57 protein-coding genes and 1 tRNA gene (2 of these 58 cut by a window edge) are annotated in these 56,359 nt (G+C 65.4%); 22 read left to right on the top strand and 36 right to left on the bottom strand.

All coding sequences use genetic code 11. The features are described from left to right. Both ACIBG0_RS32455 and ACIBG0_RS32450 read left to right on the top strand, forming a co-directional pair. On the top strand, positions 1–971 hold the 3' portion of the coding sequence (locus ACIBG0_RS32455) for an alpha/beta fold hydrolase (protein WP_397037736.1). Its footprint begins 85 nt before the window's first position; only the last 971 of its 1,056 coding nucleotides appear in the window; its start codon lies off the left edge, out of view; the stop codon is at positions 969–971. 244 nt (positions 972–1,215) lie between these two features. Beyond that, positions 1,216–3,555, top strand: coding sequence for a molybdopterin oxidoreductase family protein (locus tag ACIBG0_RS32450; protein WP_397037734.1), 2,340 nt, complete (start codon positions 1,216–1,218; stop codon positions 3,553–3,555). Here ACIBG0_RS32450 and ACIBG0_RS32445 read toward each other — a convergent pair. After that, positions 3,530–4,369, bottom strand: a complete 840-nt coding sequence (locus ACIBG0_RS32445) for a glucose 1-dehydrogenase (RefSeq protein ID WP_397037733.1) — start codon at positions 4,367–4,369, stop codon at positions 3,530–3,532. The two genes, ACIBG0_RS32450 and ACIBG0_RS32445, sit on opposite strands and share 26 nt — an antisense overlap. A 98-nt stretch (positions 4,370–4,467) precedes the next feature. Continuing rightward, positions 4,468–5,865 carry an FAD-binding oxidoreductase gene (locus ACIBG0_RS32440; RefSeq protein ID WP_397037731.1) on the bottom strand — a complete coding sequence of 466 codons (1,398 nt, stop codon included), beginning with the start codon at positions 5,863–5,865 and terminating at the stop codon, positions 4,468–4,470. A gap of 251 nt (positions 5,866–6,116) precedes the next feature. Here ACIBG0_RS32440 and ACIBG0_RS32435 point away from each other — a divergent pair, with 251 nt between their 5' ends. The 4 genes from ACIBG0_RS32435 (at position 6,117) to ACIBG0_RS32420 (ending at position 8,653) form a co-directional block, all read left to right on the top strand. Further along, complete coding sequence (locus ACIBG0_RS32435) at positions 6,117–7,163, top strand: alpha/beta hydrolase (protein ID WP_397037786.1); 1,047 nt, start codon at positions 6,117–6,119, stop codon at positions 7,161–7,163. A gap of 261 nt (positions 7,164–7,424) precedes the next feature. Beyond that, positions 7,425–7,694: a hypothetical protein gene (locus tag ACIBG0_RS32430; RefSeq protein WP_397037729.1), complete on the top strand. Its 270-nt coding sequence runs from the start codon at positions 7,425–7,427 to the stop codon at positions 7,692–7,694. Continuing rightward, positions 7,687–7,863 carry a hypothetical protein gene (locus ACIBG0_RS32425; RefSeq protein ID WP_397037727.1) on the top strand — a complete coding sequence of 59 codons (177 nt, stop codon included), beginning with the start codon at positions 7,687–7,689 and terminating at the stop codon, positions 7,861–7,863. Before ACIBG0_RS32430 ends, ACIBG0_RS32425 begins: the two co-directional genes overlap by 8 nt. Positions 7,864–7,924: 61 nt before the next feature. Then, a complete protein-coding gene (locus ACIBG0_RS32420) occupies positions 7,925–8,653 on the top strand; it encodes a transglycosylase SLT domain-containing protein (RefSeq protein WP_397037725.1) in 729 nt (242 codons plus the stop codon). Positions 8,654–8,656: 3 nt separating this feature from the next. On the opposite strand, the gene ACIBG0_RS32415 is transcribed toward ACIBG0_RS32420, so the two are convergent. From ACIBG0_RS32415 to ACIBG0_RS32400, 4 genes are read right to left on the bottom strand one after another with little or no spacing between them, the layout of a single operon-like run. Further along, positions 8,657–9,565, bottom strand: coding sequence for a DUF3533 domain-containing protein (locus ACIBG0_RS32415; protein WP_397037723.1), 909 nt, complete (start codon positions 9,563–9,565; stop codon positions 8,657–8,659). Beyond that, on the bottom strand, positions 9,481–9,945 hold the full coding sequence (locus ACIBG0_RS32410) for a YhgE/Pip domain-containing protein (RefSeq protein WP_397037721.1): 465 nt from the start codon (positions 9,943–9,945) through the stop codon (positions 9,481–9,483). Before ACIBG0_RS32410 ends, ACIBG0_RS32415 begins: the two co-directional genes overlap by 85 nt. A gap of 60 nt (positions 9,946–10,005) precedes the next feature. After that, a complete protein-coding gene (locus ACIBG0_RS32405; RefSeq protein WP_397037719.1) occupies positions 10,006–11,001 on the bottom strand; it encodes an alpha/beta hydrolase in 996 nt (331 codons plus the stop codon). Further along, a complete protein-coding gene (locus ACIBG0_RS32400; RefSeq protein ID WP_397037717.1) occupies positions 10,998–11,264 on the bottom strand; it encodes a hypothetical protein in 267 nt (88 codons plus the stop codon). The genes ACIBG0_RS32405 and ACIBG0_RS32400 overlap by 4 nt, the downstream gene beginning before the upstream one ends. Before the next feature lie 299 nt (positions 11,265–11,563). Here ACIBG0_RS32400 and ACIBG0_RS32395 point away from each other — a divergent pair, with 299 nt between their 5' ends. The 4 genes from ACIBG0_RS32395 (at position 11,564) to ACIBG0_RS32380 (ending at position 17,730) form a co-directional block, all read left to right on the top strand. Next, positions 11,564–13,879, top strand: coding sequence for an ATP-binding protein (locus ACIBG0_RS32395; RefSeq protein WP_397037715.1), 2,316 nt, complete (start codon positions 11,564–11,566; stop codon positions 13,877–13,879). Between the two features lie 149 nt (positions 13,880–14,028). After that, positions 14,029–14,811, top strand: a complete 783-nt coding sequence (locus ACIBG0_RS32390; RefSeq protein ID WP_397037713.1) for a Zn-ribbon domain-containing OB-fold protein — start codon at positions 14,029–14,031, stop codon at positions 14,809–14,811. 117 nt (positions 14,812–14,928) lie between these two features. After that, positions 14,929–17,337, top strand: a complete 2,409-nt coding sequence (locus ACIBG0_RS32385; RefSeq protein WP_397037712.1) for an ATP-binding protein — start codon at positions 14,929–14,931, stop codon at positions 17,335–17,337. 69 nt (positions 17,338–17,406) lie between these two features. Beyond that, complete coding sequence (locus tag ACIBG0_RS32380; RefSeq protein ID WP_397037711.1) at positions 17,407–17,730, top strand: hypothetical protein; 324 nt, start codon at positions 17,407–17,409, stop codon at positions 17,728–17,730. 161 nt (positions 17,731–17,891) lie between these two features. On the opposite strand, the gene ACIBG0_RS32375 is transcribed toward ACIBG0_RS32380, so the two are convergent. Further along, positions 17,892–18,236 carry a hypothetical protein gene (locus ACIBG0_RS32375; RefSeq protein WP_397037709.1) on the bottom strand — a complete coding sequence of 115 codons (345 nt, stop codon included), beginning with the start codon at positions 18,234–18,236 and terminating at the stop codon, positions 17,892–17,894. A 390-nt stretch (positions 18,237–18,626) separates the two neighbouring features. Next, entirely contained in the window at positions 18,627–18,986 is a 360-nt protein-coding gene (locus ACIBG0_RS32370) for an Rv2640c family ArsR-like transcriptional regulator (RefSeq protein ID WP_397037707.1), read from the bottom strand. A 97-nt stretch (positions 18,987–19,083) separates the two neighbouring features. On the opposite strand from ACIBG0_RS32370, the gene ACIBG0_RS32365 reads away from it, so the two are divergent. The 5 genes from ACIBG0_RS32365 (at position 19,084) to ACIBG0_RS32345 (ending at position 21,776) form a co-directional block, all read left to right on the top strand. Continuing rightward, the gene (locus ACIBG0_RS32365; protein WP_397037705.1) at positions 19,084–19,593 is read left to right on the top strand and encodes an ArsI/CadI family heavy metal resistance metalloenzyme; all 510 of its coding nucleotides are present in this window, start codon (positions 19,084–19,086) and stop codon (positions 19,591–19,593) included. Between the two features lie 132 nt (positions 19,594–19,725). Further along, complete coding sequence (locus tag ACIBG0_RS32360) at positions 19,726–20,040, top strand: ArsR/SmtB family transcription factor (RefSeq protein WP_397037784.1); 315 nt, start codon at positions 19,726–19,728, stop codon at positions 20,038–20,040. Further along, positions 20,037–20,801 carry an aquaporin gene (locus ACIBG0_RS32355; RefSeq protein WP_397037703.1) on the top strand — a complete coding sequence of 255 codons (765 nt, stop codon included), beginning with the start codon at positions 20,037–20,039 and terminating at the stop codon, positions 20,799–20,801. Before ACIBG0_RS32360 ends, ACIBG0_RS32355 begins: the two co-directional genes overlap by 4 nt. Before the next feature lie 64 nt (positions 20,802–20,865). Next, a complete protein-coding gene (locus tag ACIBG0_RS32350) occupies positions 20,866–21,279 on the top strand; it encodes an arsenate reductase ArsC (RefSeq protein ID WP_397037701.1) in 414 nt (137 codons plus the stop codon). Then, the gene (locus ACIBG0_RS32345; protein ID WP_397037699.1) at positions 21,276–21,776 is read left to right on the top strand and encodes a GNAT family N-acetyltransferase; all 501 of its coding nucleotides are present in this window, start codon (positions 21,276–21,278) and stop codon (positions 21,774–21,776) included. The genes ACIBG0_RS32350 and ACIBG0_RS32345 overlap by 4 nt, the downstream gene beginning before the upstream one ends. 100 nt (positions 21,777–21,876) lie before the next feature. Here ACIBG0_RS32345 and ACIBG0_RS32340 read toward each other — a convergent pair whose 3' ends face one another. The 9 genes from ACIBG0_RS32340 to ACIBG0_RS32300 all read right to left on the bottom strand — a co-directional run bounded on the left by ACIBG0_RS32340 (position 21,877) and on the right by ACIBG0_RS32300 (position 26,328). Beyond that, positions 21,877–22,590 carry a cation transporter gene (locus tag ACIBG0_RS32340; protein WP_397037697.1) on the bottom strand — a complete coding sequence of 238 codons (714 nt, stop codon included), beginning with the start codon at positions 22,588–22,590 and terminating at the stop codon, positions 21,877–21,879. Then, positions 22,590–22,919 (bottom strand): ArsR/SmtB family transcription factor, encoded by a 330-nt coding sequence (locus tag ACIBG0_RS32335; protein ID WP_397037695.1) that lies wholly within the window; start codon positions 22,917–22,919, stop codon positions 22,590–22,592. Before ACIBG0_RS32335 ends, ACIBG0_RS32340 begins: the two co-directional genes overlap by 1 nt. A 283-nt stretch (positions 22,920–23,202) precedes the next feature. Further along, the gene (locus ACIBG0_RS32330) at positions 23,203–23,538 is read right to left on the bottom strand and encodes a YnfA family protein (RefSeq protein WP_397037693.1); all 336 of its coding nucleotides are present in this window, start codon (positions 23,536–23,538) and stop codon (positions 23,203–23,205) included. A gap of 25 nt (positions 23,539–23,563) precedes the next feature. Then, positions 23,564–23,851 carry a hypothetical protein gene (locus ACIBG0_RS32325; protein WP_397037692.1) on the bottom strand — a complete coding sequence of 96 codons (288 nt, stop codon included), beginning with the start codon at positions 23,849–23,851 and terminating at the stop codon, positions 23,564–23,566. Then, positions 23,841–24,137: a MerR family DNA-binding protein gene (locus tag ACIBG0_RS32320; protein WP_397037690.1), complete on the bottom strand. Its 297-nt coding sequence runs from the start codon at positions 24,135–24,137 to the stop codon at positions 23,841–23,843. The genes ACIBG0_RS32325 and ACIBG0_RS32320 overlap by 11 nt, the downstream gene beginning before the upstream one ends. Beyond that, a complete protein-coding gene (locus tag ACIBG0_RS32315) occupies positions 24,134–24,289 on the bottom strand; it encodes a MerR family DNA-binding transcriptional regulator (RefSeq protein ID WP_397037688.1) in 156 nt (51 codons plus the stop codon). The genes ACIBG0_RS32320 and ACIBG0_RS32315 overlap by 4 nt, the downstream gene beginning before the upstream one ends. Next, entirely contained in the window at positions 24,286–24,630 is a 345-nt protein-coding gene (locus ACIBG0_RS32310) for a hypothetical protein (RefSeq protein WP_397037686.1), read from the bottom strand. Before ACIBG0_RS32310 ends, ACIBG0_RS32315 begins: the two co-directional genes overlap by 4 nt. A gap of 234 nt (positions 24,631–24,864) precedes the next feature. Further along, positions 24,865–24,940: transfer RNA gene (locus ACIBG0_RS32305), tRNA-Thr, on the bottom strand. 182 nt (positions 24,941–25,122) lie between these two features. Further along, on the bottom strand, positions 25,123–26,328 hold the full coding sequence (locus ACIBG0_RS32300; RefSeq protein ID WP_397037684.1) for a DNA polymerase III subunit delta': 1,206 nt from the start codon (positions 26,326–26,328) through the stop codon (positions 25,123–25,125). Positions 26,329–26,468: 140 nt separating this feature from the next. On the opposite strand from ACIBG0_RS32300, the gene ACIBG0_RS32295 reads away from it, so the two are divergent. After that, positions 26,469–26,636 carry a hypothetical protein gene (locus ACIBG0_RS32295; protein WP_397037682.1) on the top strand — a complete coding sequence of 56 codons (168 nt, stop codon included), beginning with the start codon at positions 26,469–26,471 and terminating at the stop codon, positions 26,634–26,636. Positions 26,637–26,705: 69 nt separating this feature from the next. Here the strand turns inward: ACIBG0_RS32295 and ACIBG0_RS32290 are convergent, their stop codons facing one another. The 3 genes from ACIBG0_RS32290 to ACIBG0_RS32280 form a co-directional block, all read right to left on the bottom strand. Next, positions 26,706–27,209 (bottom strand): DUF664 domain-containing protein, encoded by a 504-nt coding sequence (locus ACIBG0_RS32290; RefSeq protein ID WP_397037680.1) that lies wholly within the window; start codon positions 27,207–27,209, stop codon positions 26,706–26,708. Positions 27,210–27,274: 65 nt separating this feature from the next. Then, on the bottom strand, positions 27,275–30,070 hold the full coding sequence (topA, locus tag ACIBG0_RS32285; RefSeq protein WP_397037781.1) for a type I DNA topoisomerase: 2,796 nt from the start codon (positions 30,068–30,070) through the stop codon (positions 27,275–27,277). A 354-nt stretch (positions 30,071–30,424) separates the two neighbouring features. Then, a complete protein-coding gene (locus ACIBG0_RS32280; RefSeq protein WP_011206895.1) occupies positions 30,425–30,631 on the bottom strand; it encodes a cold-shock protein in 207 nt (68 codons plus the stop codon). A 499-nt stretch (positions 30,632–31,130) separates the two neighbouring features. Here ACIBG0_RS32280 and ACIBG0_RS32275 point away from each other — a divergent pair, with 499 nt between their 5' ends. After that, positions 31,131–33,437 (top strand): DEAD/DEAH box helicase, encoded by a 2,307-nt coding sequence (locus ACIBG0_RS32275; protein ID WP_397037679.1) that lies wholly within the window; start codon positions 31,131–31,133, stop codon positions 33,435–33,437. A 340-nt stretch (positions 33,438–33,777) separates the two neighbouring features. On the opposite strand, the gene ACIBG0_RS32270 is transcribed toward ACIBG0_RS32275, so the two are convergent. The 7 genes from ACIBG0_RS32270 to ssd all read right to left on the bottom strand — a co-directional run bounded on the left by ACIBG0_RS32270 (position 33,778) and on the right by ssd (position 40,278). Beyond that, positions 33,778–34,245, bottom strand: coding sequence for an Rv3654c family TadE-like protein (locus ACIBG0_RS32270; RefSeq protein ID WP_397037678.1), 468 nt, complete (start codon positions 34,243–34,245; stop codon positions 33,778–33,780). Continuing rightward, entirely contained in the window at positions 34,242–34,556 is a 315-nt protein-coding gene (locus tag ACIBG0_RS32265) for a TadE family type IV pilus minor pilin (protein WP_397037676.1), read from the bottom strand. Before ACIBG0_RS32265 ends, ACIBG0_RS32270 begins: the two co-directional genes overlap by 4 nt. Before the next feature lie 62 nt (positions 34,557–34,618). Further along, positions 34,619–34,804, bottom strand: coding sequence for a DUF4244 domain-containing protein (locus tag ACIBG0_RS32260; RefSeq protein ID WP_397037780.1), 186 nt, complete (start codon positions 34,802–34,804; stop codon positions 34,619–34,621). Positions 34,805–35,975: 1,171 nt separating this feature from the next. Next, positions 35,976–36,593 (bottom strand): type II secretion system F family protein, encoded by a 618-nt coding sequence (locus tag ACIBG0_RS32255; RefSeq protein WP_397037674.1) that lies wholly within the window; start codon positions 36,591–36,593, stop codon positions 35,976–35,978. A 41-nt stretch (positions 36,594–36,634) separates the two neighbouring features. Next, positions 36,635–37,426: a type II secretion system F family protein gene (locus tag ACIBG0_RS32250; RefSeq protein WP_397037672.1), complete on the bottom strand. Its 792-nt coding sequence runs from the start codon at positions 37,424–37,426 to the stop codon at positions 36,635–36,637. A gap of 289 nt (positions 37,427–37,715) precedes the next feature. Further along, positions 37,716–38,903, bottom strand: a complete 1,188-nt coding sequence (locus tag ACIBG0_RS32245) for a TadA family conjugal transfer-associated ATPase (RefSeq protein ID WP_397037671.1) — start codon at positions 38,901–38,903, stop codon at positions 37,716–37,718. Positions 38,904–39,168: 265 nt separating this feature from the next. Then, on the bottom strand, positions 39,169–40,278 hold the full coding sequence (gene ssd / locus ACIBG0_RS32240) for a septum site-determining protein Ssd (protein ID WP_397037669.1): 1,110 nt from the start codon (positions 40,276–40,278) through the stop codon (positions 39,169–39,171). Between the two features lie 457 nt (positions 40,279–40,735). Between ssd and ACIBG0_RS32235 the strand changes: the two genes are divergently transcribed. Then, positions 40,736–41,515: an HAD family hydrolase gene (locus ACIBG0_RS32235; RefSeq protein ID WP_397037778.1), complete on the top strand. Its 780-nt coding sequence runs from the start codon at positions 40,736–40,738 to the stop codon at positions 41,513–41,515. 491 nt (positions 41,516–42,006) lie between these two features. Here ACIBG0_RS32235 and ACIBG0_RS32230 read toward each other — a convergent pair whose 3' ends face one another. From ACIBG0_RS32230 to ACIBG0_RS32210, 5 genes are all read right to left on the bottom strand, one after another. Then, on the bottom strand, positions 42,007–42,753 hold the full coding sequence (locus ACIBG0_RS32230; RefSeq protein ID WP_397037777.1) for an oxidoreductase: 747 nt from the start codon (positions 42,751–42,753) through the stop codon (positions 42,007–42,009). A 107-nt stretch (positions 42,754–42,860) separates the two neighbouring features. After that, positions 42,861–44,552 carry a dipeptide ABC transporter ATP-binding protein gene (locus tag ACIBG0_RS32225; protein WP_397037776.1) on the bottom strand — a complete coding sequence of 564 codons (1,692 nt, stop codon included), beginning with the start codon at positions 44,550–44,552 and terminating at the stop codon, positions 42,861–42,863. Positions 44,553–44,560: 8 nt separating this feature from the next. Further along, the gene (locus tag ACIBG0_RS32220) at positions 44,561–45,514 is read right to left on the bottom strand and encodes an ABC transporter permease (RefSeq protein ID WP_397037668.1); all 954 of its coding nucleotides are present in this window, start codon (positions 45,512–45,514) and stop codon (positions 44,561–44,563) included. Next, positions 45,507–46,433, bottom strand: a complete 927-nt coding sequence (locus ACIBG0_RS32215; protein ID WP_397037666.1) for an ABC transporter permease — start codon at positions 46,431–46,433, stop codon at positions 45,507–45,509. The genes ACIBG0_RS32220 and ACIBG0_RS32215 overlap by 8 nt, the downstream gene beginning before the upstream one ends. 64 nt (positions 46,434–46,497) lie before the next feature. After that, positions 46,498–48,096 (bottom strand): ABC transporter substrate-binding protein, encoded by a 1,599-nt coding sequence (locus tag ACIBG0_RS32210; RefSeq protein WP_397037665.1) that lies wholly within the window; start codon positions 48,094–48,096, stop codon positions 46,498–46,500. Between the two features lie 434 nt (positions 48,097–48,530). Between ACIBG0_RS32210 and acs the strand changes: the two genes are divergently transcribed. From acs to ACIBG0_RS32190, 4 genes are all read left to right on the top strand, one after another. Further along, positions 48,531–50,483 carry an acetate--CoA ligase gene (acs, locus tag ACIBG0_RS32205; protein WP_397037663.1) on the top strand — a complete coding sequence of 651 codons (1,953 nt, stop codon included), beginning with the start codon at positions 48,531–48,533 and terminating at the stop codon, positions 50,481–50,483. A gap of 180 nt (positions 50,484–50,663) precedes the next feature. Continuing rightward, complete coding sequence (nhaA, locus tag ACIBG0_RS32200) at positions 50,664–51,923, top strand: Na+/H+ antiporter NhaA (RefSeq protein ID WP_397037774.1); 1,260 nt, start codon at positions 50,664–50,666, stop codon at positions 51,921–51,923. Beyond that, positions 51,920–52,447, top strand: a complete 528-nt coding sequence (locus tag ACIBG0_RS32195) for a phage holin family protein (RefSeq protein WP_397037661.1) — start codon at positions 51,920–51,922, stop codon at positions 52,445–52,447. The genes nhaA and ACIBG0_RS32195 overlap by 4 nt, the downstream gene beginning before the upstream one ends. Before the next feature lie 63 nt (positions 52,448–52,510). Then, entirely contained in the window at positions 52,511–53,446 is a 936-nt protein-coding gene (locus ACIBG0_RS32190) for an alpha/beta fold hydrolase (RefSeq protein ID WP_397037659.1), read from the top strand. A 102-nt stretch (positions 53,447–53,548) separates the two neighbouring features. Here ACIBG0_RS32190 and ACIBG0_RS32185 read toward each other — a convergent pair whose 3' ends face one another. The 4 genes in view from ACIBG0_RS32185 to nth are tightly spaced (each overlapping or abutting the next) and all read right to left on the bottom strand, a layout consistent with a single transcriptional unit that may run on beyond the window. Beyond that, the gene (locus tag ACIBG0_RS32185; protein ID WP_397037657.1) at positions 53,549–54,742 is read right to left on the bottom strand and encodes a MarP family serine protease; all 1,194 of its coding nucleotides are present in this window, start codon (positions 54,740–54,742) and stop codon (positions 53,549–53,551) included. Then, on the bottom strand, positions 54,739–55,458 hold the full coding sequence (locus ACIBG0_RS32180; protein WP_397037656.1) for an NUDIX hydrolase: 720 nt from the start codon (positions 55,456–55,458) through the stop codon (positions 54,739–54,741). Before ACIBG0_RS32180 ends, ACIBG0_RS32185 begins: the two co-directional genes overlap by 4 nt. Continuing rightward, positions 55,455–56,090, bottom strand: a complete 636-nt coding sequence (locus ACIBG0_RS32175) for a redoxin family protein (RefSeq protein ID WP_397037654.1) — start codon at positions 56,088–56,090, stop codon at positions 55,455–55,457. The genes ACIBG0_RS32180 and ACIBG0_RS32175 overlap by 4 nt, the downstream gene beginning before the upstream one ends. Next, positions 56,087–56,359, bottom strand: the final stretch of a protein-coding gene (gene nth / locus ACIBG0_RS32170; protein ID WP_397037652.1) for an endonuclease III. It continues 534 nt past the right edge of the window; the window shows 273 of its 807 coding nt (coding positions 535–807); the start codon falls outside the window, past its right edge — the gene reads right to left on this strand; the stop codon is at positions 56,087–56,089. Before nth ends, ACIBG0_RS32175 begins: the two co-directional genes overlap by 4 nt.

Below are 56,359 nucleotides of genomic sequence, written 5' to 3'. Positions count from 1 at the left end.
GGACATACCGGACCGCGTCGCTCAACAAGCCCGCCGTCACACCCGAAATCATCCCGGTCACCGCCGGGGACGGGGCCAAGCTCAGGGTCCATGCCTACGGTCCCGCCGACGGCGATGTCATCGTCTTGATCCACGGCTGGAGCTGCTGCATCGAGTACTGGAATCCGCAGATCAACGCCTTCGCCGACCGCTACCGTGTGCTCGCCTACGATCAGCGCGGCCATGGCGAGAGCACCCTCGGCAGCACCGGCCCGGGCGCGCAGACGCTGGCCGACGACCTCGAAACCGTGCTGGAGGCCGCGCTCCCGCCCGGCAAGCGCGCCGTCCTCGTCGGGCACAGTATGGGCGGAATCACCTTGCAGGCGTGGGCATCTCGCTACCCGGAACAGGTCGCACGGCGTGCCTGCGCCGTGGTCATGGCCAACACCGCGGCCAGCGATATCCGGTACGAAACCGATCTGCTGCCACTGTTCAACAAGCCGCTCATGGTGGCCAATCGACCGCTGACCGTACTCGGGGCCAGCGTCCGTTTGCCGCTCGTCATCGCGGAAACCGCACTCAGCGCGCCGATTCCGCTGCCGGGCGGCTGGCCGGTCAGCGCGGTCTTCAAGGCCAGGGTGATGTCCAAGCCCGCCACCCGTGACGAGGTGGACTTCGCGCTCGGCATCATCCGCTCCTGTCGTCCGCTCACCCGAGGCTTACACGCCGCCGCCCTCGCGGGCTTGGACCTCGGCGATGCCGCGAAGCACCTGACGGTGCCGACCACGGTCATCGCGGGCGCGCAGGATCACCTGCTGCCCGAGCGCATGTCCCGCCCGATCGTCGCAGCCTTGTCCGAAACGGGTCATCTCGCCGACTACCAGGTCTGGCCCACTGGGCACCTCGGCAATATCGAGGCCGCCGACCGCTTCAACACCCTGCTCGCCGACGTGGTCCAGCGCGCCAACCCCCGCACGGCCGCCGCGGGCTGAACCTCTGATGGGGCTGGTCAACGGCGCCCAGCCTCAGCAGAAATTCCGCCACCCGCGACCGCGGTGACGCGCTCGCCGCCAACGCCGCGCGGACCTCGCCCCCGACCCGGAATTCATCCTCGCCGGAAACGAACGCGCGAACGAAATCGCCAACCCTCCATGAAGTCCGCGCCACGATGGAGACCGACTACTGACCAGCTGGTAGGCGGCGGTTTAATGCGCGGCCCCGGGGTATTCGCGCCACATGACGACCGAATCAGAGCCGGATCGGATCACGGATCCGTGGGGAGCGCGCACGCCGTATCGGCGCGGCGGTGTGTGGCCGCCGCGGCTGGACATGCAACTGGCCGAGGGAGTCGAGGCCGCAGATGTGGACCGGTGGGTGCCTTCGGCCTCGGTCTTGCATTCCAACGGCGACGCTTTCGATATCGCGGTGCGCGATGACCGGATCGTCGGTGTGCGCGGCCGCATCGGGGATCGTGTCAACCACGGTCGGCTCGATCCGAAAGATCTGTACGGCTGGCAGGCTACCGCTGCCCCGGATCGGCTCACTACCCCGCTGATTCGGGACGGGGACCGATTGCGGCCATGTGATTGGGACACCGCGATGAACTGGATCGTCTCGCGCACAAGGGAATTGCTCGACGCGCACGGCCCGGAATCGATCGGCTTCTATACCAGTGGCCAATTGTTTCTGGAGGAGTACTACACCCTCGCGGTGGTCGCCCGCGGCGGCATCGGCACCAATCACCTCGACGGCAATACCCGGCTGTGCACCGCGACGGCCGCCGAGAGCCTCAAGCAATCCTTCGGCTGTGACGGTCAGCCCGGTTCCTACACCGATATCGACCACGCCGATGTAATCGCCCTCTACGGCCACAATGTCGCCGAAACGCAGGGCGTGCTGTGGTCGAGAATGCTGGACCGCCTCGCCGGTCCGCAACCACCCGCGCTGATCTGCGTCGATCCCCGACCGACTCCTGTCGCCCAGCATGCCACCGTCCATCTCGCGCCGCTGCCCGGCACCAACGTCGCGGTGATGAATGCGCTGCTGCACGAACTCATCGCCAACGACTGGATCGACCGCGACTACATCGCGGCACATACGGTCGGTTTCGAAGATCTTGCCGCGGCCGTATCCGACTGGACCCCGCAGCGTGCCGCCGAGGTGTGCGGCATCCACGCCGACGATCTGCGGCACGCGGCACACCTGCTCGGCACGGCCGAACACCTGGTCTCGACCGTGCTGCAGGGCTTCTACCAAGCCCACCAGGCCACCGCGGCCGCGGTGCAGGTCAACAACGTTCATCTGCTGCGCGGCATGCTGGGCCGACCGGGCTGCGGTGTGCTGCAGATGAACGGGCAGCCGACGGCCCAGAACACCCGCGAATGCGGCGCGGACGGCGATATCGCCGGATTCCGCAATTGGTCCAATGAAACCCACGTCGCCGAACTCGCGCGGCTGTGGAATGTCGATACCGACCGGCTGTCCCACGACAGTCCGCCGACCGATGCGATGCAGATGATCCAACTCGCCGAATCCGGCGACCTGCGGATGTTGTGGGTCTCGGCGACGAATCCCGCAGTGTCCCTGCCGGAACTGGCCCGCATCCGACGAATCCTCGCACAGGACAGTCTTTTTCTCGTCGTCCAGGATATCTTCGCGACCGAGACAACCGAACTCGCCGACGTGGTACTGCCCGCGGCGGCATGGGGTGAGAAGACCGGGACGTTCACCAATGCCGACCGCACCGTCCACATCAGCGAGCAAGCGGTCCAGCCGCCCGGAACGGCCAAATCCGATCTGGAGATCTTCCTCGATTTCGCGCGCCGCATGGACCTGCGCGACCGCGACAACGCACCCCTGCCGCCATGGCACGATCCGGAATCGGCATTCCGCGCCTGGCAGCAGTGCAGCGCGGACCGCCCCTGCGACTACCGCGGCATCACCTACCAACGGCTACGCGACGGCGGCATCCAATGGCCGTGCCCACCCGATCGACCCGACGGCACCGAACGCCTTTACCAGGATGGGCGCTTCTACGCGGCACCGGATTACTGCGAGAACTACGGCAAAGACCTGGTCACCGGTGATCCGTGGGACGAAGACCGGTACCGGGACTTCAACCCCGACGGCAAGGCCATGATCAAACCTGCCCCGTATCTGCCGCCGCCGGAAGGGCCTTCACCTGAATATCCGCTCGCCCTGATCACCGGTCGCACCATCTATCACTTCCACACCCGAACCAAGACCGGCCGCACACCGCAATTACAGCAAGCCGCACCCGAGGTCTGGGTCGAAATCTCCGCCGCCGATGCCAAGGACGCCGACATCGATGACTCGGACCTGGTGCGCATTACCACGCCACGCGGAAGCATCGTGGCCCGCGCCCGCCGAACCGGAATCCGGCCCGGGGTCGTCTTCGTTCCGTTCCACTACGGATACTGGGATACCTCCGACGACGAACACGCCCGCGCCGCAAACGAATTGACCCGCACCGAATGGGATCCCGCCTCCAAACAACCGCTGTTCAAAACCGCCGCCGCCCGCATCGAACTCACAGAATCGGCCGACCACCGGTGACCGCGACGCGCGCTCCGGAAATGTAGCTTCCATCGTCGCTGGCCAGCAGCACATAGGTCGGGGCGAGCTCGGCGGGTTGTCCGGCGCGGCCCAGCGGGGTGTCGTCACCGAAGTTCGCCACCTTCTCCGGCGGCATCGTCGAGGGGATCAATGGGGTCCAGATCGGGCCGGGCGCCACGCTGTTTACCCGAATTCCCTTGGGGCCCAATAGTTGCGCCAGGCTGGCCGACAGATTCGCGATGGCGGCCTTGGTCGCGGCATAAGGCGCCAGCGTCGGCGAAGGCATATCGGAATTCACCGAGGAACTGCCGATGATCGACGATCCCGGCGCCATATGCGGCAGTGCGGCCTTCACCAGAGCGAAGTAAGCGTTCACGTTCACCCGGAAGGTGTAGTCGAATTCCTCGTCGCTGACTTCCTCCACGGTCTCATGGGTCATCTGGTAGGCGGCGTTGCTCACCAAGACGTCCACCTTCCCGAATTCGGCGACCGCGGCGTTGATCACCGCTCGGCAGTGTTCGGGCTCGGATACATCGCCCGCGATCGTGACGACGCGGCGCCCGGCCTCGCGGACGAATTCGGCGACCTCGCGCGCGTCATCGTGCTCGTTGAGGTAGGAAATCACCACGTCGGCGCCTTCGCGAGCGAATGCGATGGCCACAGCTCGGCCGATTCCGCTGTCCGCGCCGGTGATGACCGCTGCCTTCCCGGTCAGCTTGCCACTGCCGCGATAACTGCGTTCACCGCAGTCCGGCACCGGTTTCATCAGCGTCTGCACACCTGGGACGTCCTGCTGTTGCTCGGCAAAACCCATCGTCCGGCTCCCTTCTCATCGCCCCTGAAGGTCACCGGTCGGCAGCGGTGACATCACCGGTAATTGCCCGAGCATCCCGTGCCAAACTCCCCTTCGGGTCAGCCCGGCGTGATATTGGCGTTGCGATGGAAGACGTTCGCCGGGTCGTATTCGGTCTTGATATCGGCCAATTTCGCGTATTTAGCAGGTCCGTAGGATGCGCGAACCCGGTCCTCGCCCGCCTCCGCCATGAAATTGACGTACCCGCCCTGGTTGGCGGCGAAGGGGCACAGCGCTTCCCAGGTCGAGCGCACCCAGGCCCGGTCGACGGCCAATATCTCGGCGTCGGGGGCGGCGGCTTCGATATTGCAGACGTAGTGTGCTGAGCGCGCACCGCCGAATGCGGTGTCCTCCTCGCCGACGGCGGTAAAGGCGCCGTCGAGTGCGAAGATCGGCATGAACGACAGCGGCGATGTCTTCTGCCCGGCCCGCTCGGCCAGCACCGCGATCACTTCGTCGGAGAAGTCATCGAGATCGAGCGCCTTCTCATATCCGTGGATGCCCCATGGCAGCGCCGCGTCGAGCATCGACTGCAAGCCGGTGAAGGGCATCGGGGTAATGAATTCGAAGAGCGGGGTGAGCGCATCGCGGATCGGCGCCACCATTTCGGCGTGCTCCTCGGCAGTACCGTAACCGGCGGTAATAAGGGCATGGCCCGGCACGAAGTGGTACTGATCCGGCACGAAAGGCTCCGGCGGCGCGGACAAACCGACGCCGACCAGGACGCCCGACCTGGGCGGCATCGTGGGAATGAACTCACGAATCAGACGTAGTGCCGCGGGCCCATCGGTCAGCGGCCAGAAGAAGATCCCGACGTGCACTTCGGGCCCTATCCGATGCGTGCGGTATTCGAACTCGGTGACGACGCCGAAGTTCCCACCACCACCGCGCAGCGCCCAGAACAGGTCCGAATTCTCGCTGTCGGATGCCCGCACGATCCGGCTATCGGCAAGAACCACCTGCGCCGAGATGAGATTGTCGATCGAGAGTCCGGCCACGCGGGTCAGCCACCCCATGCCGCCACCGAGGGTGAGGCCTCCGACGCCGGTATCGCTGATCACCCCGCCGGGCACGGCAAGACCGAACGCCTGGGTCGCGGCATCCATATCCGCCATGGTCGCGCCGCCACCGACCCGGGCACTATTGGTCGCCGGATCCACCGTGACGCTGTTCATTACGCCGAGATTGATCATGATGCCGCCGTCGCAGACCGCCGTGCCACTGTAGGCGTGGGCACCGCCGCGCACGGATACCTCGAGATCGTGGTCCCTGGCAAAAGTCAGGGCCGCGGCCACATCCTCGGGGGACAGGCACTGTGCGATCACCGCGGGACGCCGGTCGATGGCGCCATTCCAGATGGAGCGGGCGTGGTCATAACCCGCGTCGGCAGGAGCGAATACCGGCCCGCCCATCGCGGATCGCAGTGCTCTGAAGTCGGAATTCATTGTTTGGGTCATGGCATTTCTCCAGCCACCGGGTCCCCGACCACTCGTGGAAGAGCGGGTCACGCGGTCCGCGTCGCCGACTCTTGCTGCGGCACCGACCCAGAGGTGGTGCTATCCCAATGCCGCGCACACGACCAGCCATCCGGGTGATGTGGCGCGTTTGCCATATTAACGCTGGTACACCGCAGCCGTACTTCGTTTCGGCCCCGTCGGCGACGTGTCGGTGCGGGGTCGAAGGGAACCTCGATGCTAAAAGCTTGGGTATGAACAGGGGCGAAATCAGAGGGGTATCCAGATCGATAGTCGGCATCGTGTTGGTGGGGACGCTCGTCGGTACCGCACTAGGCGCGCCGACGGCATTTGCCGATGAGGTCACGAAGATTTCCACGGATACGGTGTCGGAGGACGGTTCGCGCATAACCGACGTCGAGTACATCGATGACCGAAATATCCGACTTCAGGTTTATTCCGCGGCGATGGATGCCGAATTCCCGGTGGAGGTCGAACGTCCCGCGGACGTCTCGGTTCCCCGGCCGACTTTATATCTCTTGAATGGAGCGGGCGGCGGCCAGGACGATGCATCGTGGCAGGCACGGAGCGACGCGCGTCAGTTCATGGCCGATAAGAATATCAACCTGGTGCAGCCGATCGGCGGCAGGTTCAGTTACTACACCGACTGGCGCGAGGACGATCCGGTACTCGGCCGCAATAAATGGAAGACCTATCTGACCGATGAATTGCCACCGCTGATCAATGCCGCACTCGGCACCAACGGAGTCAATGCGGTCGCGGGAATTTCCGCTTCCACCGCCACGGTGCTGGCCTTACCCATTGCCAGGCCCGACCTCTACCGAGCAGCTGCCGCATATAGCGGCTGCGCGCAGACAAGCGATCCGATCGGTTCGAAGTTCCTCGAGGCCGTGATCGCCTGGGGTGGCGGAAACGCCGAAAACATGTGGGGGCCGGTTGATTCGCCCGAGTGGACGGAAAATGATCCATACCTGCACGCGGACAAATTGCGCGGCATCGATCTCTATCTTTCGTCGGGCAATGGCCTGCCCGGAAAATATGACACGCTGGACGGGGCACATGCCGAACCCGGCCTCGACGGACTGACGAATCAGATCCTCTTCGGTGGCGTGATCGAAGCAGCCGCCAATTACTGCATGAAGAATCTGCAGGCGAAGCTTATATCACTCGGCATTCCGGCTACCTACAACTTCGATGAGGGAACCCATTCCTGGGGTTATTGGGAAGATGAATTGAAGCGATCGTGGCCGGTGCTGGCGCACGGGCTCGGCTTGACATAGTGCGTTGAAAACCGAACGCGGGTCGGCGGCCTTTCGGCGTCCGACCCGCGTTCGGTTGTAATGGCTGGACAACGGCGAAGATCAAACCGAGCAATGCGCCGATCACCGGTCCGAGAACGCTCTAGCGCCCCGTCCAGACCCGGCGGAGGCATCGGGCATTGACCGGCGCGGACACCGACACGCTATGTAAATAGTCCGTTTTGTGACGCATGTGACATAGCGTCATCGGATACTTCGGCGCTTTAGTCAGGAGGCGGCTCGGTGAGGTCGGGGACTCGCAGACGGCGATCAGCGCTCGGCGGCTGTGCGGCATTGGCAATGGCGGGTTCGATCGCGCATCCCGCCGCGGCCGCGCCGCAGCCCGCCAGCGTCTCGCTACCGGCCGGATTGATGGCGGCCGTCGAGAGCAACCTGGGGATCGATGCGCACGAATATCTCGCGCATGCCGAAAACGCCCGGCGGCTGGCCGAATTCGCAACAGCAGGCGCGCGCCGCGTACCCGTACATATTCGCCGGAGTCCGAATGAATGACGACCGCCCCATCGTCTCCATCACCGACGGCGAGCGCCCCGCGGACGCCGAATCCGTCTCCGAAAAGGCCGGATTCGATCTCGGCTGCGGCCATGTCCCGCTGTTGCTCGGTCAGCCGATCAGCCCTGTGCTGCAAGACAATCCAGGTTTGACCATTCGGACGAGCTGATCCACGCGAGCCCATGACACCCATCGATACGGAAGGCAAACACATCTAAGGAGCGAAATCGATGCTGCGCGTTCTCGCGGCCGCCATCGCGGCCGGTGCCCTCATAATTTGTGCTAGTCCAGCCGTTGCCGAGGGTTTGGGCGACAGCGTCGTCACATTCGCCAATGCTCCTAACGGTGCCGCGCCGTCCACCGACGGTCGGGGCGAGAAAGTTCCTATGTCCGCCGACGGACCGACCGACAGCACCCCCGCGCTCACCGACGGGATCAGCGACAACACCGGCACAACAGCCAACGCCCCTGACCGCAATGCCACCACATCCGCAGACAGTCAGGACGAGAGCGTCATCACTTCCGTCGACTCGCAGGACGACAGCGTCACCCCATCCACCAACGGCCTGGACGACAGCCTTGCCGCCGAAGAGACCGACGACGCCGTCACGCCCGCCGCCAGCCCACACGACAGTCTCACGACTTCTGCCGGACTCGCAGCCTCACTGATCCGCTTGGGCACCAGAGCTCTCGCCCTGACAGTCGTCCCGCTGCACCAATTTCCAGCCTTCGACGCCGTCATTACCCACGAAAGCGGTTGGGACGTCTTCGCCATCAACCCTCAAAGCGGCGCCTACGGGCTCGGCCAGGCGCTGCCCGCCGAAAAAATGCAGACCCACGGCGTGGACTGGCGCTTCAACCCACTCACCCAGATCCGCTGGACCTACGACTACATGAACGCGCGCTACGGCAGCCCCGACGGCGCCTGGGCGTTCTGGCAGCAGCACCACTGGTACTGATCATCAGCTCTTTGCCGGTGCGCGGTGCAGCTCTTTCCGATCGTAGTAACGAGTGACGACGCCGCCGAGCACGAGTCCGATGACCAGGCCGAGCAGCGTCATCCAGATCGCGCGGCTCAATCCTGCCGAGCCTTCGGCATTGAAGTACAGGATGGCCCTGATGCCGAGGTACACCTGATGCATTGGTTCGAAATCGGCAAGCCAGGCAACGGTTTTCGGAATCGCCTCGATCGGAATGGTGCCACCGGAGGACGGCAGCCCGAGCACGATGAACAGGATCAGGTTGACCAGCAGACCGGCGGTGCCGAGCGCCGATACGATCGCCAGCGCCGTGACGCCGACCGCGATGATCGCGAAGGTGCTGTAGAGGAACAACAGCAGCGGCCGCTCGATCGGCATACCGAGCCAATGCCCGACCGCCATGAATATCCCGGCCACGACCGGCGCGGTACCGGTGATCACGCCCCATTTCAACAGCAGCGTTCCCAATCGGGAAATCGGCGTCGGCGGATAGTGCACATACCAGGGACCGAATTCGGTCGGTGCGAAGCCGAGCGAGGAATCGACCATCCCATTGATCACCATGGCGCCGGTGAATCCGGCCAGCAGCACCATCATCGTGTAGAAGAAGGCCGTCAGACCGCCGCCCGTGCCCGAGGGCAGTGGATGGAACGGGGTGACGACCACATCGATCGGCTTCGCCAGCATCAGCCGACTCAGACCTGCCAGTTCCGGCGCCGACGGGGAAGATCGCAGCTGGGTCTGCACGGTCTCGGTGAGCTGCTTGCCGACCGTCTGATTCGCCTGCGTCAGTGCGTTCCCGGCGATCATCTGCACGACCTGCGACGAGAATGCCCCGGACCGCGGATTGGTATAGACGGTGATGATCGGCTGAGTGACATCGCCGGGCACCACGCTGGCGGTGGCGAAATGCCGAGCCGCTTGGTGAAATCGCTCGGAATGACGATCGCCCCGTACACATTGCCCGAATTCAACTGCTGCTGCGCCTCGTTGATGCCGAGCCCCCGCAGATCGATCTTGTCGCTCGGGGTCTGCTGTACCAACGCATCGCTGATCTGCTTGCCCACATTGGTCGGCTTGCCGCCGATCACATCCCCGCTGTCCTGATCGACCAGCGCGATCGGAAAGCCGTGCAGATGCTTCGACGGATCGACCACATACGCGAGATACATCGTGGCCAGCAGTGCCATGAGCAACGACACCACAATCGCTGGTGCGAGCCAGACACGCACACGCGATCGACGAGGACTCGCCTCTTCCGGGTTGGTCATGACAGCACCGTATTCCCGGACCGAGCTACATGGGCGTGATCGCGGGGCCGTGTCTGCGCGTCAAGCCACAGTCTGGCGGTGGAATTGCCCCAGGTCGTTGATCGCGGCTCGGGCGTCGGAGAGCAGATCCGCGGCGACGTGATGGACGTGCGGTGCACGGTCCCAGATTTGCAGCTGTACCGGGACGTTCGCTTCGGCGCAGCGCAGGGCCAGCAGCTGTGCGTCGGGCAGCAGACATTCGGTCGAACCCACCTGGATCAGCACCGGCGGTAGACCGGTGAAGTCGTGGTTGACCGGCGACCACATCGGATCGAGTTCGCCGCCGATGGCGAGGCCGAACCGCGCGATTGTTTCCAAGATCCGAGTGGGGATGTAGGAATCGCGGTGCCGGTTGGGGTGCGCACTGCGGGTCGTCGGATCGAAGTCGGCCCACGGTGCGATCGCGGAGAGACCGCCCGGCATCGGCAACCCGCGTTCCCGGATGGCCAGCAACAGCCGGAAGGCGAGCCCGCCGCCCGCCGAGTCACCGGAGACGATGATGCGTTCGGCTTGGAAGCCATGCTCGAGCAGGTATTCATAGGACTCGACGGCGTCATCGAGAGTCTCGGTGAAATGGGCGCCGGGCAAGTGTCGATAGTCGACATTGAATGCGGGCATCCCGCTGGCACGCGCGATTTTCGCGACGAGGCGCCGATGGGTATTCAGGCCGCCGCTGATGTACCCGCCGCCGTGGAAGTACAGCAGCGCGGAATCTTGTCGCTGCCACGGGGCGGGCAGATCGTTGTGCCACAACCATTCGCCGCGGAAGTTTCCCAAGCGAACGGTCCAGCGTTTGGTGCCGTGCGGCGGGACGAGCGCGGCAGCCGGTAGCTCGATGAGGCGGCTGAGCCAGAGCATCTGCTCGAACCGGCCGTTGCCACCCAGGAGCGCCAGGGTCGCCAACCCGAACCCGACTGTGCCACGCAGCAGCGGATGGGCGATCCGAGTTCCGAAACTGGCCTGGTTGGTCGGTTCAACAATCGGTGACGAGGCTTCGGGCAGCGCAGCAGCCGTCACGACCATTGCCACTGTCTGCCCCTATTCCGGCGTGGCGGAATAAGGGTGTTCCAGAAGTCGCGGCGCACCGCGTCCCACAGCTGGGCCAGTCCCGGATGGAGTTCTCGTGCTTGTGCGAGGTCCGGATAAGTGACGGGGCCGAACGACAGCACCGGCGATGCATCGTACGCGTCGTGCACGGCGACGATCGAGATCAGCCGACTCTGGATCAACCGCCACGTCACGCGCAGTCCGTCGACTTCGGTGCGGCATACGCTATCCATCGCCGACCCCCGGTTGTCTTGGATGTAGCTCGTGCCTTTGGCGACGCTGATCGATCGGGCACACTCGGTGAGATGTCAAGGTCGACCTCCTGCTCACATTTGCTTTCCTGAGCGTCACAGATCCACCGCGCACAAACATGGGTAGAAACACCCACTTCGCCACCCATATCCGCAGTTCGCGCATGCTCGGTGCGCAAACCGCGGCCCGTGTTCCTGGTCGATCAGGTAGCAACCGCTTCGGAGACGACCTTCGCAAAGCGGACCATCACCCGGCGCCTTGCACGGCTAGATTGGGTCTCATGGGGCGAAGTAGGCCCACTCGCGTGGTCGGTAACCTGCCATTCGCGGTGACAAGTTTCGTCGGACGGCAACGGGAGATCCGCGAGGTCCGGGAACTGCTCGCGTCGGCACGGTTGGTCACGCTCACCGGTGTGGGCGGAGTTGGAAAAACAAGACTCGCCAACGAGGTCGCAGCCGCTTCCGGCCGGTCGTTCCCGGATGGGGTATGGCTGGTCGACCTGTCCGGCGTCGGCGATGCCGATCTGGTGGCGCAGACGGTGCTGACCAGCCTGGCGATTGTCGACGTATCGAACCGGTCCATCGAGGAACAGCTCATCGAGCACCTGGCCGATCTGCAGGCGCTGATAGTGCTGGACAACTGCGAACACCTGATCGACGCGTGCAGCGCGCTCTGCAATCTGCTGCTTCGATCCTGTGCCGGGCTGCGGATTCTGACCACCAGTCGCGAGTTGCTCGGCCTAGCGGGCGAGCATGTGTACACGGTTCCGACGCTATCGATGCCGAGCCCGTACGATCCCGTGACGCTCGGAGCCCTCGCCGCCTACGATGCGCCGACCATGCTGGTAGAGCGCGCTCGAGCAGTGCGCCCCGACTTGACCCTGACCGAACGCGATGCGGATGTGTTGGTGCGGGTTTGCGAACGTCTGGACGGGATTCCGCTCGCCATCGAGCTCGCCGCGTCCCGGCTGCGGTCGCTGTCGCTGTCGGCGGTACTGGACCGACTCGAGGACCGGTTCATGCTGTTGGCCGGCTCTATCCGAGCAGCTGTGCCGCGGCAGCGAACGCTGCGGGCCCTGATCGACTGGAGTTATGAGCTGTGCCGCCCGACCGAACAGCTGCTGTGGGAGCGGCTGTCGGTGTTCAGCGGCGGATTCACCCTCGCCGCGGCCGAGGGCGTCTGTGCTGGTCCCGACCTGCCACGTGAATGCATTCTGGACCTGATCGACCATCTGGTCGCGCAGTCGATCCTCGCGCCGGTGCCGACCGACGGCCCGCCGCGGTATCGAATGCTGGAAACGATCCGTGAATACGGCTGGCATCGGCTGACCGAGCGGGACGAGACCGACGCCATGTGCAAGCGGCATTGCGACCATTACCTCGCGCTCGCCGAGCGGCTCGCCGGAGCCTGGAACGGGCCGGGGCAAGCGGCAGGTTTGGCCGAGTTGCGCGCCGAATTCGACAATCTCCAAGCGGCGCTGGACTGGGCTACCAGCACACCGACCGCAGCCCGCGAGGCACTGGCGCTGGTGACAGCGCTGCGCTATCACTGGTGCGCCGACGGGTTCCTCGGTGAGGGACGCCGGTGGACCGATAGAGCGCTGCGCGTCTCCGATGACATCTGCCCAGAGTTGGTATCGGCGCTATGGGTGACGGGATGGGTGCGGTTGCTGCTCGGCGACATCGAAGGGGCAACCGAGGCGCTCGACCAATGCGCGGCGGGTGCGGCAGCGATAGGCGACCGCCACTCGCTGGGCTGGGTGAGCTGTCTGCGCGGCACGGCGGAGGCGTTCCCCGGACGTCTCGCACCGGCCATCGCGGCCTTCGAGCAGACCGTCGCGGACTACTCCGACGATGACGACGTGGTCTGCATGACCCTGTTCCAACTCGCCATGGCGCAGGCACACGCCGGTGACCGCAGGGCGGGCGCGACGGCGCGCCGCGGCATCGAACTGGCCGACCAGCAGGATGAGCGATGGACCAAATCCTATTCACTCTGGGCCCTCGGCTACGACCAGTACGTCCGTGGCGACTACGACATGGCGGTCGAGTCGACGCGCGCCGCCCTGAAGATCCAGCGCGAATTCAATGACCACGTGGGCGCCGCGCTGATGATGGAGTTGCTGGCTTGGATCGCCGCCGCCCGCGGCGAATACCATCATGCGGCGCGACTGATGGGCGCGGTCGGATCGGTCTGGCGACGCATCGGCACCTCGATTACGGCGTTCGGACCACAGCTGGACGCCCAGCATTCGGCCTGCGAGCGCACCCTCACACAGTCGCTACGGCAGGCGGAGCAGCGCGCGGAAACAGCGCGCGGTGCGGCGCTGGACCACGCCCAGGCGATCCGCTATGCACTCGATCCCAGCCAGACCGCCCAGGAGCCGGACGAGCAGCACGACAGCAAGCTCACAACCCGTGAGCGGCAAGTGGCCGAGTTCGTCGCTCAGGGTCTGAGCAACCGGCAGATCGCCGCACGGCTGGTGCTCTCCCCGCGTACCGTCGACCGGCATCTGGAAAACATCCTCTGCAAACTCGGCTACTCGTCCCGGGCACAGATAGCCGCATGGACCGCGCACTCACACCGAGTGCAATAGCGCTCGACCTGGGCAAACTAGTTCGACCGATGTGGGCCACGCCACAAAAATGGGTATACCCCGGGTAATTTCACCGTGGTATCCAGCCGTCGCGGTCGAGACGCTTGGTGAGGACAGCATTCATGGCTATCACACCGAGGTTTCCATCCATGTCCGAGCACAGTTACGAGTCCAACAAGTCCGTCGGCACCGCAACCGCCATGATGATTCGGCGCTGCGGTCCCTGTAACAAGCTATTCGCACCGCTGACCGCCGAATGTTCGTCGTGTCGGTCCTGGGATCTCGAATGGTCGCCATCGTCGGGTCTCGGCTCGATCGTGTCGTGGCGGCTCGTGCACCGAAGTGGAAGCCGCCCGCACGCCCAAGAGGTGCCATTGACAATCGCCATTGTGGAACTCGATGAGGGCCCGTGGGTGTACGCGACGATCGAAGGCGAGGTCGCGCCGGTTTCGGAGCTGCCGGTCCGGGTGCGATTCGAGCCCCATCCCCGGGTGGATCGTTTTCCGGTGTTCACTGTCTGCTCGGCGGAGTCCCATTCGGATGGCGTTCGACCCGCGTCACAGCGTGGGAATGGTTCCATCGATGTGCGGTCGACGCATCGTCGCGAGGTCGAGCACCGCTTCGACGCGTGGTGGGTGCGGACATCGCTGCGCCAGTGTGAACTCATGGAGGGCGCGAAGGCCCTCGATACGGCAGCGAAATCCGTGATCAGCTTTGCGATCCGCTGGGCACCGTTCGGCGGGGCCTCGGCCGGGGAGTTGCTGGTGACCTTCGGTGTGACCCGTCGACGGTTTCTGCAGATGCTGGAAGAGGCGCTGGACCCGAGACGGACCGATAGCGTCAAAGTGCGCGGGCTCAAGCGCCAATTGAAAGAGGCCCTCGCACAGGCGTGGCAGATGAGTCCGGCAACGCTCCCGGCCGGTCGCGCCTGAGGGGTAGCCACAACTCGCGATCCGTTCACCTTCGTTGGCGATACGCTGAGCATTGTCGAAAGGTGAGCGCATGGCGCCCGATCCTCGCGCAGATGCCGAGTGGATTGCCCGCCGCTGATGACAACGGATGATCCACTCCGGACCCGCCGCGACGCGACCACACCCGTCACGGCTGATTCCAGCGCGTCCGGGTTCGCGGACACCGCACCGGTCCGGGTATGGGCCCAGCCGGGCGGCCGCACTGGTGAGCTGCCGCTGGAGCTGACCAGTTTCATCAACCGCCGCGCCGAGACGGCTGAGGTGAAGAATCTGTTGGCCACCTGCCGACTCGTGACCTTGGCCGGGACCGGTGGCGTCGGCAAGACCCGGCTGGCGCTGCGCGCGGCGGCGAACGCTCGACGCGATTTCGTCGATGGCGTCTGGATTGTCGAGCTGGCCGATGTGCACGACCCCTCGATGCTGGTCGAGATCGTGGCGGCCGCCCTCGGCCTGGTCGACCAGTCCGATCAGCCATTGCTCGACGTGCTGATCCAATTCCTGAGTTCGCGGGACATGCTGCTGGTGCTCGACAACTGCGAGCAAGTGGTCGCGGCCTCGGCGGAGCTCGTCGAGACGTTGTTGCTGGCCTGTCCGAATCTGCGGATTCTCGTCACCAGCCGCGAGCCGCTGGATATCGCCGGGGAAGCCACGGTGCGCGTGCCGCCGCTGGCCGTCCCGGATCCCGACCATGAGCCGACGGTCCGTGGACTGCCCAAATACGACGCGGTGACCCTGTTCGCCGATCGCGCCGCGGCCGTGGTTCCGGGATTCGAAGTCTCCGAGGGCAACAAGATCACCGTGGCCCGAATCTGTTCCCGGCTCGAGGGATTGCCACTGGCGATCGAACTCGCGGCGGCACGGATGCGCGCGATGTCGCCGGAACAGATCCTGCAGCGGCTCACCGACCGGTACGCACTGCTCACCCGCGGTAGCCGCACCGCCCCGACCCGACAGCAGACGCTGCGATGGTGCATCGACTGGAGCTACCAGCTGTGCACACCGTCCGAACAGCGGATGTGGGCCCGGCTATCGGTCTTCGCGGGCGGCTTCGAACTCGACGCCGCCGAGCAGGTGTGCGGTGCCGACCTCGCCCCCGCAACGCTGCTCGATGTGCTGTCCTCACTGGTGGACAAGTCGATTGTGATCAGGGATGAGCTGGACGGCGTCGTGCGCTTCCGGATGCTCGAGACAATGCGCGACTACGGTCGGGAGAAGCTGCAGGAGACCGGCGAATACCGGGATCTGCGCCGAGGCCACCGCGACTGGTACGAGCGATTGGCCGTGGACACCGAGGCCGGGTGGATCAGCGACCGGCAACTCGACTTGCTCGCTCGGATCGAACGTGAACAACCGAATCTGCGGGAAGCGCTCGAATTCTGTGTGTCCGACAGGGATGTGGAGTCGGCCGAGGCCGGATTACGCACCGCCGCCGCCCTATACCTGTTCTGGAGCTTTCGGGGCCAGTACGGCGAAGGCCGACGCTGGCTCGAACGCGCCCTGTCCCACCCCGAAGCACACTCGATACCCGATCGCGTCAAAGCGCTACAGACGAGCACGATCATGGCGGCGGTACAGGGGAATCTGGAGCGCGCGGCCGACTTCGTGGAGCAGGCATGCACACTGACCGAACAGGATTGCGCTCCCGCCACCAAGGCGCTGGCCGCGTTCGCCGAGGCAGCCCTTGCGCTGTATCGGCAAGAACACGATCGGGCGATATCCCTGGTCGAGCCCGCCCTCGCGGTATTCGAATCGAATACGAGAGGGCATCTGTATATCTCCGCGTTGACCATGCTCGGTTGGGCACACGGGCTCCGGGGGGATACACATCGATCGATCGAGTATCGCGAGCGGATACTTTCCATCACCGAAGCGTGCGGCGAATCGCTGTTCCGGTCGAGCACGCTGTGGGGGATCGGCATGTCCGCATGGCAGCGGGGCGAGCGTTCGCACGCGGAACAAGTGCTGCTGGAATCGCTGCGAGTCAGCCGACACATACCCAGCCCCATCGTCGTAGCGCCCGATATCGAGGCACTGGCCTGGACCGCCGACAACGGTGAACGCGCGGCCGTTCTGATGGGTGCCGCGGAAGCGCTGTTGCGCTCCGCCACAGGTGTCACGACCTTCTTCAACGAGCTATCCCACTATCACGACGAATGCGAGCGCAAGGTACGCCGCGCACTCGGTGACCGACGATTCGATGCCGCCTACCGGCGCGGCCAGACCATGGGGTTGAGCACCGCGGTGTCCTACGCCCTGGGGGAACCGCCACCCGCCACCACACCACACGATTCCGGCATGACATTGACCAAACGCGAACTCGAGGTCGCGCACCTGGTCGCCCAAGGACTCACCAATAAGCAGATCGCCGCGAAACTCGTGCTCTCCCAACGCACCGCACAGCACCACGTCGAACACATCCTGAGCAAACTCGGCTTCACCTCCCGCACCCAGATCGCCACCTGGATCGTGGACGAGGCCAAGCGCTAGACACTGCCCGGGCGTGTCGCCACGCTGTCGAATAGCTGGCAATCCACCGGACCGCCATAGTGTGGCGCTATGACTTCCGGGAGCGGTTCGGTCTTGGCCACCAGAACCCTCGCCGTGGGTGGCAAGCGGGTCCTCGTCACGATCGGGAGGCCCTGCCCAGACCAGTCGGCGCAGGATTCGGCATACATCTGTCGCATCGATATCGACGGGATGGCCATCGCCCCGATCCGACTAGAAAGCAGCGCGGACACCCCCGCGCGAACAGTAGCCATCGGTCTGCGCAAGACCGCCGAACACTTGCGAGTCGGCCTGGCCGAACTACTATCCGACGCCCACATCGGCATCGCCCCCTACCGGCACCCTGGTACCGCTCGGGTCGGCGAGCCCTCGTGAGGTGACGGGTCCGACCCCAATGTGAATGAGCAATTTCAACCGAAGAGGCCCCGGCGTGGAAACCACGTCAGGGGCCTTAGTTGATAGAACTCCTCCGGCCGGACGCAAGTGCACACCTCGACTCGGATTGCTGTCTTCCTTGATCCGCGTCGTGTCCGCCGCTATGCGGGCAAGTGGCCGTAGCCGACGATATTGATGAAGTAGTTGCCCGGGATCAGTTGGTTCATCGCGTGCCACTGTCCTGCCGGATCGCGCTGGTAGTAGCTCACCGACGGCCAACCGACGTCGTAGCAGACGATGTCGGCGGTGCCGAACGGGCTCCAATAGGTGCTCGTACCCGGCCGGGCGGGTTCGAAGGGGGCTGTGAACAGGTGACCGCACGGGGTGATGCTCGGTTCGTAGATCGAGGGCGCGGCCGTGGCGGTCGGCGCGAGGCCGGCCACACCGATACCACCCAATCCCACACACACCGCGGCGATCAACGAACGAGGGACAACTCGTCCCATACCGGTTCTCCTCATCTGTGGAAGGCAGATCTCGTAGCTGAATGCGGCCGACATCGAACTCCTGCGCTCTGACCGGGCGAATAGCCGGCCTACAGACGACCTCTAGCGCACCCGCCGGTTGGACAGGGCCCTGCGCTGACGATCAGACGACAACGTGATTCTGATCGGATAGGTAGAGGACAGACATCGGTATTGTCGGCGCGCCGAGTTCGATTCGTGTGATCCGCCGACACCTCCGGCTTCCTTATCCGGCCAGCCCGTCGAATGACCAGGTGGTGATCAGCAGGCCGTGGGTTATCACGGCCACGGGAAACTCCCGGTCAGGTTCGGTTGCCTCGCCAGGGGGTGCGCGGGTGGGCTCCCAGCAGGCGGCCCGGTGCGGTATCGCAGTCAGGTGCAGCAGTTCGGATCGAGAACAACGCATAGTGCAGCGAGGGCATCGCGGCGGGCGCGATGGAAGGTATTCATACCCCGGCGCTCGGATTCGACCAGTCCGGCGGTGCGCAGTTGGGCGAGGTGGTGGCTGACGGTCGATTCCGACAACCCGACCGCCGTCGCGAGATCGCCGCCGTTTTCCTCACCGAGAGGGCTGGTGAGCAGCAGCGACATCAACCGGACGCGGGCCGGATCGGCGATCGCCTTGAGTCGCAAGGCGACCTCGAGGGCGGCCTTCTCGTCCACCGGGGCAGCGGCGACGGGGGCGCAGCAGACCGGGGCGGACATGTCGATCACGGGCAGCGCTTTGGGCATACTGCGAATCTACCGACTCTATTGACATATGTCGAAAAGGTCGGCAGACTCGACCGCGTCAGCTCTTCGACATATATCAAATTCCTGGAGGTACGCCGTGTCCCGCGTTCAACTCGCCCTCAATGTCGACAACATCGATCGGGCGGTGCAGTTCTACTCGTCCCTGTTCGCCACCGAACCGGCCAAGCGCAAGCCGGGATACGCGAATTTCGCGATCGCCGAGCCGCCGCTGAAGCTGGTGTTGATCGAGAACCCCGGCCAGGGTGGCAGCGTCAATCACCTTGGTGTCGAGGTGGAGTCCTCCGATCAGGTACATGCCGAGATCGCCCGGCTATCGGACGCGGGAATGTTCACCGAGGAGCAGATCGCGACCACGTGTTGTTTCGCCACCCAGGACAAGGTGTGGGTCACCGCTCCGGATACCGAGCGGTGGGAGGTTTACACCGTGCTCGCCGATAGCGAAACCTTCGGTGTCGCACCGCAATCGAGTGACGCCGATGCGGTGCGCGCGTGCTGTGGGACGCCGGAGGAAGCCGCCGCCGATGGCGCGTGCTGTGGCAGCGCGGCCAAGCAGCAAGCGCAAACGTCCGGGGCCGGCTGCTGCTGACCGACCAGCGCAGTGAGCGAGTTCACCGGATGTTCGCTTGCCCTCGGATTCGATACTCATCAATATCGATGGGTGTCTATATCGGAATTACCGCTGGTAGGCGTGGCCGCGTCGTCGTGTGCGGTCACGCCCATGGTCCGTCAGCCATTGAGCGCCGACGAGGCGGCCGCGTTGGCGGGGGTATTCAAGGCGCTGGCAGACCCGGTGCGATTGCGTCTGCTGTCGGTGGTGGCCAGCCACGGCGGGCAGGAAGTGTGCGTGTGTGAGTTGTCGGACGGGTTCGACATCAGTCAGCCCACCGTCTCGCACCATCTGAAAGTGTTGCGGGAGGCCGGTTTGCTGTCATCGGAACGGCGCGGGTCATGGGTGTACTACCGCGTCGAGCCCACTGCGTTGCAGCAACTTTCCCATCTGCTCGACGGCGGCGTATCAGCGGTGGCGCGGTGAGCGGTCAGCTGGGACGGCGGTTGGTGGCCGAATTCGTCGGTACGGCACTGCTGGTCTGTGTGGTGGTCGGGTCCGGCATCGCGGCCCAGCAACTATCGCCCGGCAACACCGGGTTGCAGTTGCTCGAGAACTCGACCGCTACGGTGCTCGGGCTCGGTGCGCTGATTCTGGTGTTCGGCCCGATCTCGGGCGCGCACTTCAATCCTATTGTCTCGGTGGCAGATTGGCTCCTCGGCCGACGCAACGGCACCGGAATCGGATACCGCGAACTCGCTGGATATCCGCTGGCGCAGACAGCAGGGGCCGTCGCGGGATCGATGCTGGCCAACGGCATGTTCGATCTGGCCGTCGTCCAGATATCCACCCATGACCGGATCACTGGCGGGCACCTGGTCGGGGAGGTCGTGGCCACGGCCGGGCTGATCGCGGTGATCGTCGCTCTTGCCCGCACCGGCCGCGCCGCGTTGTCCGCGGCGACGGTGGGTGCGTTCATCGGGGCGGCGTACTGGTTCACCAGCTCCACCAGCTTCGCCAACCCTGCCGTCACCGTGGGCCGTATCTTCTCCGACACCTTCGCGGGAATCGCCCCGGGCTCTGCGCCCGGCTACATCGCCGCTCAGATACTGGGCGGCGCACTGGGACTCGCCTTGATCGTCTGGCTCTACCCCGATGTCTCGGAGGTCGCCGCCGATATCACCACACCGCAAGACGCTGCCATGCCGAACGCCGACCAGCTTGCAGTACAACCGAGTTCATCGTGATCGAAACTCCGACCGTCGCCTACGCACCGACTTCATACCGTCCGCTGAAAGGATCACCGACGCGATGACCTCGAAACCCAGCGTCTTGTTCGTCTGCGTGCACAACGCCGGACGCTCCCAAATGGCGGCCGGATTCCTCGAACATATCGCAGGCGACGCCATCGAGGTCCGCTCCGCCGGGAGCACACCGGCCGACGCGGTCAACCCGGTCGCCGTCGCCGCCATGGCCGAAGTCGGTATCGACATCGCCGACCGAACACCGAAAATCCTCACCCCCAGCACCGTTGAAACCTCCGATGTGGTGATCACTATGGGCTGCGGCGACGCGTGCCCCTACTTCCCCGGCGTCACCTACCGCGACTGGAAACTCGACGATCCCGCAGGCAAAGACATCGACACCGTTCGCCGCATCCGCGACCAGATCGAACACCACGTCCGCAATCTGATCACCGAACTCGGCGTCACGCTCACCACATGACCACCGGAATACGCATCACCACGATGCGCCCCGAGCACGCCAACCAAGTCCTGACCATCTACCAACTCGGCATCGACGAGGGCAACGCCACCTTCGAAACCACCGCCTCCACCTGGGAATACTTCGACACCAATAGACTCGGCGACCACCGCTTCGTCGCCATCGACGAACACGACCACGTCCTCGGCTGGGTCGCCGCAGTACCCGTCTCCGACCGCTGCGCCTATGCCGGAGTCATCGAGCACTCCGTCTACGTGCACCCCGACGCGCGCGGCCGTCGGATCGGCCTCGCACTACTCACCGCGCTACTCGAATCCACCGACGCGGCCGGGATATGGACCGTCCAATCCGGCATCTTCCCCGAGAACACCGCCAGCCTCGCCCTGCACACCAAAGCCGGATTCCGCATCATCGGCACCCGCGAACGCATCGGCCGCCACCACGGCCGTTGGCGCGATGTCATCCTCATCGAACGCCGAAGCCCCACAGTGCAATAGCGCCGAACCGGGCGGAGTCGACCGAGATCAAGAACGCGTGTGATCGATGATCTCGAGCGCACGGGTTTCGTTGTGCCATCACCGTTGAAACGTCGAGGATTCAGTCGCAGCACTCGCAATCGTGAGCAGCGTCCCGTCCATTTACGCCCAGCGCGACTGGCGCAGGGCAGCAGGTGTCACCGCGCCGGACGTTGATACCTTCCTTGACCGCGATACCCGCGATGACAAGGGCGGCGATGGGGTCCGCCCACTGCCAGCCGAATAGGCTGTTGAGCAGCAGTCCGACCAGCAGCACCGCCGATAGGTAGGTGCACAGCAGGGTCTGTTTGGAATCGGCCACCGCCGAGGCCGATCCGAACTCGCGGCCCGCGCGTCGCTGCGCCCACGACAGCACCGGCATGACCGCCGAACTCACTGCGGCCAAGGCGATCCCGACCGGGGAGTGTTCGGCCTCCCCGATTCCGAGCAGCCCGCGGATCGCATCCACGGCGACATACGCGGCCAGCGCGAAGAACGAGAACGCGATGATCCGCAGCGCGACCTTCTCCCGTTTTTCCGGGTCATGTCCGGCGAACTGCCAGGCAACCGCCGCCGCCGAGGACACCTCGATTACGGAGTCCAAACCGAAGCCGATCAGCGCGGTGGACGACACCCGGTTGCCCTCGGCGAGGGCGATGATCGCTTCGAGCACGTTGTAGGTGATCGTCGCCGCGACGAGCCAGCGGATACGACGGGCCAGCACCACCCGGCGCTGCGGCGACGGCCCAACCATCGTCACCGAAGGCAACGATGGCCTTCCCAACGACTGCGACATCAGCAGCACTCCTCGGTTGCGGCAGCCGGGCAGCAGGCGGGATCGACGGCCAGCACAAGCCCGAGAAGATCGTCGAGCGCGTGTCCGATGCGAGGGTCGGCGAGTTCATAGCGGCTGCGACGTCCCTCGGGGACCGCGACGACAAGGCCGCATCCGCGCAGGCAGGCCAGATGATTGGACAAGATCTGCCGGGTCACCCCGATCCGGTCGGCAAGCTCTGAGGGGTAGGCCCAAGCGGTGCGCAGGTTCAGCAGGATCTGGGTGCGGGTCGGATCAGACAGTGCGTGCCCGAACCGGGCCAGTGCATCGCTGTGCAGCGCGGCTTCCATTCCTAGATAGTACATAATTTTCTGTATTCATTGAAATATGTACTGAGTTGATGCCGAGTTCGTGGAGCAGATGATGACGCGCCGCCAGATCGCGGACGGCGTCGGTCCCGTGTCCGGCGTTCCAGTCCAGGTATTTCAGGGAAGAAGTAGCAGGCGTCTCTGAAGCCCTTGGTAATAAGGACGTCGGCGGCACTGGTGCGGACATTCGGGTCCGATGTCTGCGGAGATCACGGCCATCGCCGCGACGGCGACGGCGACGGAATTTATGTGTGTTGCCGGTAAGTCAGGCGTGGCGCGGCGCGTACATAATGATGGCGACGCCGAGCAGGCAGATGACGGCGCCGGTGAGGTCCCAGCGGTCGGGGCGGAACCCATCCAATGCCATGCCCCAGGCCAGCGACCCCGCGACGAAGACGCCACCGTAGGCGGCGAGAATACGCCCGAAGTGGGCGTCGGGTTGTGCGGTGGCGACGAATCCGTAGATCCCGAGGGCGATGACACCGGCGCCGATCCACGCCCAGCCGCGATGTTCGCGCACCCCTTGCCAGACCAACCAAGCTCCGCCGATCTCGGCGACGGCGGTCAGCACGAACAACAGCATCGAACGCAACACGGTCATGGCCATCGAGCCTACGAACCAGGATTCACAATGCGGTAGTCGTCGATGTGGTGCAGCCGCATCCCGAATCCGCGCACACACCTGAGGTGCTGGCGCACCGGGTGCGGGTGCGCGACCAGAAGAACCCGATCGCACCAGCGGCGATGAGGGCGATGCCAAGGGGTTCCAGCCACGACAAGCTCACCAGGGTGACCCCGCCGCCCAGGATTCCAGCGGCGATGAGGATCGGGGCCATACAGCATCCCAGGCAGAACACCGCACCGAGCCCGATCGGCGCCCACCAGCGCCGGCGGCTGGTGTGTTCAGCAGCCACAGTCGCCTCCCGCGCCTACGGTGTGGTTGTCGCTGGTGGTGAACGGTACTGGGCAGCAGGGGTTTTCGCTGCAAGCGATCAGGTCGTCGCATCCGGCCGCGAGTGCCGCGCGCAGGGTATCGCGTACCGCGGTCAGTTCGGCGAGCTTGCCGTCGATCTCGGCCAGCTTCGCCCCGGTGCGCGTCTGTAACCCGGCGTCGGTGCGGCGGCGGCCGAACTGGGTGGCGGCCAGCAGCTCGGCGACCTCGTCGAGGGTGAATCCCAGCCGCTGGGCGGCTTTGATCACCCGCAGCACCGTGACCGATTGCTGCGGATACAGAGGTGCCCGCCCAGGGAACGTTGCGGTTCGGCCAGCAACCCGCGTCGCTCGTAGTAGCGCAGCGTCTGGGTGTTCACTCCTGCGGCGACGGCCAGCTCGCCGGTGCGCAACACAGTCATTCCCGACCTCCGCCGAGGGATTCGTCCACCCGCGCGGCGAGTGCGTCGAGTACCGCGACCTGGGTGTCGGGAACCTCGATACGCATGACCGGTCCGGTGTCGGTGGCATCGAAGGTGAACGCGAAGAACGAGCAGCAGCCCGACTCGCGGGCGGCGAGGTCGCGGCCGACAACTTCCGCGCCGCGATTCAGCAGCAGCTCCAGCCGTGTGCTTGCGGGCCGATCCATACGCCGCACGGATTCGGCGAAGAACAGATCGAACTCCGCGACCCGCATGGGTTGTTCGGCGGTAGGCAAGGTGCACGAGTCCGGTACCCAGTCCCCGGAAGGTGTGATCGTCATACCGTCACGGTAAGCCTGTACCCAGGTACCGGATGCAAGCCTCGCGTGGGTGGTCCCCCACATCAGTACGCGCCACCACACGGGCACATGCCGGATTGACAGCGCAGTCGGCTCGGTGATCCAGCGAGCAGCCAGGAGTCCGGATGCGACGGTGACGAAGACGGTGGCTTCGAGGCCGAGCCAGTCGGCGAGTATGCCGGGACGCTAATTCACAGCAGCATCTACCAGGGAAAATGGAGCCGCCTGGGGGAATCGAACCCCCGACCTTTTCATTACGAGTGAAGCGCTCTACCGACTGAGCTAAGGCGGCGTGCCTTTCGGCCACGCGAGTCTATCGTCTCGGCGGTCGGATCGCGAAAACGGGAGGTCATCGCAGCGCGATCGGCGGACCCTATGGGGTCAGAACGGTCCAGATCGGCTGCATGACCCGCCGGGAACGTCTGGGCGGATCGAGCCGTCGACTCTTCTATGCGCGAAGCGCGCGACCGGGTGCTAAACGGATTGGGCGGAGATGAGGGTTGCGACCATGGCGGCGAGGGCGAAGCGGGGTTTGACGTTGAGGTCCAGGGCCTCGCGGCAGGCCAGGACGGCTTCGACGGAGCGCAGCAGGCCCTCGGGACGGACACGGTCGGCTAGGTCGTGGATCTGATCTGACATATCGGGGTGGGTGAGGGTGACGCCGGAACCGTTGCGGGCGGCGCCGAAGCGAACGGCGAGGGCGTCGCGGTAGACGCCCGCGACGTCGATTAGCGCCCGGTCGAGGGCATCGCGGCCGGTGCGGGTCGCACGGGACTTCTGCCTGCGCTCCAGGTCTTTGAGGACACCGGCCGAACCTCGGGTCGCGCCCGCAGCGCCTTTGCCGGTGCCGCCCGCACCGAGTGCGGTCGCCAACTCGTCGCGCTCGCGCTCGTCACGCGCCGCACTCATCTGCTTGGCCTCGTCGTCGGCGGACTTCACCAATTCATCCGCGGCCGCATAGGCGGCACCGGGCCGGGAAACCGCACCAACCAACGCCAGCGCCCGCTGCCGACGAGCACGCGCGTCCTCATCGGTGGCCAACCGTCGGGCTCGTCCGACGTGACCGCCGCTGACCGACGCCGCCCAGGTGGCGGTCTTCTCGTCGAGCTTGTCGCGCTCGCGCAGCACCTGCGCGATGGCGGGCACCGAGGGCGTCACCAGATGCACATGCCGACAGCGCGACCGCAGCGTCACGGAGATGTCCTCGGGATCCACCGAAGGCGCGCACAGCAGGAATACCGTCCGATCCGGCGGCTCTTCGACCACCTTCAACAGCACATTGCCCGCCGCTTCGGTCAATCGGTCGGCGTCCTCGATCAGCACCACCTGCCATCGACCGGTGCTCGGCCGCCGCGAGGCGATCTGCACGATCGCACGCATCTCCTTTGTGCTGATGCTCAGCCCCTCCGGAATCACCCGCCGCACATCACCGTGCGTTCCGGCCATCGTGGTCGTGCACGCATGGCACCGACCGCACCCGGGGGCACCCTCGTCTGTGCATTGCAGCGCGGCCGCAAAACACAGCGCCGCAACGGATCTCCCCGATCCGGGTGGCCCGGTGAACAGCCACGAATGCGTCATCGCACCATTGCCGGTCCCCCCGCGCGCGGCGACCGCGGCAGCCGTCAACTCGGACTCGACCGCATCCTGGCCGACCAACCGATCGAAGACACCTGCCACGCCGTACACCCTAACCGCCCCCACCGACACCCTTGTCCTCGCGCCGTCCGAGCGTCAGGCCGTATCGAACCGGCGTTCCGCGGCGGCATGCCACCACCCGGGCGGCGCCGGCCGAGCATCCGCGCGGTCGGCTGATCGGGATGCAATCCGAGCCGGTACAGCGCCTCAGCCGACATCCGAATATCGACCCAACCGTGCCGATGACCATCGGCCCGACACCGCAGCGGATCTCGTCGGCGGCAAAACGGCATCCAGTCGATGCCGCGGTCAAGCGGGCACGGCCGCCAACGGACTCGGACTACCCGTGAGGTTCTCGTAGCCAGCGATGTGAATCCACTCGAGGTCGCTGGCATTCATGGCACCCACGATGCCGTCGATCACGCTCGCTGATAAGTGGTGTTGGCACCGTCGAGCGCCTCCCGAATGATGTCGGCGTGCCCACTGTGGTGGGAGATCTCACGCAGCACGTGCAGCAGCGTGAAGCGCACTGTCCACCACACGCGATCGGGCGTCCATGGTGTCGTCGGGGTCGGGATGGACGTACTCAGGTCCGGCTCGGTGCGAATCAGCTTCGCGGAGGCCTGCGCGACCTCGTCCCAGGTGGCCAGCAGTCCCGCAACCGTATCGTCGGGCGCCATCAGATACTCGCCCTCGAATTCGGCCAGTTCCTGCTTTGCCGTCTCATCCCGCTCGACGATGACCTTTGTCCAGTGCCGCTCGCAGTTGACGACATGGTGCAGCAGTCCACCGAGAGTCAACTCGCTGACGGTGGTGCGCTGGCGCGCCTGCTCCTCGTCGATACCTCGTACGGTGATTCGGAAAAGCTCGCGCTGACTATCCAGCGCGAGGATGAGATCTTCGCGCTCCTGATCGATCGCCATGGCGGTCCCCTTTCCGGTCGAACTCCGATAACGGGGCGAGGCTACGGCAAGGCACCGACGAACCGTCAGGCCTTCTTCGCGGCCGTCTTCTTGGCGGTTTTCTTTGCGGCGGTCTTCTTCGCCGCCGTCGCCTTCTTGGCCGGAGTCTTCTTCGCCGCCGCCTTCTTGGCCGTCTTCTTCACCGGACCACGCGCGCGCCGATCGGCGAGCAGTTCCGAGGCCCGCTCGTCGGTGATCGAATCGACTTCATCGCCCTTGCGCAGGCTGGCATTGGTCTCACCATCGGTGACGTACGGACCGAAGCGCCCGTCCTTGATCACCATCGGCTTACCGGTGGCCGCGTCGTTTCCGAGTTCGCGCAGCGCCGCGGCACTGGCGGCTTGGCGTCCGCGCCGCTTGGGCTCGGCGTAGATCTCGAGCGCCTCGTCCAGCGTCACAGTGAAGATCTGATCTTCATTGGCCAGCGAACGAGAATCGGTGCCCTTCTTCAGATATGGGCCGTAGCGCCCGTTCTGCGCGGTGATTTCCTCACCGGAGGCCGGGTCGGCGCCGACAACGCGCGGCAGCGACAACAACTTCAGCGCATCGTCGAGCGTAATCGTCGCCAGATCCATATCTTTGAACAGCGATCCGGTCCGCGGCTTAGGCGCCGCGGCCTTTTTCGCGGTCTTCTTCGCGGGCGCGGTCCCGTCCTCAGGAGCGGGCTCCGGCAGGATCTCGGTGACGTACGGACCGAAACGTCCTTCCTTGGCGACGATTTCGTGTCCGGTCGCCGGATCCTTCCCCAGCAGCCGCCCCTCCTGCGGGGTCGAGAACAGCTTCTCGGCGACCTCCGCGGTCAGCTCGTCCGGCGGCAGATCATCGGGCAGATTCGCCCGCTGCGAAATCGAATCCCCTTCGGGGTCATCAGGATTGGCGACCATCCGCTCCAGATACGGCCCGAACCGACCGACCCGAACCACAACGTCGCGACCCTCGTCGTCGACGAACAGCTTGATCGAATTGACCTCGCGCGCATCAATATCGTCGAGCCGCTCACCGACCATCCGCTTCAGACCGCCGGAGCGCGCGACCGACCCTTCGACACCGTGATCGCCACCGAAATAGAAGCTGGACAACCAATTTCCGCGCTGCTCACGTCCGCCCGCGATGGCATCGAGGTCGTCCTCCATGGCGGCGGTGAAGTCGAAGTCGACCAGCCGACCGAAGTAGGCCTCCAGCAGACCGACGACCGCGAAGGCGACCCACGACGGCACCAGCGCACTACCGCGCTTGTACACATATCCGCGGTCGAGAATCGTCTTGATGATCGACGAATACGTCGAGGGCCGACCGATACCGAGGTCTTCGAGCGTCTTGATCAACGACGCCTCGGTATACCGCGCGGGCGGATTCGTGCTGTGCCCATCGGGATTCAGCTCCACCGCTGTGACGCGCTCACCCTCGTCGAGTGCGGGCAGCCGGGATTCGGCGTCATCGGACTGACCGCCTGCCTCTTCGTCGACACTCTCGACGTAGGCCTTGAGGAAGCCAGGGAAGGTGATGGTCCGGCCGGAGGCGGAGAACACGCATTCCTCGCCGGTACCCGCGACACCGGTGATCCGCAGTGTCAGCGTGGTGCCCCTGGCATCGGCCATCTGCGACGCGACCGTGCGCTGCCAGATCAGCTCGTAGAGCCGGAACTCGTCGTTATCCAAGCGCGCGTGCAACTGGCCCGGGGTCGCGAAGGTATCGCCGGCCGGACGAATCGCCTCGTGCGCCTCCTGCGCGTTCTTCACTTTGCGGGTGTACTGCCGCGGCGTCGGATGCACATACTCCGCGCCGTACAACTGGGTCGCCTGTGATCTGGCCGCGGCGATCGCCGACTCCGACAGTGTGGTCGAGTCGGTACGCATATAGGTGATGTAGCCGTTCTCGTACAACCGTTGCGCCACCCGCATGGTGCGCTCGGCATTGAACCGCAGTTTGCGGCCTGCCTCCTGCTGCAGCGTCGAGGTCATGAACGGCGCGTACGGCTTGCGCGAATACGGTTTGGCCTCCGCGGAGGAAACCACCAGATCGGCGCCCTCGAGCGCCTCGGCGAGGCGGCGGGCATAGGGCTCGTCGAGGACGACTACGCCATTGCCCTTGAGCTGCCCATCCGGCCCGAAGTCCCGGCCGGTGGCAACCCTGGTCCCGTCGACGCTGACCAGTCGCGCCCCGAAGGTGCGCGGATTGGTGGCGTCGCCATTGCCCCCGCCCGCATCCAGCTTCGCCGCGATATCCCAGTACTCGGCCGAGCGGAATGCCATCCGCTCGCGCTCGCGCTGCACGATCACCCTGGTCGCGACGGACTGCACCCGGCCCGCCGACAACCGCGGCATGACCTTCTTCCACAGCACCGGACTGACCTCGTAGCCGTACAACCGATCCAGGATGCGCCGGGTTTCCTGCGCGTCGACCAGATCGTTGTCCAGATCGCGGGTATCGGCCGCAGCGGCCAGAATGGCGGGCTCGGTGATCTCATGGAACACCATGCGTCGCACCGGCACCTTGGGCTTCAACGTCTCCAAAAGGTGCCAGGCGATGGCTTCGCCCTCACGGTCGGGGTCGGTGGCGAGGTAGAGCTCGTCGGCATCGGCGAGCAGACTCTTGAGCTCGGAGACCTTGGCCTTCTTATCCGGACTCACTACATAGATGGGCTCGAAGTCATTGTCGACGTCGACGCCGAGGCGCGCCCAGGACTGCCCCTTGTACTTGGCGGGCACGTCGGCCGCACCGCGCGGCAGGTCCCGTATATGACCGACCGAGGCCTCGACCATGTAATTGCGGCCCAGATAGGGCGCTATTTTGCGGGCCTTGGTCGGGGACTCGACGATCACGAGACGACGCAGGGGACGGCCCTGGTCGGCTGCACCGCGGTCTCGTGTTGCCACCGGCGAATACACCTTTCCTTATCGACCCGCGCGACGCTTTTTCGCGCTGTACGCGGCTGGGGCAAGCGGCGGCGACGAGGACGACGTTGCCACCAGACACGTTTATACCTTGACGCGACGTGCGGCCGAGCGCTTGCGACTCGAACCACAGAGCGTACCTGCGTCGCTGCTGATCAGTATGCAGTGCCTGCCGCGATACGGCCGCACCGCAGGTCCGCGTCGGTTTTGTTCCTACCCCAGATATAGCTCGTCCCTCACCTCCGTTACCGGGGGTGAGGGACGAGTGGATTGTTGTGACGCTCAGCTGAGCGCGCGAACTCCGGTGGCCTGCGGGCCCTTGGTGCCCTGGCCAACCTCGAACTCGACCTTCTGGTTCTCCTCGAGGGTGCGGAAGCCCGACCCTTGGATCTCGGAGTAGTGGACGAAGACGTCAGCGGAGCCGTCCTCGGGCGCGATGAAGCCGAACCCCTTCTCCGCGTTGAACCACTTCACAGTTCCCTGTGCCATTCTGTTCCTTCTCTTTTCTTACCGGAACGGCGGACAAGTAGGTTCGCCCACCGGGTCCGTTCCGACCGCTGTACTGTTGGTTCCCCCTGCAGGAAAGCACCAAGCACACCGTTCGCAACATCGATCCTGCTGACGGTTTGGACTTTGGATCCGTCCCTCGAACACAGAAGCTTGCGACCAGGAACTAGTGAACCATGTCTTCGAGCAATTCAACAGTCGAGTTACCGACAATTTGCAAAAAAGTTGATCTTGCGAATGCGCAGGTAAGGGACACAATGCCGGAATCCAGACTTGTGGTTCGTTTGCTTAGGGATAACCGAGCCAGCGTCTGGCAAACAGGCTGTGACCCAGGTCGCTATTTGGTATCGAAATGGCAGGTTGCTCTTCCCAAGCGCACACGTTTCACACTTTCTGCGCGTGTTGTGGAGTTCGAGTCGTGAATCCGACCGAGCCGGTAAGCCAGCCACGGGCTAGCAACGGCCGAAGTTACGGGCGATCGTTGCTGAATCGTGTCCTGAATGGGAGTCCCGACGACCCCCGCCTGACCCATGTGGTGGAACTCGCCGCCCGCCCTGCGGCCACCACTACCTGGCCGGATTGGGCTGCCCCCGATGTCGTCACCGCGCTGCGGGCCGCTGGAGTCGAGGCACCGTGGACTCATCAGACGTGCACCGCAGACCTCGCCGCGAGCGGCCGACATGTGGTCGTCAGCACTGGCACAGCATCCGGGAAATCGCTCGGCTACCAACTGCCGGTGCTGACGGCATTGCGCGAAGATCCCCTCGCCACCGCCCTTTATCTAGCGCCGACCAAGGCATTGGGCGCCGACCAACTGCGGGCAATAGCGGAATTGACGCATGAGGGCCCGTTGCGAGATGTCCATCCGGCCACATACGACGGCGACACACCGGCCGAGGTCAGGCAATGGGTGCGCGCGAATGCCCGCTTCATCCTCACCAATCCCGACATGCTGCACGTCGGCATGCTGCGCTCCCATCAGCGCTGGGCCAGAGTGCTGCGCCGACTGCGCTATGTGGTGGTCGACGAATGCCATGCCTACCGGGGCGTATTCGGCTCGCACGTGGCGCTGGTGCTGCGCAGGCTGCGGCGCATCGCGGCCCATTACGGCGCGGACCCTGTTTTCATCCTGTGCTCGGCGACCACGGCCGAGCCCGCGGCCGCAGCATCCCGGCTGATCGGCGCGCCATGCGTCGCGGTCACCGAGGACGGATCGCCGCAGGGCTCGCGCACCATCGCACTGTGGGAGCCGCCGCTGTTGACAACTCTGACCGGCGAAAACGGTGCACCGGTTCGGCGATCGGCGACCTCGGAGACGGCCAGGATCATGGCCGATCTGGTGGCCGAGGGCGCCCGCACGCTCGCATTCGTCAGGTCGCGGCGGGCCGCTGAGCTGACCGCGATCGAGGCACGCAGGCTGCTCGCCGACGTCGATCCGGAACTCAGCGAACGGGTTGCCGCTTATCGGGCGGGGTATCTCGCAGAGGATCGGCGGGAGCTGGAGGCAGCGCTGTCCGCTGGGACGCTCGTGGGGGCAGCCACAACCAATGCGCTGGAGCTCGGGGTCGATATCGCGGGGTTGGATGCGGTCGTGATCTCGGGTTTTCCGGGTACGGTCGCCTCGTTCTGGCAGCAGGCCGGGCGCGCGGGGCGGCGCACCCAGGGATCGTTGGTGCTGCTGGTGGCCCGGGACGATCCGCTGGACACCTTCCTGGTCCACCACCCGGAGGCGCTGCTGGACAAGCCGATCGAGGCGACCATCACCGATCCACGCAATCCCTATGTATTGGGCCCGCAATTGCTGTGCGCGGCGCAGGAACTTCCACTCACCGACGATGAGGTCGACGCCTTCGGCGCGCGCGATGTGCTCAACGATCTCGCAGGCCAGGGGTTGATTCGACGCCGGAACGGCGCGGTGCGCGACGGCAGCGCGCGCTGGTTCGCGACGGCCGAGGCGCAGCCGCACGATGCCGTCGACGTGCGCGGCGGCATCGGCACACCCATTGCCATCGTCGACAGCGAGACCGGCAGATTGCTCGGCACCGCAGATGCCGGGCGCGCGCGGGCGACGCTGCACGAAGGGGCAGTTCACCTGCATCAAGGCGATATCTACCTGGTGGATGAGCTGGATCTCGAGGGCGGAGTGGCGTTCGTGCGTGGCACCGATCCGGGCTGGAGCACGAGCGCCAGACAGATCACCTCCATCGCTGTCGACACGGTGACCGAACAGCGCCGCCACGGGCGGGTGACTACGGCATTAGCGCAGGTCAACGTGACCAGCCAAGTGATCGGCTATCTACGCACGCTGCGGACGGGCGAGGTGTTGGACCTAGTCGAGCTGGATATGCCGGAGCAGACGCTGCCGACCCGCGCGGTGCTGTACACGGTGACGCCCGAACTACTGGCCGCGGCAGGCCTGGATTCGCCACGGGTGCCGGGTGCGCTGCATGCCGCAGAACATGCGGCGATCGGCCTATTGCCGCTGGTCGCGACGTGTGACCGGTGGGATATCGGCGGCGTTTCGACCGCCGAGCATCCCGATACCGGACTGCCGACGGTGTTCGTCTATGACGGGCAGCCCGGTGGCGCGGGCTTCGCCGAACGTGGGTTCGCGCAGCTACGTCGCTGGTTATCGGCGACGCTCGCGGTGATCGAGACGTGTACCTGCGAGATCGGGTGCCCGTCCTGCGTGCAGTCACCCAAGTGCGGCAACGGCAACCATCCGCTGGACAAGGCCGGTGCGGCCCGCCTGCTGGCCGCGGTTCTGGGCGAATTGGGGCGCCGGTAGAGGCGACTGAACAGCCCGTTCAGGTGCCGCAGTCGATTCGTGACAGCACCGACCTCCCAATGTGATCACTCGTCCATCTTTCGGGGTGGTCATCAGGGGTTACCGGCGCGGGTCTGCGTGCTCCGCCCGGCGGCGCCGGGTGCGCAGGACCGCCGAATAAAGAGGATTAGGTTCATGTTAACTGAGGTATTGCCAATGGGCATTAGCGTCCGACGTGCGGATTCATTCGAGCGCCTTCTTGGCACTAAGTAAATATAGGCAATGACGCATTTATTCGAGCATCACAATTACCGAATTCCGGCATCGTGAAGTACCACTGGCGAGTGCATGTACGTACCGGTCACACTCCGTCTTCTATGGGTCCCGCGCGCGCTACCGCTCGAACACTCCGCTTTCCTAACAGACCCATTGGTACATTCGTTTCAACAGTGACAGTGGCATCCCACTGCACGACTTCACACTGCTGAATCCGCACTCCCATCCGTTGCGCGATCTCCTCGGCTTGCGCACATCCGACCTCGGCCCCGCGCGTCAGTTCTCCCGCTGCCGCCAATGCCGCCAAATCCGCCGCAGCCTGCGCCCGATGCCGCGCCGTAACCGCCACCTCGACCTGAGCGATCAGTAACGTCGCACCGATCAGCGCGACCAGCGCCAGACATGCGAAGACCGTCGCAACGCCCTCGTCCCGACCTCGCCCCCGTGCACTGTGCTTCCTTACTGCCGCGCATCGGTGGCGCGGCACGTCGCTGTCCTTCATGTGTGTTGTGCCCGGTGGCACGTCGCGGGCCGGGCGGCCGTTGGGGATCACGGCTCGGCTCCCGGCTCGCGGGTGGAAACGGCCTCGGCATGCAGGACCAGCAAGGGCAACAGGGGTGCACGGGCGGAGACCGCCGCGACTACCCGGTCGCCCTCACTGCGCAGCGAGATGTCGGCGGCCGGCGGAGCTACCCGCCGCGCCGCCGACACCGCATTCGCTTGATCACCGCGGGCGGCCAGCCGGGCCGCTTCGCGTGCGGCGTCGACACAGCGCACCTGCGTCGACGCCGCGAGCAAGGCACCGACGCACAGCACCACCGCAACCACGATGGCAGCGAGCGCGATCGCCGCCTCAACCGTCACCGCACCCCGATCGTCATCGAGATGCGTTGTACCGCAGTAGTTTAATCGACAACTACTGTGCGCTACACCGCGGTGTTCAACGCTTTGTCGATGATCTTCGTCAGCGCGTTCACAATGCTGTCCCCGGTCACGACCCCATAGAGCACGGCCCCGAACGCCGCAGCCGCAATAGTTCCGATCGCGTACTCCGCCGTACTCATCCCGTCGTCCGCGACCAGCACCCCCAGCGCCCGAGCCCGCACCTCCATACCAATGGCCCCAAGCCGCCGCATCATCCGATCCCGCATCGTTCCCATTCGCACCGTCTTCCCCTCTCATTCCCGCCCGCGCGGCCACTCCGCGCCGACACGCTCTTTCCCGCCGCGCACGACCCGTCCCCGTAACCGTCCCGAACGCAGCACTCAGCAGCTCGCCAACGCCGCGCGCGGCAGCGCCGAGCACGCTCTTCCCCTCCTGGGCAATGTCGCGCGTAATTACTCCACGCCCACACGCTCGTCGTCGCCGCGCACGGTCCGACCGCGTGACCCTCCCGAGCGCAGCGCTCAGCAGTTCGAGGCCACGCCGCACAACGCTGCGTGCCGCAGCATGGAGGGCGCCCTTCCCCACCTCGGCACTGTCGCGCGTAGTCACTCCACGCCCACACGCTCGTCCCCGCCGCCCACGACCCGAACCTGTAACCCTGCCCAACGCAGCACTCGAAAGCTCGACAACGCCGCGCGCCGCAGCATCGAGGGCGCCCTTCCCCACCTCGGCACTGTCCCGCGTAGCCACTCCACGCCCACACGCTCGTCGTCGCCGCGCACGGTCCGACCGCGTGACCCTCCCGAACGCAGCACTCAGCAGCTCGAGGCCACGCCCCACAACGCCGCGCGAGGCAGCATCGAGGGCGCCCTTCCGCACCTCGGCAATGTCGCGCGTAGTTACTCCGCGCCGACACGCTCTTGTGGTCCACGCATGGTCCGGCACCACGCCACACAGCTCAACGCTCCCGAGCGCAGCACTCGGCAGCCGAGCAACTGTGCGTTGGACAGCGCCGTGATCGACATCGCTTCGCGCGATCGCCGCTAGCCCAACAAGGTCCGGCACGGTCGCGCCCGGGTCGGTATTGCTCCGCACGCGCGTCCGCGGCCCGCCAATGTGCAGCGCGGCCACCCCGAGCCCAACACCGGTCTGTGCAGCCGTCACCCGACCCGACGATGCCGTGCTGACATGTCCTCGGATCGGCGTTGTATGGCGCGGCGTTTTCACGCTTGACCGTTCTCGGCTGCGGCGTTCTTGCAGCAGTCCACATCCCGCTCGTTCCCGAACCTGTCGCTCGTGATGTGGTACTTCCGCGCCATGCGGTTCTCGTAGCAGTCCATCTCCCCCTCGTTCTCGAACCTGTCGCTCGTGATGCGGTAGTTCCGCGCCATCCGGTTTTCACAGCAGTCCACCTCCTAGGACGCGGCTGGCGAGGCCGATGACTACAGGGACGATGCCGAGGCAGACGAAGGCTGGGAGGAAGCAGAGGCCCAGAGGGCCGCCTATCAGGACTCCGGCGCGTTCGGCGCGGGCTGCGGCTGCGTCTTCGACTCCGCTGCGGCGGTGTTCGGCCAGTTCGCCGATTGCGGCGGCGAGTGAGGCGCCCGAGCGGGCCGAGCGACGGGCCAAGCGTGCCAGCGAGTCGACCTCCTCGGCGCCAGGTTGGCCTGTGCCGTCGCGGGCCACCTGGTCCCAGGCAGCTGCCGCGTCTGCGCCGAGTGCCAGCAGGTCGGCCGCCTTACGCAACCCCGCACCGAGGGCGGGCGGCGCGCTGGGGGCCACCGCTCGAGCTGCTGACGCCATCGGCAGCCCGGCTCGTAGGCAGGCGGCGAGCAGGTCGAATACCGAGGCTACGGCCAGCGGGTCGCTATTGGCGCCCCGCGGAGATGCCAGAGCTACCGGCGGCGCATCCCTCTCTCGTAACGCCCGCAATCGCCGATTCACCGCAACTCGCCCAGGCAGGACTACCAATGCCATCGCGAGCAAAACGACTGGTGCACTGGCAATTCCGTGCATTCCATACTCCTTCATACGTGTGCGCAACCAGCAGATTTGTTTCATACGAAGACCTTTCGCGTGATCGCGTCGGTCCACAGCAAGCCGATGCACGCCAGTGCTGCACCGAGTGGCAGCAGAACAGTTCCGGCACCAGGACTGAGCAGCACGTGCAGCGGGGCAGCGCCCATCAATTGGCCGAGGCCGATACCCAGGAGCGGGAGGCCCGCGAGAACCGCCGCAGTGGCGCGAGCCCCGGCCAGTGCCGCAGTAGTGCGCGTGCGAAAGCGAATGCGCCCCAGCAGGTCCGTGCGGGCCGCGACGAGTAGTTCCGCGAGAGCGAGACCGTGGTGCTCGGCGACCTGCCAGGCGTCGGCAATCCTGGCGAGTTCGGCATCGACGATGGAATCGGGATCGCGCAACCCATCCGCGCCCGACCCACCAAGTCTGCTGCGCGCCGCGCTGACCGCGAAGGCACGTGCGGCCTCGCCACGCGACTCCTGCGCGGCAACCTCCGCCGCCGCACTCGGATGTGCACCGACCCGCAGTTCCCCGATTACGGCCTCGAGCGCGTCCAACAGATAGGCGCACTCCGCGCTGCGCTGCCGTTCCCGGCCCGCCCGCCGCACCCGAATACCGACCGTTCCCCCAACCAACACCGCCGCTACCAGCGGACCGATACCAACTGCCAACGCCCCGACGATGACAACACCGAACGCCACCCGTAACGCACTGCCCCGCCCGACCTTTCGAGTATCTGCTGACGCCGTGAACAGCCTGACGAACCGTCGCCGCGAACCGGGCGTCGGTGCCAGCAAAACCCCCAGTGCCAGACACACCAATCCCGCAATCATCGACCGCACCGTTCGCCAAGTAGCCACCGCGACGACGCCATCCGACCTGCAATTCCGGAGCGCACCGCTGCCATGATCACCGGTCGCCCCACCAACGAACCAAGCACGGCGACAATGCCGCTGAAGCCGAAAACGGCGGACCCATCGGTACCGCGATCAGAGCGAATCCCCGCACCCCGGGCGTCATCACCCTCCAGCGCAAGATCCACCGCCCCCGACGATAGAGACACGAACAAACCTCGCGCCGAATCCAATCGAGCCGCGAGGGCCGCGCGCGCCATTGCCGCGATCACCGGTCGAGCCGTTCGGCGAGCAGGCGGGTGAGGGTGGCGGCGGCGGGGGTGGGGGCCTGGTCAGCGCGCCAGGCTGCGGTTATGGTGACGTGGCCTTGGGAGTCGCGATCTACTATGCCGATTTCGCGGAGGCCGCGGGAGCCGTCGGCTCGGCGATGGACGTGCAGTACTACTTGGACGGCTGCGGCTAGTTGACTGTGGAGGGCGGCGCGGTCCATACCGCCCAGCGCGGCAAGGGCTTCCAGGCGGGCAGGGACCTCGCGGGGTGAGTTGGCGTGGACTGTGCCAGCGCCGCCGTCGTGGCCGGTGTTCAGGGCGGTCAGGAGGTCGACTACCTCGGCGCCACGGACTTCGCCGACGACGATTCGGTCGGGCCGCATTCGCAGGGCCTGCCTGACGAGGTCGCGGACGGTTACCGCGCCGACGCCCTCGACGTTCGCGGTGCGCGCGACCAAGCGCACCACGTGTGGGTGTGGGGGTGCCAGTTCGGCGGCGTCTTCGACGCAGATGATGCGCTCGTCGGCGGCGACCTCGGCCAGTAGGCCGGACAGCAGTGTTGTCTTGCCTGCGCCGGTTCCTCCGACCACGAGGAAGGCGAGTCGGGCCCGGATGATCTGCTCCAGTAGGAGTCTCGCGTCGGCAGGTACCGCGCCCGCCGCAGCGAGCGCATCCAGTCCTTGGGTCGCCGGACGTAGCACACGTAGCGACAGGCAGGTGCCGCCGTGCGCCACCGGCGCCAAGACCGCGTGCAGCCGGACTCCGAACGAATCCCCCAGCGCCGCTTCCCTTCCGGACAACCTGCCATCGACCCACGGCTGCGCATCATCGAGCCGCCGCCCGGCCGACAGCGCCAACCGCTGTGCCAACCGACGCACCGACGCCTCATCAGGGAAGACGACCGAGGTGCGTTCCAGTCCACGCCCCCGGTCGATCCACACCGCATCCGGCGCGGTCACCAGCACATCTGCGACCCGGGCGTCCTGCAGTAGCGGCTCCAATAACCCCGCACCGGTCATCTCGGTCTGTAGCAGCCGCAGCGCCCGTAGCAGATCGGTATCCCCCAGCACCCCACCCGCCTCGGCCCGAATGGCCGCCGCCACCTGCGCCGGATCCGGATCCCCCGACGTACCGGACAACCGCTCCCGCACCCGATCCAACAACTCCGACGTCACCAACGCACTCATCACGAACCTCTCCCCACCGCAGCGGCAAGGCCCCGTCGCAGCATCCAACGCATCGCCCGAGCACTCGAAGCCGCGGGTCGACCAACACCGAGCACCGCATCCGACGGCGCAGATCGCCGGATCCCGAACACTGTCGCAACAGCACACGCGACAGTCCGATACCGCTGCTGCAGCTCGTATTTCACCGGCACCTGCGCCCCGCGACGGCGCACTGGGATATCGCGCCGCGCCGCACGGACTCGAGCCGACTCGGCCGTAGACGCACTCATCCCAGCCCCTGTCCGGCAGGAGCGCTGAGCACCCCGAGTACAGCGTCCGCGGCGTCACGGAGCGGCCCGCGGCCGAGGGTGAGCCCGCCGCGTTCCAGGCGCGCGGCCAACCCTGGTTGGGCTCGGACGGCGGCTAAGAGGGGCAGATCGAGGACCTCGGCGACTTCGGTACCGCGAAGGCCGCCGGGGGCTGGGCCGCGGACTATCAAGCCCTGGTTCGGATTTCGTTGGGTGATGTGGGCCGCGACCGATTCGGCGGCGGCTACGGCGCGTAGGCGAGCCGGGACGACCAGGACGACGAGGTCGGCCGCGTCGAGTATCTGGTCGGCGTGTGGGCCGCGTTCGCCCGAGATGTCGCATATCACCAAATCGCCTGCGGCACGGCCCGCTTCGATGACGGCGCGGACAGCGGCAGAACCGATTTCGGCGGGCAAGCGTCCGGCACCGCCGCGACCACAGGACAGTACCGCCAGTCCCGGCGCGGCGGCCGGTAGTGCGCTGTGCAGTGCGGCGGCGGAGACCCGACCGTCCTCGATCACCAGATCCGGCCAGCGCAATCCCGCCCCGGTTTCGATGCCGAGCAGCAGGTCGAGGCCGCCGCCGAGGGGTGCGCCGTCGACGAGCACGGTATCGCGGCGGAACCGCTCGGCGGCGGATCGCAGTCCGGTCGCCGCGGCCAATGTGGAAGCCCCCGCACCGCCGCTGGCACCCGCGATCGCGACGACAACACCATCGCCCATGCGATATTCGCCGTGCTCAGCAAACTTCTCGATAAGCCCGACCGCGGCACCGGGCAGCGCGATGACGCGCTCGGCACCGACGGCTGCGGCGGCCTGCCAATCGGCCAATCCGGGTTCCCCATCGGTCACCAGCACGATGCCGATCCGCCGGAGATAACCGGCGCGTGCACAGCTCTGCGCCGCCGCTGTGTCGAGGATCACCAGTGGTGCCGCCACCCAGGCGTGGCGACCGATAGCGAGCGCGCGCTCGTCGAGCTCGCGTTCCGCGGCCGCCGCGACCCGGCGTACCTCATCGCGCAGCCGGATGTCCTGGATCAGCACGAGCACGGGCGGCGGTGTGAGTGCCGGAGCGGCTTCGAGATTCATGCAGGTCAGCGTGCTCGAAGACGAAGCCCAGCAGAAGATGCAATATGCCGAATGTGGATAACTCGGGGGTTGTGGATAAATCCGGGGAGCCGAGTCCGCGGGAACCTTGCCCGAAATAGAGGACGGCCCCAGCCGGGGGGGGAGGAGGCTGGGGCCGTCGGGTTCAGCCCCGGGGGGTCGGGCTGAACGCGCCTGGACTATGTCCAGGTGCCAGCAATACTACACCCAAGCCGGGGCCACTACGCAAGTCTGTAGTCGGAGAACTTTGTGGCCACGACCGGCCCGGCGTCTGCGGGGCAAACCCACCGAACCAACCGGACGCCCGACCCGTCGGGCACCATCGCCGCGGCATGCATATTCTGAACGGGTGAGGGCCGATGGCGACCAAACAGAGCTCGATGACCAGACGGCACGGGACGCGACAGCAACGAAGCGACCGAGCGCCGGGGCCGAGCGCGTGGCCGCCTTTTTCGATCTCGACAAGACAGTGATCGCGAAATCGAGCACCTACGTGTTCAGTAAGCCCTTCTACGCGCAGGGCCTGCTGAACCGGCGCGCGGTGCTGGAGAGCAGTTACGCCCACTTCCTGTTCATGCTCTCGGGCGCCGACCACGACCAGATGGAGCGCATGCGCGCCAATCTGACCAATATGGTCGCGGGCTGGGATGTCGAGCAGGTGAAATCCATTGTGGCCGAGACACTTCACGAACTCGTCGATCCGCTGATCTATGCCGAGGCCGCGGATCTGATTGCCGACCACAAGATCCGGGGACACGATGTGGTGATCGTTTCGGCCTCGGGCGAGGAGATCGTCGGCCCGATCGCCGAGGTGTTGGGCGCCTCACATACCGCGGCGACCAGGATGGTCGTCGAGGACGGGCGCTACACCGGTGAGGTCGAATTCTATTGCTATGGTGTCGGTAAGGTGACCGCGATCGAAAAGCTCACCGCCGCTGAGGGTTACGATCTTTCGCGGTGTTATGCCTACTCCGATTCCGTGACCGATCTACCGATGCTGAGTGCGGTGGGGCATCCGACCGCGGTGAACCCGGATCGCAATCTGCGCCGTGAAGCGGTGGCCAAGGGCTGGCCGATTCTCACGTTCTCCAACCCGGTCTCGCTGTGGTCGCGGTTCCAGAGTCCGTCGTCGACCACCCTTGCCGCGACAGCCGCAGTGGGGTTGAGTGCGGTACTGGCCGGAGCGATCAGCTACCGGCTGCTGCGCCGGCGGCGCTGAACCATAGCTGCCGGGCTCGGGCCACGCGGCCGCCCTGCTGAGGCACGCTGCGGAGGGCTTGCCGACGTAACACAGAGGCCGCCGCGACCAGGGATTCAACCACGAAACGCCGGTAGACACGCAGCTTATTGAATGTTTTTTCAAGCCTTGATGTGAGGGCAGTCACAGTGTAGAAATGTAACTACGGAAGGACGGAAGGCCTGAGCGGAGCCGGAAGAGAAGGCTCAGCTCCCCGACCCACCCTTCCCAGCACGGACACCAGGCACCCACGCGGAGCGCGCCGCGACAAGGGCAAAAGCGTTGTGGGCCTGCGAGATCCGGGTTTTCGACGGCGAACGCCTCGCACAGGTTGCGGGGATGAACCGCCGGAGTCCGGATAATCGCCGAGGCCGCAGAACACAACCCACCCAGCACGCTTGGTAACCGGGTATCCGTGCTAGCGGGCGGTGAGGTCGTCAACGACAACGCCGCCCGCTTTGATGTGTGGGCACCTATCCGGATGCCGAGTCGGCGATCGATGTCGCCTCCCGGGCACCGTCTTCGAAGGCGCCGCAGCACAGGATCACCCAGCCGCCCACCGCATCCGGAGCACCCGAGCCGAATCCGGCCGCCGCGTCCAGATACTGCTGACGCCGCCGCAGCCAGAACACCTCCGGCACGCCGAGACTGTGGGGATCCAGCCCACTGGACGCGGCCACCAGTCGCGAGGCCGCCCGCGCCACTATGCCGTCGGCCGTACCGAATGGCCGCAAGGTCAGTAGCTCACCGTGCACGACCGCCGCGATGACCGGCGCCGGCGCCTTGGATCCGAGCACTGTCTGCACCAGCAGGTCGAGCCGTTCGGCCACGCCGCCGTCACCGCGCGGGCGCCCGAGCAGCTCCTCGTCGGTGACCAGATCGGCCGCGGCCAGCAGATGCAGCCGAGCCAGCGCCTGCAGCGGCGCGCGCTGCCAGGTGCCGACCAGATTCCGCAGCGCGTCGCCGTCGAGCGCCTGGCCGACTCGCAGCGAGCCGGCCAGGATCGGATCCGCGACCCGACCATCGGCGGGCAGCTCGGTACTGCCGCCGTCGATCGCGGCGGATGAGCGCGCGGCCCGCACCGCCGCCTCGGCGGCCGTGGTCGGCCAGCCACGCCGGTTCGCCTTGTGCCGATGCACCGCGGCGAGCGCGTCACGCGCCTTATCGGCGGCTTCGCGCACACCGGGCAGATCGACGAGGGGCTGTAGCGGATCGGTCACTGAAGACATTTTGCAGCGCCTACGGCACCGCGTGTTCGCGGCCCCCCAATGTTTCGCGAGATCCGCGCCGCCGGGGTCCGGTCCGCGAGGTATGTATCGCCCCCTGGTCAGCCCGCCAGCAGGTCCCGTCCGGGAATGGCGTCGAGCAGGCGGCGGGTGTACTCCTCCTTCGGGTTCTGGAAGACCTCGTCGGTGGTCGCCGCTTCGACGATCCTGCCGGTCTGCATGACCAGGACGTCGTCGGCGATCTGCCGGACGACGGCCAGGTCATGGGTGATGAACAGATACGACAGCCCCAGCTCGGCTTGTAGGTCGTTGAGCAGCTTGAGGATCTGCGCCTGGACGAGGACATCGAGTGCGGACACCGCCTCGTCGCACACCACGACCTCCGGGGAGAGCGCGAGCGCACGGGCCACCGCGACGCGCTGACGCTGGCCGCCGGAGAGTTCATTGGGGTAGCGGCGCATTACCGAGGATGGCAGCGACACCTTGTCCAATAGGTCGCGCACCGTCGCCTCACGTTCCTTGGCCGAACCGATCCTATGCGTGCGCAGCGGCTCCTCGATGGTGCGGTAGATCGAGTACATCGGATCCAGCGAACCGTAAGGGTCCTGGAAGATCGGCTGCACCCGACGGCGAAAAGCGAACGCTCCTTTACGATCCAGCTTCGCGACTTCGCGACCGTCGAAGGACACCGAACCGGAGGTCGGTTCGAGCAGGCCCAGAACCATCTGTGCCACAGTCGATTTGCCCGAACCGGACTCGCCGACAATGGCCGTGGTCGTGCCGCGCTTCAGCCGGAACGACACATCGTCGACCGCGACGAAATCCGTCGACTTCCACGGCGCGCTACCTCGAATCTTGAACGCCTTGGTCAGATTCCGCGCTACCACCACGTCATCGGAGACCGCCGCGATTTCGCTATCAGCCGCCGCGACCTCCTCGGCGACCTGTATGGCCTGCTTGCGCACCTCGATGCGTTCGCGCACCGAGGACAATCGCTGCGAGGCGAGCGAGGGCGCGGAATTCACCAGCTTCTTGGTGTACAGATGCTGCGGTTCGCGCAGAATCCGCAGCGCCGGGCCGGATTCCACCACTCTGCCGCGATACATCACCACCAGGTGCTCGGCACGTTCGGCAGCTAGGCCGAGGTCGTGGGTGATGAGCAGAACCGCGGTGCCGAGTTCGCTGGTGAGTCCGTCGAGGTGGTCGAGGATCTGCCGCTGCACCGTCACGTCGAGAGCCGAGGTCGGCTCGTCGGCGATCAGCAGTTTGGGACGGCAGGCCAATCCGATGGCGATGAGCGCGCGCTGGCGCATACCGCCGGAGAATTCGTGCGGATACTGGTTCACCCGGCGCGCCGCATCCGACATCCCGGCTTCCTCGAGCAGTTCGATAGCGCGCTGCTCGGCCGCCTTGCCCTTGGCAATGCCGTTTGCCTCCAAGGTCTCTCGGATCTGGAAGCCGATCTTCCACACCGGGTTCAGATTCGACATCGGATCCTGCGGCACCAATCCGATTCCGCTGCCGCGGACCGCAACCACCTCCTTCTTCGACGCCTTCGCCAGATCCTTGCCGTCGAATCTGATCGAGCCGGAGGTGACCTGTCCGGTGCCGGGCAGCAGGTCGATAATGCTGTGCGCGGTCGTGGATTTTCCGGATCCGGATTCGCCGACAATGGCAACGGTCTGACCCGGATAAACCGTCAGACTGACATCGCGAACCGCCGGAATCTTCTTGCCCTCGGAGGAGAAGCAGACATTGAGATCCTCGATCTCGAGCAATGGTTTATCCGACATCGCCGCGGTCACCTCTTCCTTGCCTTCGGATCGAGCGCGTCCCGCAGCGCGTCGCCGAGCAGGATGAAGCTCAGCACGGTGAGCGCCAAAGCCGTTGCGGGATAGAATAAGATCGGCGAGCCGCCGCGCAGTTCGTGCTGATTGGTATTGATATCCGAGCCCCAGGACACGATCGTGCGCGGCAGGCCGACACCGAGATAGGACAGTGTCGCCTCGGTGACGATGAATGCGCCGAGCCAGATCGTGGTGACCACGATCAGCGGTCCGGCCGCATTGGGCAGCACATGACGCAGCAGTGTGCGTATTCGCGATACCCCCAAGGCCTTTGCCGCCGTGACATATTCACTGTTCTTCGCCTCGATCACCGCACTGCGCGCGATACGTGCGGCCTGCGGCCAGGTGAACGCGGCCAGAATCAGGATGACCGTCCAGATCGTGCGCGAATCGAGCAGCTGCATGATGACGATCGCGGCCAGCATCAGCGGAATCGCATAGAAGATCTCCGCGATGCGCGATACCACCGAATCGAGCAGCCCGCCGTAGAACCCCGCCAGGGCACCGAGCGTGCCGCCGACGAGCAGGAATACCGTAGTGGCACCCAGCCCTGCCATTACCGAAGCCCGTGCGCCGTACACGGTTCGGGTGTAGACATCGCAGCCCTGTTTATCGAATCCGAAGGGGTGCCCGGGCCCGCGCGGATCCATACTGAAATCGCCATTGCAGTAGCGCGGATCCTGATCGGAGAACAGGCCGGGCCAGAGCACCACAATGGCGATGAACACGATCAGCACCGCGGCCACGATGAAGATCGGATTGCGGCGCAACTGTCGCCACGCGTCCTGCCAGATGCTGGTCGGCGAACCGGTATCGACGACCTGATCGGTGGCGAGCACCTCGACTTCATCGGGCGGCGCGACGAAATGCCGCTGCCGGTCCCGAGCTTTCTTCTCGAGCTCAGGCATATCGGATCCTCGGGTCGAGCGCGGCGTAGAGCAAATCGATGATCAGATTCGAGATCAGGAAGATCACGATGAGCACGGTCACGAACGAGACCACCGTCGGTGGCTCCCCGCGGGTAATCGCCTGGTACATCGTCCCGCCTACGCCCGGAATATTGAAGATGCCCTCGGTGACGACCGCGCCGCCGATCAGCGCACCGAGATCGGCACCGAGAAAGGTGATCACCGGAATCATCGAATTACGCAGAATGTGCACGGTGACCACACGCGGTCTACTGAGCCCCTTCGCGGTCGCGGTACGCACGTAGTCGGCGGACATGTTCTCCGCCACCGAGTTTCGGGTCAGCCGCAGCACATAGGCGAATGACAGCGACCCGAGCACGAATGCGGGCACGAGCAATTCACCGATACTCGCCTTCCCTGTGACGGTCACCGGCGCGATACCCCACTTCACCCCCAGTACGAACTGGGCCAGGAAGCCGATCACGAAGATCGGGACCGCGATGATGATCAGGCTGACCACCAGCAGCGTCGAGTCGAACAGTTTGCCTTTGCGCAGTCCAGCGATCAGACCGAAGAGCACGCCGAAGATGCCCTCGATGAGCACCGCCATCAATGCCAATTTGATGGTGATCGGGAATGCGCGGGCGAGTTCATCGCGCACCGGGCGGCCGGAGAAGGCCGTCCCGAAGTCGAGGGTGAAAATGCCCTTCAGATACAGCAGATACTGCACGATGAAGGGACGATCCAGGTGATAGCGCGCACGCAGTTGCGCCTCCACGGCAGGCGTCATCGGCTTGTCGCCGGCCAGCGCGTGGATCGGATCGCCCGGAACTAGGAAGACCAGTGCGTAGATGAGCAGCGTCGCCCCGAGGAAGACGGGGATCATTTGAAGCAGACGCCGCACGACATACCAGGCCATTTCGTCTCCTGGGTGAGCGGCGCGGCCGTGCCGTCAGAATCTGCGGCACGACCGCGCCGAGCGGCTACTTCTCGATGTTTTCGAAGTCGAACAGGCCATTCCAGGCCAGGTCGGCATGCTTCACCTTGTCCGAACGTCCCGCCGCGGCAAGGTAATCCAGCACCGGGATATCGGCCATATCCTTGATCAGCAACGCCTGCGCCTGCGCCACGATCTTGTACGACTCGTCCAACGTCGGCGCGGCCAGTGCAGCGTCGAGCAGATGGTCGAATTCGGGGCTCTTGTAGTCGACGTTATTGGTCTCGGAGTAGCTGTAGTACTGCGAGGTGAGGAACTGCAGCATGGTCGGGTAGTCACCCTGCCAGCCGTAGCGGAACGCCTTGCCGATCGTCTTCTGATTCACCAGATCTCGGATGTTCTTGAATGTCGGATACGGCGCGCCGACGGCATCGATACCGAGGGTGTTCTTGATGCTGTTGGCCACTGCCTCGATCCACGCCTGGTGGCCGCCGTCGGAGTTGTAGGCGATCTCGTAGCGACCCGACCACGGCGAAATGGCATCGGCCTGCGCCCAAACCTTCTTGGCCTCTTCGGGGTTGTACTTCAGCACCTCCGAGCCGGGCAGGTTGCCGTTGAATCCGGGCAAGGTGCTCGAGGTGAAGTCGCGCGCCGGAATCTTGGTGCCATTGAAGATGGTGTCGCAGATCTGCTGCCGGTTGATCGCCATCGAAATGGCCCGGCGACGCAGCAGGCCTTCCTCACCGCCGAAGTGCGGGACATTGGCCTGGACGCCGATGTGCTGGTTCTGCGCGGACGGATTCAGGATCGCGCGGTCGCCGAGGTCCTTCTTGTAGGAAGTCAGCGCACTGTCCGGAATCGTGTCGAGGGTATCGAGATTGCCTGCCTGCAGATCCGAGTAAGCGGTATCGAACGACTGGTACATGACGAAGCGCAGACCCTTGTTCTTGGGCGCACGTCCGCCCTTGTAGTCCGGGTTGGGCGTCAGGTCGATCTTGACGTTGTGCTCCCAGGTCTGGAACTTGTACGGGCCATTGCCGATCGGGTTCTCACCGAAGGCCTTCATATCCTTGAATGCGGCATCGGGCAGCGGATAGAACGGCGCGTAGCCGAGTTCGGTCTCGAAGTCGATGGACGGCGACTTCAGCTCGACGGTGAAGGTTCGGTCATCGACCACCTTCAGACCCGACATCGTTTGTGCCGTGGGCTTTTCCGCCGAAACCTCGTCGAATCCGACGATCGGGGTGAACGCGTAACTCTGCAGCTGACCGTTGGTGCCGAGCGCGCCGTAGTTCCATGCGTCGACGAACGACTTCGCGGTCACCGTGGTGCCGTCGGTGAACTTCCAGTCCGGCTTGATGGTGATCGTGTAGGTCTTGCGGTCGTTGGTCTTGATGGACTCGGCCATCTCGTCGTGCGCGACGCCTTTGCCGTCGTAGTACTTCAGACCGGCGAATAGCCGGTCCACAACGCGACCGCCCATATTCTCGTTGGTGTTGGTCGGCACCAATGGATTCTGCGGTTCGCCACCGTTGGTGGTGACGATGTCGGCGTCGGCACTATCGCTCGACGAACATGCGGACAGTCCCAGGCTTGTGGCCAGCAGGACCGCCGCGGTCAACGCTGTAGCTCTGTTGAATCTCAACGCGTTCTCCCGATTTCGAGACAGGCGAAGGGGATCCGCGACGACGCATGGGTATTTGCCCAGCGCGCCTCGACTCGATCCGCCTTGGAATGCCTGGGACGTTAGCTATTCGAAGCAGCCTTGTCACCGGATTGACAGAGGTTCGTTCCACTTGTTACCAATCCGGCAACATCGTCGAAACGCGCTAAACATTAAGGAGAAGACGGGCATCCGCCGGAAGTATGCCTCCGTTGGGGCTTCCGGTGTCCGTAGCTGTTGGTCTATGACGATAGCTACCGAAGGACCGGTTTGTCAGCGGATCGCGCAGGATACCCGCCGTGGTGACGCGATGGAAACCCAATGGACACAGCAGGCGCGGGCTGGATCACAGTTGGTTACTGTCGAAATCGACTGCGACTGCCAGCACCACTGGGGCTACGTGAGGAAGAGACGAGATGACCGAATCCACCGACAACCGGGACTCGTACCCGCCGACCGCGGAATTCGCCGCGGCGGCGAATGCCGACGCGTCGTTGTACCAGCGGGCCGCGGCCGATCGCGACGCGTTCTGGGCCGAGCAGGCCGAGCGGCTGCATTGGGAGCAGCCGTGGACGCAGGTGCTCGACTGGAGTGACGCGCCCGTCGCGAAGTGGTTCGTCGACGGCAAGCTCAATGTCGCCTACAACTGTGTGGACCGCCATGTGCTCGATGGGCACGGCGATCAGGTCGCCATCCACTGGGAGGGCGAACCGGGCGACTCCCGCGATATCACCTATGCCGAACTCCTCGCCGAAGTTTCCCGCGCCGCAAATTATCTGACCGAACTCGGACTCGAAGCGGGCGATCGGGTCGCCATCTATATGCCGATGGTTCCCGAGGCGATCGTGTCGATGCTGGCGTGCGCCCGACTCGGCCTGACCCATTCGGTGGTCTTCGCGGGCTTCTCACCGACCGCGCTGCGCCAGCGCGTCGACGATGCGAGCGCCCGATTGATCATCACCACCGACGGTCAGTGGCGTCGCGGTAAGGCCGCACCACTCAAAGAAGCCGTCGACGAGGCGCTCTACGCCAACGGCGACGTGCCGCACAGTGTCGAACACGTACTGGTAGTGCGCCGCACCGATATCGAGGTGCCGTGGACCGAGGGCCGCGACCTGTGGTGGCACGAGACCGTCGCGCAGGCCGCCCCCGAACACCGGGCGCAGGCCTTCGATGCCGAGCATCCGCTGTTCATCCTCTACACCTCCGGCACCACGGGGAAGCCCAAGGGCATCCTGCACACCAGCGGCGGATTTCTCACCCAGGCGTCTTACACCCACCACAATGTCTTCGACCACAAGGCCGGACAAGATATCTACTGGTGCACTGCCGATATCGGCTGGGTCACCGGGCACACGTACATCGTCTACGGACCGCTGTCGAACCGGACCACTCAGGTCGTATACGAGGGCACGCCGAACTTCCCGGATGAGCACCGACACTGGAATATCGTCGAAAAGTACGGCGTCACAATCTATTACACGGCTCCAACCCTGGTGCGCACCTTTATGAAGTGGGGTAGGGAGATTCCGGCCGCCCACGATCTGTCCAGCATCCGGGTACTCGGCAGCGTGGGTGAACCGATCAATCCGGAGGCGTGGCGCTGGTACCGGGAGGTGATCGGTGCGAACTCCGCGCCCATCGTGGACACCTGGTGGCAGACCGAGACAGGGTCGATCATGATCTCCCCGTTGCCGGGTGTCACCGCCGCCAAACCCGGCGCCGCGATGAGCGCGCTGCCCGGTATTTCGGCGAAGGTCGTCGACGAGGAGGGCAAGGCGGTCGAACTCGGTGAGACCGAGGCCAACGGTTATCTGGTGCTCGATCAGCCGTGGCCGTCCATGTTGCGCGGCATCTGGGGCGATATGGACCGCTACCGGGCCACCTACTGGGAGCGCTACGCCGAGCAGGGCTGGTACTTCGCCGGTGACGGCGCCAAGCTCGATGCCGATGGCGATCTGTGGGTGCTCGGCCGGGTCGACGACGTGATGAATGTGTCGGGTCACCGCATCTCTACCGCCGAAGTCGAATCCGCGCTGGTCGGTCACTCCGGGGTAGCCGAGGCCGCCGTGGTGGGCGCAAGCGATGCGACTACCGGACAGGGCATCGTCGCCTTCGTGATCCTGACGGCCGAGGCCAAAGACACCGGCGACGCGCTGATCGACGAACTGAAGGCGGAGGTGTCGCGGGAGATCAGCCCGATCGCCCGGCCGCGCGAGATCCACGTGGTTCCCGAACTGCCCAAGACCCGCAGCGGCAAGATCATGCGGCGACTGCTGCGCGATGTCGCCGAGGGGCGCGACTTGGGCGACACCTCGACACTGGTCGATCCCAATGTTTTCGAGGCGATCCGGGCCAGCCGCGCCTGAGTTCCGCACCGTATCGGGCACATCGTAGGGCCGGTGACGAAATTCGTCACCGGCCCTACCCGTTAGTATTGCGTGAGGTGTGCCGGGAAGCCTGGTCGGCATGCGGTCGTGTACCTGAACGCCGGATCGGTGGGATTGCGCGTCCGCGGTCCAGCCAACCCCGGCGGAAGGTTTCCCGTGATCACCCAAGTGCGCTCGGAACTGACGCGGTATCTACGCACCGAAACCATTGGTGGCGCGATACTTCTGATCGCGGCTGCTGCCGCATTGCTGTGGGTGAACTCGCCGTGGGGCCAGAGCTACTTCACCCTCACCCAGTACGCCCTGCCGATCAAGGCACTGCATCTGGATTTCACCGTCGCGGACTGGACCAAGGACGGTCTGCTCGCCATCTTCTTCTTCGTCGCCGGACTGGAGCTCAAACGCGAGCTGGTGGTCGGCGAGCTCGCCGATCCCAAGCGGGCTGTGCTGCCGATCATCGCGGCGGTGGGCGGGGTGGTCACTCCGGCACTAATCGCATTCGCGGTCGGATTCGGCGTGGACGGAATGGACCGGGGCTGGGCGATCCCGGTGGCGACCGATATCGCCTTCGCGCTGGCCGTGCTTGCCATGACCGGATCCCGGATCCCGACCAGCGCGCGGGTCTTCCTGTTGAGTCTCGCGGTGGTCGACGATCTGCTCGCCATCATCCTGATCGCGGTGCTGTTCACCGCGACGCTGTCGGCGCTGTGGCTGCTGGGCGCGGCGGCCTGTTGGGCGATATGGGCGCTGGCCCAGCACAAGCGGATATCCACGCCACTGTTGTATGTGCCGCTCGCGCTGGTCTCCTGGTACGCGCTGCACGAGGCGGGCATCCATCCGACGCTGGCCGGTGTCGCGCTCGGTCTGCTCACCAGGGTGCGCAAGGACCCGGGCGAGACCGAAGCTCCCGCAACACGGCTAGAGCACATGATCCAGCCGATCTCGGCCGGACTCTGTGTGCCGCTGTTCGCCTTGTTCGCTTCCGGAGTTCCACTGGACGGCAAGGTTTTCCAGCACCTGTTCAGTGACCGGCTGCCGCTGGCCATAGTTCTCGGATTACTGCTCGGCAAGACCCTCGGTATCTTCGGAATAAGCTGGGTGGCAATCCGATTGGGTATCGCGAAACGTCCGGTCGGTCTCGGCTACCGAGACATGTTCGCCCTCTCGGTGCTCGGTGCGATCGGCTTCACCGTTAGCCTTCTGGTGGCAGAACTCGCGCTGACCGACGTCGGTGACGGCTCAGCCGTCGAATTGGCCAAAGCCGCGGTGTTGGTGACGTCAATGACGGCGTCGCTCGCGGGTTCGGCGCTACTGTTGCGGCGTGGGCGTGTCCACCAGGCGCGGCGGGACGCGCGTGCGATAGAACGAGAGACTGAGGCGCAAGCAGTGCCGGGACAGGGAGAAGGGTCGACGAAGTGAGTTTCGCAAACGGCGGTAACGGGGACCAGTCGCGTCGCGACCGCACTGTCACCTCTATTCCCCTCTCGGACGCCAACCCGGCCGGGTCGGCGAGCTTCGGTGCCCTGGTCCGCGATGCCACCGAGCAGATGTCGACGCTGGTGCGGGCCGAGGTCGAGCTGGCCAAGGCCGAGGTGACCGGGGAGATCAAGAAGGGGCTGCAGGGCAGCGTCTACTTCATCCTCGCGCTGACCGTGCTGCTGTTCAGCACCTTCTTCTTTTTCTTCTTTCTCGGCGAGCTGCTCGACGTCTGGCTGGCGCGCTGGGCGGCGTTCCTGATCGTGTTCCTGCTGATGATCGTGGCGACGGCGGTCCTGGCCCTGCTCGGCTATCTGCGGGTAAAGAAACTGCGGGCGCCGGAGAAGACCATCGATTCGCTCAAGCAGGCACGCACGGTGCTGCCGAGCGGATTCGGCTCGCACGAGGAGCACATCGCGCTCGCGGAGCCGACGCAGTCGAAGTCACTCGAGCAGCCGTCGAAGTAGCGTTCGGGCGGCGCGCCAGCGCCGACTAGGCGGTTGGCCGCACCCCTACTAGGCTCGGTCGGCGTGTCGTCCAACTCATTTCCCGATCCGTCCAGCGTCCGTTACGACGGGCCGTGGACGCATCGGGACGTGCACGCGAACGGCATTCGCTTCCATGTCGTCGAGGCCGCCCAGGAGCGCCCGGACGCACCGCTGGTCGTCTTGCTGCACGGATTCGCCGACCTCTGGTGGTCCTGGCGGCATCAGCTGACCGGACTCGCCGAACTCGGCTATCGCGCGGTCGCGGTGGATCTGCGCGGCTACGGCGATAGCGATAAACCGCCGCGCGGTTATGACGGTTGGACACTGGCCGGTGATATCGCCGGACTCATCCGCGCCATGGGCTATTCCGAGGCCACATTGGTCGGACATGCCGACGGCGGACTGGTGTGCTGGACGACCGCGGTGCTGCATCCGCGTTTGGTGCGCTCGATCGCACTGGTGAGCTCCCCGCATCCGGCCGCGCTCAAAAGCGCGGTGCTGCGTGACCGGCGACAGCGGCACACCTGGCTGCCGAATTTCCTGCGCTACCAACTGCCGCGCTACGGCGAACATCTGCTGACCACAGGCGACGGCTTCGAGGTCGAGCGGCTGCTGCGCCAGCGGGTGAGCCGAACCTGGTCGGGCACCGCCGAATTCATCGAGACGGCCAATCGAATGCGCTCGGCCATCCAGATTCCGGGTGCGGCGCACTGTGCGCTGGAATATCAGCGCTGGGCCTTCCGCAGTCAGTGGCGGCCGGACGGTCGGCGATTCATGGCCACCATGCGGGCGCCGATCCGCATTCCGGTGCTCGCCATGCGCGGTGAACTCGACGGCTACATCCTGCCCGCGACCTTCCAGCGCGGCCGCCGATTGTCACCGCAGCGGCGGCAGGTGGTGATTCCGGGCGCGGGTCACTTTGCGCACCAAGAGAACCCGGAAGCGGTCACGATGGAGTTGGCCAAGCTGCTCGGATAGCGAGCCTCACGTCCACCTGGCGGGCAAACCGATCCGAAAACGATTTGCCCGCAGGGAGTAATCGAAAGTGATTCTGGTCACTATGTCGTTGTAGTTGGGGATTCAGCTCAGCACACATGCGCCCGTTTCGACTGACGCAACCGCACCAGGGGCAGCATCGAGTTGCGCCCGGACCTCGGAAAGCGTCAGCACATATCCTGTGTCATCGTCGGTTACCGCCGCACCGAAGACGATGCCGAGCACTTCCCCTTCCGTATCCACAAGCGGTCCACCGGAATTGCCTGCCCGCACTTGGCCACGAACCGTGTAAACCTCGCGCTCGACGGTGCCGTTGCGGTAGATGGTCGGGCCCGTCAAGTCCAGCGTCTCGCGAACACGGGCAGCACTGGCGGTGTAGCGACCGCCGCCAGGGTAGCCCAGCACTATAGCGCTGTCTCCGGAGCGAGCTGGCGTAGGCGCGGTTGGGATCACAGGCGCGATGAGTCCCGATACCGCGAGCACCGCCACATCTTTGGATGGATCGAACAAGACAACCGTGGCATTCAGCGGCCCGTTGGTGGCGTCAACTGTGATGCTGGTGGTCCCGGCGACGACGTGAGCGTTAGTAACGATCCGTTCGGGAGCGATCACGAAGCCGGAACCCTCCAGTGCCCGCTGACAGCTCGGCGCGACACCGCGGATGCGCAGCACACTCTGTTGCAATGAGGCCGCGACCGGGCTGGCGAGCACGCTGGGATCGGGCGGTTCGACCGCCGCGATCGGCGCGCGACCGAACGGTCCGATGACATCCGGCAGTCCGGAGGTGTTGAGCAGTTTGGAGAATTCGTTCGGCAGCCGCCGCAGCCAATTCGGGGAGACATCGTTGACGTCGGCGAGCACCTTCGAACCATTGATGGCCGCGGCGATGGCGGGCTGGGACGAGGTGGCCAGCGGCAACGCCAGCAGCCACGCGGTGACCAGCACCGCGACCGCCTGCAGCACAGCGCCGACGACACTGTCCACACTGCGGGTGAACGGATGCCGCATACCGCCGCGCGCGGCCCGGCCGAGCACCATGCCCGCGACCTCACCCACGATGACCAGCACCACGATCAACAGCACGCCGGTGAGCACCCGCGGTCTGCCCTCATCCACATGGATCAGAATGTGCGGCGCAATAAGAATGCCCGCGACCGCGCCGAGTACGACGCCGAGGAAGGCCAGCGCGGAAGCCACCGCGCCCTGGCGCCAACCGGAGGAGGCGGCAAGCAGCGCGAGCAGCACCACCGCGATATCGAGCCAAGCCGATGAACTCATAACGTCATCCCTACGGCCGCCAGCGCGGACTCTAGATCGCGAACATCGCTGTGGTCCCAGTCCCGTTCCCACCCGGCGGATTTGCAGATGCCCGCCAGAATGCCGCCGGTCAGTCCCCACACCAGCATTCCGTCCACCTGGAATGCCGGACTCTGATAGCCAAGGCTGCCGCGCACCATGAAGCGATTCGCCGGGTCGAGCAAATCGGCGAGCGGCACCCGCACGACGCGTTCGGTCTCGGTGTGATTGACCACGCGGACCGCCCTCGGTGTGTGCCAGTAGGCCACCACCGGGGTCACATCGAATCGGGACGGTGGCACGAACAGCTTCGGCAGCACGGCAAAGGGTTCGACGCCTTCGCGTCCCAGCCCGGTCTCTTCACAGGCCTCGCGCAGGGCGGTATCGATCGGACCGGAGTCGCCGGGATCGACCGCGCCGCCCGGAAATGCGACCTGACCGCGGTGCTGGCGCATGGTGGACGCGCGCTGGGTGAGCAGCACATCCGCATCGGCGGGCAGCCCGCCCGGCGTCTCGGGATCCGATTCGGGCGAACCGCTGAAGAGCACGAGCACGGCCGCCTGCCGCGGTGTGGTGCTGACCGTCATGGCTCGGCGCACCGCGCGCGCCAGGGACAGCGTGTCGGTGGAATCGGTATTCGGGTCCGCAGCTCGGCGCAGCCATGGGGGAATGCTGTGCGGCATGGGGATCTCGGTCATGCCGCAACTCCCAAATTATTCGCGACCGTATCGGCGATATCGTCGACGCCGTTGAAGGCGCGCACCACCACCTGGGCGACCGAACCATCCGCACGCAGTAGGACCGATACCGGCAGCACCGCGGGCGCACCGACCGCGGTACGCACCTTGGTGCGCGGGTCGAGGACGCCGGGCAACGTCACCTTCAGGTCGGTCAGCAACGCGAGCGCCCTCGCCTCATCCGGATCGCTGTGCACGGTCAGCACGGTAATCGCGTTTCCGGCTCGTCGCGCGTACTCCTGCACATCTGGCAACTCTTTGGCGCACGGTCCACACCAGTACGCCCACAGGTTCAGCAGTGCGGGTTTGCCCGCGAGCGCGGCCGCCAAGTCGACCGGTCTGCCGTCGGATAGACAGCTCAGACCGAGCCCGGCAAGCGGTCCGCGGCCCACCGCATCCGCCGCTGGCACCGGACAATTCGCGAGCCCGGCGGCGGTGCGCGCCTCGACCGATGCGCTCGCGAGGGAGTTCGCCGGATGGTCGCCGCTCGTCGCGGTGTCGTCGTGATCGCGGGGCCACAGCGCGACCGCCAAGGCCACTACGGTGATCAACCCTGCCAGCGCCAAGCGCGCCGCGACAGGTATTCGTCTCACCGGCCCACCAGCTCGAGCAGATGCTCCGCCTCCGGACCCTTCACCAACTTCGCCGCGGTCTCCGGATCGGTCGGCCCGACCCCGAATGACGGACAGTCCTTGGCAAGCAGGCAGACACCACATGCGGGCTTGCGGGAATGACAGACCCGACGCCCGTGGAAAATCACGCGATGGGACAGCATTGTCCATTCCTTGCGTTCGATCAGCTCGCCGATGGCGTGCTCGACCTTCACCGGATCTTCTTCGGTGGTCCACGCCCAGCGCCGCAC

This window comes from Nocardia sp. NPDC050630, assembly GCF_044457245.1.
GTDB lineage: Bacteria > Actinomycetota > Actinomycetes > Mycobacteriales > Mycobacteriaceae > Nocardia.
This window is presented reverse-complemented; position numbering and strand designations above follow the sequence as displayed.

Coding starts and splice junctions, on each gene's coding strand:
- ACIBG0_RS32390 (WP_397037713.1), top strand. CDS start 14,029: ATGTCCGAGCACAGTTACGAGTCCAACAAGTCCGTCGGCACCGCAACC.
- ACIBG0_RS32340 (WP_397037697.1), bottom strand. CDS start 22,590: ATGTCGCAGTCGTTGGGAAGGCCATCGTTGCCTTCGGTGACGATGGTT.
- ACIBG0_RS32395 (WP_397037715.1), top strand. CDS start 11,564: ATGGGGCGAAGTAGGCCCACTCGCGTGGTCGGTAACCTGCCATTCGCG.
- ACIBG0_RS32420 (WP_397037725.1), top strand. CDS start 7,925: ATGCTGCGCGTTCTCGCGGCCGCCATCGCGGCCGGTGCCCTCATAATT.
- ACIBG0_RS32375 (WP_397037709.1), bottom strand. CDS start 18,236: ATGGGACGAGTTGTCCCTCGTTCGTTGATCGCCGCGGTGTGTGTGGGA.
- ACIBG0_RS32315 (WP_397037688.1), bottom strand. CDS start 24,289: ATGACTGTGTTGCGCACCGGCGAGCTGGCCGTCGCCGCAGGAGTGAAC.
- ACIBG0_RS32360 (WP_397037784.1), top strand. CDS start 19,726: ATGGTCCGTCAGCCATTGAGCGCCGACGAGGCGGCCGCGTTGGCGGGG.
- ACIBG0_RS32345 (WP_397037699.1), top strand. CDS start 21,276: ATGACCACCGGAATACGCATCACCACGATGCGCCCCGAGCACGCCAAC.
- ACIBG0_RS32435 (WP_397037786.1), top strand. CDS start 6,117: ATGAACAGGGGCGAAATCAGAGGGGTATCCAGATCGATAGTCGGCATC.
- ACIBG0_RS32385 (WP_397037712.1), top strand. CDS start 14,929: ATGACAACGGATGATCCACTCCGGACCCGCCGCGACGCGACCACACCC.
- ACIBG0_RS32250 (WP_397037672.1), bottom strand. CDS start 37,426: ATGATTGCGGGATTGGTGTGTCTGGCACTGGGGGTTTTGCTGGCACCG.
- ACIBG0_RS32255 (WP_397037674.1), bottom strand. CDS start 36,593: ATGCACGGAATTGCCAGTGCACCAGTCGTTTTGCTCGCGATGGCATTG.
- ACIBG0_RS32350 (WP_397037701.1), top strand. CDS start 20,866: ATGACCTCGAAACCCAGCGTCTTGTTCGTCTGCGTGCACAACGCCGGA.
- ACIBG0_RS32215 (WP_397037666.1), bottom strand. CDS start 46,433: ATGGCCTGGTATGTCGTGCGGCGTCTGCTTCAAATGATCCCCGTCTTC.
- ACIBG0_RS32280 (WP_011206895.1), bottom strand. CDS start 30,631: ATGGCACAGGGAACTGTGAAGTGGTTCAACGCGGAGAAGGGGTTCGGC.
- ACIBG0_RS32440 (WP_397037731.1), bottom strand. CDS start 5,865: ATGACCCAAACAATGAATTCCGACTTCAGAGCACTGCGATCCGCGATG.
- ACIBG0_RS32290 (WP_397037680.1), bottom strand. CDS start 27,209: ATGGCGATCGATCAGGAGCGCGAAGATCTCATCCTCGCGCTGGATAGT.
- ACIBG0_RS32245 (WP_397037671.1), bottom strand. CDS start 38,903: ATGAGTGCGTTGGTGACGTCGGAGTTGTTGGATCGGGTGCGGGAGCGG.
- ACIBG0_RS32260 (WP_397037780.1), bottom strand. CDS start 34,804: ATGGAGGTGCGGGCTCGGGCGCTGGGGGTGCTGGTCGCGGACGACGGG.
- acs (WP_397037663.1), top strand. CDS start 48,531: ATGACCGAATCCACCGACAACCGGGACTCGTACCCGCCGACCGCGGAA.
- ACIBG0_RS32310 (WP_397037686.1), bottom strand. CDS start 24,630: ATGACGATCACACCTTCCGGGGACTGGGTACCGGACTCGTGCACCTTG.
- ACIBG0_RS32330 (WP_397037693.1), bottom strand. CDS start 23,538: ATGACCGTGTTGCGTTCGATGCTGTTGTTCGTGCTGACCGCCGTCGCC.
- ACIBG0_RS32295 (WP_397037682.1), top strand. CDS start 26,469: ATGCAATCCGAGCCGGTACAGCGCCTCAGCCGACATCCGAATATCGAC.
- ACIBG0_RS32335 (WP_397037695.1), bottom strand. CDS start 22,919: ATGGAAGCCGCGCTGCACAGCGATGCACTGGCCCGGTTCGGGCACGCA.
- ACIBG0_RS32445 (WP_397037733.1), bottom strand. CDS start 4,369: ATGGGTTTTGCCGAGCAACAGCAGGACGTCCCAGGTGTGCAGACGCTG.
- ACIBG0_RS32225 (WP_397037776.1), bottom strand. CDS start 44,552: ATGTCGGATAAACCATTGCTCGAGATCGAGGATCTCAATGTCTGCTTC.
- ACIBG0_RS32450 (WP_397037734.1), top strand. CDS start 1,216: ATGACGACCGAATCAGAGCCGGATCGGATCACGGATCCGTGGGGAGCG.
- ACIBG0_RS32425 (WP_397037727.1), top strand. CDS start 7,687: ATGAATGACGACCGCCCCATCGTCTCCATCACCGACGGCGAGCGCCCC.
- ACIBG0_RS32370 (WP_397037707.1), bottom strand. CDS start 18,986: ATGCCCAAAGCGCTGCCCGTGATCGACATGTCCGCCCCGGTCTGCTGC.
- ACIBG0_RS32380 (WP_397037711.1), top strand. CDS start 17,407: ATGACTTCCGGGAGCGGTTCGGTCTTGGCCACCAGAACCCTCGCCGTG.
- ACIBG0_RS32220 (WP_397037668.1), bottom strand. CDS start 45,514: ATGCCTGAGCTCGAGAAGAAAGCTCGGGACCGGCAGCGGCATTTCGTC.
- ACIBG0_RS32410 (WP_397037721.1), bottom strand. CDS start 9,945: ATGACCAACCCGGAAGAGGCGAGTCCTCGTCGATCGCGTGTGCGTGTC.
- ACIBG0_RS32185 (WP_397037657.1), bottom strand. CDS start 54,742: ATGAGTTCATCGGCTTGGCTCGATATCGCGGTGGTGCTGCTCGCGCTG.
- ssd (WP_397037669.1), bottom strand. CDS start 40,278: ATGAATCTCGAAGCCGCTCCGGCACTCACACCGCCGCCCGTGCTCGTG.
- ACIBG0_RS32180 (WP_397037656.1), bottom strand. CDS start 55,458: ATGACCGAGATCCCCATGCCGCACAGCATTCCCCCATGGCTGCGCCGA.
- ACIBG0_RS32400 (WP_397037717.1), bottom strand. CDS start 11,264: ATGGATAGCGTATGCCGCACCGAAGTCGACGGACTGCGCGTGACGTGG.